Source organism: Methanosarcina thermophila TM-1 (assembly GCF_000969885.1).
GTDB lineage: Archaea > Halobacteriota > Methanosarcinia > Methanosarcinales > Methanosarcinaceae > Methanosarcina > Methanosarcina thermophila.
The window spans coordinates 576,715-634,385 of record NZ_CP009501.1; the positions used below are offsets into that span (position 1 = coordinate 576,715).

Annotated in this window: 47 protein-coding genes, 2 tRNA genes and 2 pseudogenes (2 of these 51 only partly in view); 21 read left to right on the forward strand and 30 right to left on the reverse strand. The window is 40.3% G+C overall.

Annotated elements, in window-relative coordinates; all coding sequences use genetic code 11:
* From MSTHT_RS02470 to MSTHT_RS02485, 4 genes are all read right to left on the reverse strand, one after another.
* A protein-coding gene (locus MSTHT_RS02470) for a hypothetical protein (protein WP_048166420.1) crosses the window boundary here: on the reverse strand, positions 1–311 show its 5' portion. Its footprint begins 286 nt before the window's first position; the window shows 311 of its 597 coding nt (coding positions 1–311); it begins with the start codon at positions 309–311; its stop codon lies off the left edge, out of view.
* A gap of 511 nt (positions 312–822) precedes the next feature.
* Positions 823–1,326: an SRPBCC family protein gene (locus MSTHT_RS02475; protein ID WP_048166421.1), complete on the reverse strand. Its 504-nt coding sequence runs from the start codon at positions 1,324–1,326 to the stop codon at positions 823–825.
* Positions 1,327–1,593: 267 nt separating this feature from the next.
* Positions 1,594–1,968 (reverse strand): DUF1428 domain-containing protein, encoded by a 375-nt coding sequence (locus MSTHT_RS02480; RefSeq protein WP_231588157.1) that lies wholly within the window; start codon positions 1,966–1,968, stop codon positions 1,594–1,596.
* A 386-nt stretch (positions 1,969–2,354) separates the two neighbouring features.
* Complete coding sequence (locus tag MSTHT_RS02485; protein WP_148704308.1) at positions 2,355–2,837, reverse strand: hypothetical protein; 483 nt, start codon at positions 2,835–2,837, stop codon at positions 2,355–2,357.
* Positions 2,838–2,926: 89 nt separating this feature from the next.
* Here MSTHT_RS02485 and MSTHT_RS02490 point away from each other — a divergent pair, with 89 nt between their 5' ends.
* Positions 2,927–3,511: a class I SAM-dependent methyltransferase gene (locus MSTHT_RS02490; protein ID WP_048166423.1), complete on the forward strand. Its 585-nt coding sequence runs from the start codon at positions 2,927–2,929 to the stop codon at positions 3,509–3,511.
* A 37-nt stretch (positions 3,512–3,548) separates the two neighbouring features.
* On the opposite strand, the gene MSTHT_RS02495 is transcribed toward MSTHT_RS02490, so the two are convergent.
* The 3 genes from MSTHT_RS02495 to MSTHT_RS02500 all read right to left on the reverse strand — a co-directional run bounded on the left by MSTHT_RS02495 (position 3,549) and on the right by MSTHT_RS02500 (position 5,646).
* Positions 3,549–4,043, reverse strand: a complete 495-nt coding sequence (locus MSTHT_RS02495) for a hypothetical protein (protein WP_048166424.1) — start codon at positions 4,041–4,043, stop codon at positions 3,549–3,551.
* Positions 4,044–4,439: 396 nt separating this feature from the next.
* Positions 4,440–4,616: a hypothetical protein gene (locus MSTHT_RS14290; RefSeq protein WP_156149697.1), complete on the reverse strand. Its 177-nt coding sequence runs from the start codon at positions 4,614–4,616 to the stop codon at positions 4,440–4,442.
* Positions 4,617–4,845: 229 nt separating this feature from the next.
* The gene (locus MSTHT_RS02500; protein ID WP_048166425.1) at positions 4,846–5,646 is read right to left on the reverse strand and encodes a helix-turn-helix transcriptional regulator; all 801 of its coding nucleotides are present in this window, start codon (positions 5,644–5,646) and stop codon (positions 4,846–4,848) included.
* A gap of 399 nt (positions 5,647–6,045) precedes the next feature.
* Between MSTHT_RS02500 and MSTHT_RS15475 the strand changes: the two genes are divergently transcribed.
* From MSTHT_RS15475 to MSTHT_RS14295, 4 genes and pseudogenes are all read left to right on the forward strand, one after another.
* Complete coding sequence (locus MSTHT_RS15475; RefSeq protein WP_197071771.1) at positions 6,046–6,171, forward strand: nitroreductase family protein; 126 nt, start codon at positions 6,046–6,048, stop codon at positions 6,169–6,171.
* Positions 6,165–6,575: pseudogene (locus tag MSTHT_RS02505) on the forward strand (nitroreductase family protein); the annotation flags it as partial. The gene MSTHT_RS15475 and the pseudogene MSTHT_RS02505, both read left to right, overlap by 7 nt.
* Before the next feature lie 128 nt (positions 6,576–6,703).
* Positions 6,704–7,468 (forward strand): formylglycine-generating enzyme family protein, encoded by a 765-nt coding sequence (locus tag MSTHT_RS02510; protein WP_082086731.1) that lies wholly within the window; start codon positions 6,704–6,706, stop codon positions 7,466–7,468.
* A gap of 64 nt (positions 7,469–7,532) precedes the next feature.
* Positions 7,533–7,679 carry a hypothetical protein gene (locus MSTHT_RS14295; protein ID WP_156149698.1) on the forward strand — a complete coding sequence of 49 codons (147 nt, stop codon included), beginning with the start codon at positions 7,533–7,535 and terminating at the stop codon, positions 7,677–7,679.
* Positions 7,680–8,063: 384 nt separating this feature from the next.
* On the opposite strand, the gene MSTHT_RS02515 is transcribed toward MSTHT_RS14295, so the two are convergent.
* Positions 8,064–8,148 (reverse strand) — tRNA-Leu (locus tag MSTHT_RS02515).
* 96 nt (positions 8,149–8,244) lie between these two features.
* Here MSTHT_RS02515 and MSTHT_RS02520 point away from each other — a divergent pair.
* Together MSTHT_RS02520 and MSTHT_RS02525 are read left to right on the forward strand one after the other, a co-directional pair.
* A complete protein-coding gene (locus MSTHT_RS02520) occupies positions 8,245–9,000 on the forward strand; it encodes an MBL fold metallo-hydrolase (RefSeq protein WP_048166426.1) in 756 nt (251 codons plus the stop codon).
* 300 nt (positions 9,001–9,300) lie between these two features.
* The gene (locus MSTHT_RS02525; RefSeq protein WP_048166427.1) at positions 9,301–9,645 is read left to right on the forward strand and encodes a hypothetical protein; all 345 of its coding nucleotides are present in this window, start codon (positions 9,301–9,303) and stop codon (positions 9,643–9,645) included.
* A gap of 155 nt (positions 9,646–9,800) precedes the next feature.
* Here MSTHT_RS02525 and MSTHT_RS02530 read toward each other — a convergent pair whose 3' ends face one another.
* From MSTHT_RS02530 to MSTHT_RS02540, 3 genes are all read right to left on the reverse strand, one after another.
* Entirely contained in the window at positions 9,801–11,174 is a 1,374-nt protein-coding gene (locus MSTHT_RS02530; protein WP_231588158.1) for a glycosyltransferase, read from the reverse strand.
* Positions 11,175–11,269: 95 nt separating this feature from the next.
* Positions 11,270–12,304: a glycoside hydrolase family 130 protein gene (locus tag MSTHT_RS02535; RefSeq protein WP_048166428.1), complete on the reverse strand. Its 1,035-nt coding sequence runs from the start codon at positions 12,302–12,304 to the stop codon at positions 11,270–11,272.
* Positions 12,305–12,312: 8 nt separating this feature from the next.
* Positions 12,313–14,712, reverse strand: coding sequence for a glycosyltransferase family 4 protein (locus tag MSTHT_RS02540; protein ID WP_048166429.1), 2,400 nt, complete (start codon positions 14,710–14,712; stop codon positions 12,313–12,315).
* Positions 14,713–15,638: 926 nt separating this feature from the next.
* Between MSTHT_RS02540 and MSTHT_RS02545 the strand changes: the two genes are divergently transcribed.
* Positions 15,639–16,265, forward strand: a complete 627-nt coding sequence (locus MSTHT_RS02545) for a hypothetical protein (RefSeq protein ID WP_231588159.1) — start codon at positions 15,639–15,641, stop codon at positions 16,263–16,265.
* A 577-nt stretch (positions 16,266–16,842) separates the two neighbouring features.
* Positions 16,843–17,547, forward strand: coding sequence for a PrsW family intramembrane metalloprotease (locus tag MSTHT_RS02550; protein ID WP_231588235.1), 705 nt, complete (start codon positions 16,843–16,845; stop codon positions 17,545–17,547).
* Between the two features lie 191 nt (positions 17,548–17,738).
* Here the strand turns inward: MSTHT_RS02550 and MSTHT_RS02555 are convergent.
* From MSTHT_RS02555 to MSTHT_RS02565, 3 genes are all read right to left on the reverse strand, one after another.
* Positions 17,739–17,811 (reverse strand) — tRNA-Gln (locus tag MSTHT_RS02555).
* Between the two features lie 175 nt (positions 17,812–17,986).
* Positions 17,987–18,388 carry a hypothetical protein gene (locus MSTHT_RS02560; protein ID WP_048166430.1) on the reverse strand — a complete coding sequence of 134 codons (402 nt, stop codon included), beginning with the start codon at positions 18,386–18,388 and terminating at the stop codon, positions 17,987–17,989.
* Between the two features lie 38 nt (positions 18,389–18,426).
* A complete protein-coding gene (locus MSTHT_RS02565; RefSeq protein ID WP_048166431.1) occupies positions 18,427–18,759 on the reverse strand; it encodes a DUF2551 domain-containing protein in 333 nt (110 codons plus the stop codon).
* A gap of 698 nt (positions 18,760–19,457) precedes the next feature.
* On the opposite strand from MSTHT_RS02565, the gene MSTHT_RS02570 reads away from it, so the two are divergent.
* Both MSTHT_RS02570 and pap read left to right on the forward strand, forming a co-directional pair.
* Complete coding sequence (locus tag MSTHT_RS02570; protein ID WP_048166432.1) at positions 19,458–19,922, forward strand: hypothetical protein; 465 nt, start codon at positions 19,458–19,460, stop codon at positions 19,920–19,922.
* Between the two features lie 2,466 nt (positions 19,923–22,388).
* Positions 22,389–23,900 carry a polyphosphate:AMP phosphotransferase gene (gene pap / locus MSTHT_RS02575; protein ID WP_048166433.1) on the forward strand — a complete coding sequence of 504 codons (1,512 nt, stop codon included), beginning with the start codon at positions 22,389–22,391 and terminating at the stop codon, positions 23,898–23,900.
* Between the two features lie 26 nt (positions 23,901–23,926).
* Here pap and MSTHT_RS02580 read toward each other — a convergent pair whose 3' ends face one another.
* From MSTHT_RS02580 to MSTHT_RS02620, 8 genes and pseudogenes are all read right to left on the reverse strand, one after another.
* On the reverse strand, positions 23,927–24,400 hold the full coding sequence (locus tag MSTHT_RS02580) for a response regulator (protein WP_048166434.1): 474 nt from the start codon (positions 24,398–24,400) through the stop codon (positions 23,927–23,929).
* Positions 24,401–25,449: 1,049 nt separating this feature from the next.
* Positions 25,450–25,860, reverse strand: a complete 411-nt coding sequence (locus MSTHT_RS02585; RefSeq protein WP_048168325.1) for a response regulator — start codon at positions 25,858–25,860, stop codon at positions 25,450–25,452.
* A 38-nt stretch (positions 25,861–25,898) separates the two neighbouring features.
* The gene (locus MSTHT_RS02590) at positions 25,899–28,496 is read right to left on the reverse strand and encodes a histidine kinase dimerization/phosphoacceptor domain -containing protein (protein ID WP_048166435.1); all 2,598 of its coding nucleotides are present in this window, start codon (positions 28,494–28,496) and stop codon (positions 25,899–25,901) included.
* A gap of 74 nt (positions 28,497–28,570) precedes the next feature.
* Positions 28,571–29,356, reverse strand: coding sequence for a helix-turn-helix transcriptional regulator (locus tag MSTHT_RS02595; protein ID WP_048166436.1), 786 nt, complete (start codon positions 29,354–29,356; stop codon positions 28,571–28,573).
* Between the two features lie 1,632 nt (positions 29,357–30,988).
* Complete coding sequence (locus MSTHT_RS02600; RefSeq protein WP_048166437.1) at positions 30,989–32,434, reverse strand: APC family permease; 1,446 nt, start codon at positions 32,432–32,434, stop codon at positions 30,989–30,991.
* Positions 32,435–32,694: 260 nt separating this feature from the next.
* A pseudogene (gene mtbB, locus MSTHT_RS02610) lies at positions 32,695–34,098 on the reverse strand ([dimethylamine--corrinoid protein] Co-methyltransferase).
* Between the two features lie 7 nt (positions 34,099–34,105).
* Positions 34,106–34,756 carry a dimethylamine corrinoid protein MtbC gene (mtbC, locus tag MSTHT_RS02615; protein ID WP_048166440.1) on the reverse strand — a complete coding sequence of 217 codons (651 nt, stop codon included), beginning with the start codon at positions 34,754–34,756 and terminating at the stop codon, positions 34,106–34,108.
* Between the two features lie 596 nt (positions 34,757–35,352).
* Positions 35,353–35,670, reverse strand: a complete 318-nt coding sequence (locus MSTHT_RS02620; protein WP_082086732.1) for a DUF2769 domain-containing protein — start codon at positions 35,668–35,670, stop codon at positions 35,353–35,355.
* 136 nt (positions 35,671–35,806) lie between these two features.
* Between MSTHT_RS02620 and MSTHT_RS02625 the strand changes: the two genes are divergently transcribed.
* Positions 35,807–36,700: a PAS domain-containing protein gene (locus tag MSTHT_RS02625; RefSeq protein WP_048166441.1), complete on the forward strand. Its 894-nt coding sequence runs from the start codon at positions 35,807–35,809 to the stop codon at positions 36,698–36,700.
* An 843-nt stretch (positions 36,701–37,543) separates the two neighbouring features.
* Positions 37,544–38,350, forward strand: coding sequence for a helix-turn-helix transcriptional regulator (locus MSTHT_RS02635; RefSeq protein WP_048166443.1), 807 nt, complete (start codon positions 37,544–37,546; stop codon positions 38,348–38,350).
* 28 nt (positions 38,351–38,378) lie between these two features.
* On the opposite strand, the gene MSTHT_RS02640 is transcribed toward MSTHT_RS02635, so the two are convergent.
* The 3 genes from MSTHT_RS02640 to dinB form a co-directional block, all read right to left on the reverse strand.
* Positions 38,379–39,287: an MBL fold metallo-hydrolase gene (locus tag MSTHT_RS02640; RefSeq protein ID WP_048166444.1), complete on the reverse strand. Its 909-nt coding sequence runs from the start codon at positions 39,285–39,287 to the stop codon at positions 38,379–38,381.
* Positions 39,288–39,401: 114 nt separating this feature from the next.
* Positions 39,402–40,433: an AI-2E family transporter gene (locus tag MSTHT_RS02645; RefSeq protein ID WP_048166445.1), complete on the reverse strand. Its 1,032-nt coding sequence runs from the start codon at positions 40,431–40,433 to the stop codon at positions 39,402–39,404.
* A 120-nt stretch (positions 40,434–40,553) separates the two neighbouring features.
* Positions 40,554–41,657 carry a DNA polymerase IV gene (gene dinB, locus MSTHT_RS02650; RefSeq protein ID WP_181952234.1) on the reverse strand — a complete coding sequence of 368 codons (1,104 nt, stop codon included), beginning with the start codon at positions 41,655–41,657 and terminating at the stop codon, positions 40,554–40,556.
* Positions 41,658–42,061: 404 nt separating this feature from the next.
* Between dinB and MSTHT_RS02655 the strand changes: the two genes are divergently transcribed.
* Together MSTHT_RS02655 and MSTHT_RS02660 are read left to right on the forward strand one after the other, a co-directional pair.
* Positions 42,062–43,207 carry a PQQ-dependent sugar dehydrogenase gene (locus MSTHT_RS02655; RefSeq protein ID WP_048166446.1) on the forward strand — a complete coding sequence of 382 codons (1,146 nt, stop codon included), beginning with the start codon at positions 42,062–42,064 and terminating at the stop codon, positions 43,205–43,207.
* A 193-nt stretch (positions 43,208–43,400) separates the two neighbouring features.
* Positions 43,401–43,685: a ferritin family protein gene (locus MSTHT_RS02660; RefSeq protein ID WP_048166447.1), complete on the forward strand. Its 285-nt coding sequence runs from the start codon at positions 43,401–43,403 to the stop codon at positions 43,683–43,685.
* 37 nt (positions 43,686–43,722) lie between these two features.
* Here MSTHT_RS02660 and MSTHT_RS02665 read toward each other — a convergent pair whose 3' ends face one another.
* Positions 43,723–44,496, reverse strand: coding sequence for a DUF169 domain-containing protein (locus MSTHT_RS02665; RefSeq protein ID WP_048166448.1), 774 nt, complete (start codon positions 44,494–44,496; stop codon positions 43,723–43,725).
* A 43-nt stretch (positions 44,497–44,539) separates the two neighbouring features.
* On the reverse strand, positions 44,540–45,211 hold the full coding sequence (locus MSTHT_RS02670) for a flavodoxin family protein (RefSeq protein ID WP_048166449.1): 672 nt from the start codon (positions 45,209–45,211) through the stop codon (positions 44,540–44,542).
* 973 nt (positions 45,212–46,184) lie between these two features.
* On the opposite strand from MSTHT_RS02670, the gene MSTHT_RS02675 reads away from it, so the two are divergent.
* The 6 genes from MSTHT_RS02675 to MSTHT_RS02705 all read left to right on the forward strand — a co-directional run bounded on the left by MSTHT_RS02675 (position 46,185) and on the right by MSTHT_RS02705 (position 54,772).
* Complete coding sequence (locus MSTHT_RS02675) at positions 46,185–47,639, forward strand: protoporphyrinogen/coproporphyrinogen oxidase (RefSeq protein WP_048166450.1); 1,455 nt, start codon at positions 46,185–46,187, stop codon at positions 47,637–47,639.
* A 381-nt stretch (positions 47,640–48,020) separates the two neighbouring features.
* Positions 48,021–48,902 carry a hypothetical protein gene (locus MSTHT_RS02680; RefSeq protein ID WP_231588160.1) on the forward strand — a complete coding sequence of 294 codons (882 nt, stop codon included), beginning with the start codon at positions 48,021–48,023 and terminating at the stop codon, positions 48,900–48,902.
* A 247-nt stretch (positions 48,903–49,149) separates the two neighbouring features.
* Complete coding sequence (locus MSTHT_RS02685; RefSeq protein WP_231588161.1) at positions 49,150–49,908, forward strand: hypothetical protein; 759 nt, start codon at positions 49,150–49,152, stop codon at positions 49,906–49,908.
* A gap of 417 nt (positions 49,909–50,325) precedes the next feature.
* Positions 50,326–51,828: a NosD domain-containing protein gene (locus MSTHT_RS02690; RefSeq protein ID WP_052721815.1), complete on the forward strand. Its 1,503-nt coding sequence runs from the start codon at positions 50,326–50,328 to the stop codon at positions 51,826–51,828.
* 303 nt (positions 51,829–52,131) lie between these two features.
* The gene (locus tag MSTHT_RS02700) at positions 52,132–53,016 is read left to right on the forward strand and encodes a hypothetical protein (RefSeq protein WP_048166452.1); all 885 of its coding nucleotides are present in this window, start codon (positions 52,132–52,134) and stop codon (positions 53,014–53,016) included.
* Between the two features lie 1,003 nt (positions 53,017–54,019).
* Complete coding sequence (locus MSTHT_RS02705) at positions 54,020–54,772, forward strand: hypothetical protein (RefSeq protein WP_048166453.1); 753 nt, start codon at positions 54,020–54,022, stop codon at positions 54,770–54,772.
* Between the two features lie 53 nt (positions 54,773–54,825).
* Here the strand turns inward: MSTHT_RS02705 and MSTHT_RS02710 are convergent, their stop codons facing one another.
* The 3 genes from MSTHT_RS02710 to MSTHT_RS02720 form a co-directional block, all read right to left on the reverse strand.
* Positions 54,826–55,431 (reverse strand): aminodeoxychorismate/anthranilate synthase component II, encoded by a 606-nt coding sequence (locus MSTHT_RS02710; protein WP_048166454.1) that lies wholly within the window; start codon positions 55,429–55,431, stop codon positions 54,826–54,828.
* 124 nt (positions 55,432–55,555) lie between these two features.
* Positions 55,556–57,238, reverse strand: coding sequence for an anthranilate synthase component I (gene trpE, locus MSTHT_RS02715; RefSeq protein ID WP_048166455.1), 1,683 nt, complete (start codon positions 57,236–57,238; stop codon positions 55,556–55,558).
* Positions 57,225–57,671 carry the 3' portion of a phosphoribosylanthranilate isomerase gene (locus MSTHT_RS02720; RefSeq protein ID WP_048166456.1) on the reverse strand. Its footprint extends 264 nt past the window's final position, so only the last 447 of its 711 coding nucleotides appear in the window; its start codon lies off the right edge, out of view; its stop codon occupies positions 57,225–57,227. Before MSTHT_RS02720 ends, trpE begins: the two co-directional genes overlap by 14 nt.

Sequence of the window (57,671 nt, forward strand, 5' to 3'; positions counted from 1 at the left end):
ATAGCTCCTAAATGGCTTGAGAGCTGCGCATAAGACACCTCAGGATGAAGTTTGTAAAGGAATTTCCCAATGCCGTCCTTCTCTGTTCCTGTGTACAGTTTTGCAGCGTTATTCGCAAGAGCCTTCCATTCCCTGTCCTGCATGAACTCGCAGAGCCTGTCAAGATGGCGGCAGCTAATCTTATCGATTCTTGGAAAATGACTGTTTCTGAACTTCCTTTTTATGAAAAGGTTTCCTCGATTATCTATGCGCCAGGAGAAGCCCTTCGGTTTTGTACCAAGAGTTCTGGACCTAGACCAGAAGGCTGCCATTGAGGGTAAATCGGATTTTAAATATAAAAAATTGTATGTTATGCCTGTAATTTCTTTATTGTATTTTCATATGTTTGTTGTATCTCTTAATCATTTGTTATCCATTATCCCGCGGTTCCAGCAAATCTGATGGCTCAATCAAAAAAACTCTTTCATATATCCTCAATAATCAAAAACTCTTTTCCTAAATTTTGAAATTTAAGGTGCACAGGCATTTACATAAGTCCTTACAATAATCCATAGAGCAAGCCAGCAAATTGCTGAAATCAAATCGTTTCTAAACTGCGTTTCCATGAACTTATATAATCCTGGGATCATATTTAATTTTTTTCATCTGTTTAAAATTGCATGGACTGCACTTTATTCTGCAGAAAATTTTTATTTTTTCGGTCTTTTTGTCCAGATTCCTGTGTCCTGTTAATACTTTACAAATATTAATTAAAACTATTAATTACCTTACTCATTTCGATTTTTGAAGTTAAGGTACACAGGCATTTTAGTCAACTATTTTTCATTTCGACTCTTTAACCAGTTTCTCTAAAAGTTCATCCAGGCGTTCATATGATTCGTTGACGCCCTTTTCCATGTCAGACTGGAGTTCACCGTCACGGTCCTCAACCGACTGGAAAACAACCTGAGACGTCAGCCTGGTTCTGTTACCTGGCAGCGCTTCAAATCTCGCAGTTTCGAGCACTACATGCCCTTTTTCCTGAAGCCCTTCAAATTCAAATGTGCTTATAATTCTCTCGGGAGCTGTAACTTCATGATACACTCCGTGGAATGCATATTCATTACCCTCTTGATCTTTATGGATATACCGCCACTTGCCTCCGTTTTTAGGTTCAAAAACCTCGAGCTTCATTGTAAAGCCTCGGGGCCCAAGCCACTGTACGTAGAGTTCTGGATCAGTGAATGCTTTGAACACAAGCTCGCGCGGCGCGTCAAACTCACGTGTAATAACAATTTCCTGTTTGCCAGGTTCGGCTAAAATTTTGGTTTCCTTATTATTTGTCATATATCGACCTGCCTCTTTCACGCCATTTTCGATAAAACCTTTTCTCAAAAGGTTTTGTATAAGCTTTCAAGAATTAACTGACAGTTTATTTGAGACGGCTGAGAGCATGCTATCACGCTCTTACTTTTACCCAGACTACATGTATCAAGCCCTGGAGTATTCGAGCCGCCGTCAGAGCGCGAAGAACTGCCCTCTTTTTGTATACTCTTCCATCCCTCAAGAGCCTGCTAAGCCTATGATTACGACCGGCTGCATCAAGATACCAGGTTAAAGTCTAACTAAGGTTTTGAAGCCACCATACGCCATGCGCCTATAATCAAATGGTGGTTCTACGCCTGATTCCATCATTTCCTTAATCCTTGGGTCGCTCATGAGTGCCTCGTTCACCCGGTCTCTATGTTCCTTAGATTCAAAAACGACCCATGAAAAAATTACAGTCTCATCTTCAGAGGCATTGGCTGCCTTCTTGAAAGAAACCATATCCTCAACATCCAGGTCATCGCCAACACATTCGTAATACTCGAGAGCCCCAAGCTCTCTCCAAATCTCGCCGCTTTTTTGAGCCATCTCTCTGTATTCGTTTACTTTGTCTTTAGCGATAGGAAGTAAAAACCCATCTACATACCTTTCCATACCTTCCATGCTCCCCCTTTTCCTTTCTATTTTCCCTCTATAATTATAGCCTGACGATGAATGTCGTATGCATTCTCGCCGTTATAGTATGAAGACGATACAGCGGCTTGCTGGATTCACTCTTCATCTTCAATGACTATAAATTTTTATTGCTATAATTTTATTTAAATCTTCAAGTAACTATTCAGCGTACTTAAAATCAGTATATCTACATGGATTTGAATTGCTAAAAATGTGTAAAAGTTTAGAATTAACCAGTGAGTTCTCAATTTAGTTAGAGAGCCATTACAGTTAAAAAGTTTGACTGATTATAACTGCAGTTAAAAAAGGAATTTAATTAACCATAAGCCCTTCAATGTGCTCTCTTTCAAACCTTGCTTGGAAAAGTTAATTAGTTATTCGACCTGCTCCAGTAAAGCGGAAACAAGATTTTGCTGGCTTATGAAATCTTTTTTAAACCTGAAAAATATCTCGGCATTGTCATCCGATGGTAAGCGTTCGCTCATCTCGATCCATCTCCTGATTATTTCGGATTTCTCATCAAAAGCAGCCAGTTTTTCAGGTGAAAATTTCTCAATCAGGTTTCTGGCAGAGGAAGCCCAGTTTATGTATCTCTTAAATAATTCTTCCTGTTCAAGAAACTGGTCATTTGTCAACTTGAACCATCGATAATGAAGAGGAACTGGTTCTCCTTCATAGGAGTTAGTGTCAATGTCGTAATCCCACATTTTTGGCAGGTCTGATACACTGAAGGGTCCGATATCCAAAAAAGGGTCATACTGAATGGGCACTGAATAGAAAAGCTTACGCAAACCCTCAAGAAGGGAATTGGATTCAGAAATAAGGTCTTCAATTTGCTTTTTAATCTCTTCAGACAATCTCTGCATCTCCAAAAACCAGTCCTTTCTTTTACAGCTATCGCTAACAATATTTGTCTTGAATATTAAATAAGCTTTGAGGGATTTACTTGTATTGGAATGAAGCATATAAGGGAAAACCGCCATGGGATATCGACTATCCCCAACCTGCCTTTCAGGCTCTTATTCAAAGTGGAGAGCTTAAGCCTGGCAGGGTTCTTGATGTCGGATGCGGCAGGGGTGAAAACTCCATAATGCTTGCAAAAAATGGCTTTGATGTAACGGGTATAGACATCGCTGAAAGTGCAATTGCTGATGCAAACGCAAAGGCTATAGAGCGCCATGTTAAGGTGAACTTTATCGTAGGGGATGTGCTGCGGATGGATCGGCTTTTCGCGGAAGGAGAATTCGACACAGTTATTGATTCTGGTCTGTTTCATGTGATGACGGATGAGGAGAGGCCGATTTTTGCGCGACAGATACACAGGGTGCTCAGGACAGGCGGCAAATATTTCATGCTCTGTTTTTCAGATAAGGAGCCGCCTGGATACGGTCCCAGGAGAGTTTCAAAAGCTGAAATCGAGCAAACTTTCACACCATTTTTTAATATAATTTATATAAAAGATGCAACTTTTGATTCGCTTTTTGGTCCGGGCAGCAGGAAAGCTTACCTTTTATCGGCTGTCAGGAAGTGATTAAAAATTGGTTAACTGAAGAATTGACTGCCCGCTTTTAAACCTTCAATCCGTCATCGGTTATCGTAATATCGCAGGTTCCGACGAAAATAGTATCATGCATATCTATCCCATTTACGGTTTTCTTAGGCACATCATTTATTTCCACGGTACGGTCACTTATATAGATTTTCTTACCTCTGACATAAAATGTACCGGTAACTTCTACATACTGATCTTCTGTAATTTTAGCATTGAAAATAACAGTACCATCGTCCTTCTTTTTCAACACAAGCCCGTTTCCTTTCTCGATCTCTCCTTCCGCATCAAAATTTTCGTTAATCTGGATAAACTTATTTTTATCAATCTTAGCTATGATTTCGGAATTCGCATCCCGGATCTCAGTTGTCAGAAGCAGACTGCCGTCACAGTTCTCCAGAGTAAATAAGGGTACACTTTCTTCAGAATCCATATCAGGCTTGTATACCAGGTTATACACAGGATCTGCGTACACGTTTGATCCCAGAATTAACATATAATCATCGTGAACCATAAGGTATTCCCCAGTGTTTTTGAACAATATATGAATCTAATCATATAAAATAGTCTTTCATAATTATAAAATCGATTTTTAACATTTATTTAAAAATTATTTTAATTATCCAATAAATTATATAATATTATAATATTTTCCGTAATTAATAGGATTTTCATGGCAATAAAAAAATGTTTTTTGGTTTTATTTTTATTCGCAAACTCCTATTATGAAGGAACTAAGATATCCAAAAAGAAACATTTTTCTAAATTGCCGGGTTGATCTTTCGTGTAAAGCCTTTATTGTTAATTATTCAAAACCTGCCTTCAGAATTAAAGAGAAAAACTAAAAATTCAGTTATCAGCTATTGAATAGTCTTTCTACGTTTATATTTTCTTATATATTCTAATCCAATCAGACTCTGCCTGTTCCATCACAGTTAATACAGCTATTGACTCCAACTCCAAAGCAGAATAAACATTCTTCCCATTCCATTTCGCCTTCAATTTCCTTCCACACCCCACCTGCACCATCGCAGTTCAAGCACCTTTCTCTGCCGCTCCCACCACAGTTACGGCATATTTCCTCCATATTATACCCCCAGACATTAGTCATCATTAATGTTTAATCATCATTAATGTTTAATAAACTGCATCTGTGCCTGATAAACCGGGCGTATTAAACAAGCATAACCTAATTTCTCAAAAAACATGGAAAAACTGTAACTATTTTTATAATAGATACTCTATATTAAAACCGTTTTGAAACAATGTTTCTAATAACAAGTCTAGAGGCAGCGCATAGCGATAAGTGTATAGATTTAAGGCTGCAGAAATTCATTTTCATCCAGGGGTTCGGCTGCTTCCATACAGTAGCCAAAAAGTTCTTTTCCCCAGCATGGGGCTTTTTCTCCAGAACACAGGATTATCTGATCCCTCAATTTTCTGTCCATTTCATAAAGTTTGAGTGCAAGGAATCTGTCCGTTACAATCAGCGACGGAACTATTGCAGGCTTTCGTGATATGAAAAGTTTTGAGTTTCTGGCTCTGCAGAGTTTCTCGGCTTCTTTCCGATAATTGAAGAACAGGCGCTCTGCAACATTCACTGTCATGCAGAGTGTAATCTCAACTCCCTTTTCCGCTAACTCGGAGTAAATTATAGGAGCTTGAGGGTGAAAATAGGATGTAAAGGTCAGGACTTCCTTTGAACTCATTAAGTTATCTAGAAGTGTTCCTGGGGTTTCAGCCATATGCAAAGTATCAGGCTCCAGCAATTTGCAGTGCCCAAGCTCTTCAATTCTTTCCAGCAGAGACCATGGAATCGAGCTTAAATCATGACTCATCCAGTACTCATTGTTATCTCCAAAGAGCTCAACCGTCTTGAGAAGAGGCAGCATATTCTCTACTATTGCTTCCCCAATCTCGGATAATCTGAAAATTTTATTTTTCTCAATTATGAGACCGGATTCTTTCAGCTTTTTAATATGAGGCTGAATACATCCGGAATCTACTCCAAGCAGTTCTTTTACAGTATCGACATCTCTTGGTTCCTCTTTCAGGAGCAGTAGAAGGTCTTTTCTTCTGCCCGAAAAAAGAATCAAGTTAAGCAGGCACTGTCTCATTTATACTCACTTATTATTTCTCATCCCTGCCTCTATACTGATATTTTAAAAACTTTTTTATCTGAGCAGTCATTTTTAATAAATATTTATTCATATCGTTTGGTTCTATTTTTTATATTGTTTATTGTATTTTATATTGTATTCAGGGTTTAATCTGTCTGTTATATTAATCTGAAGGCAGATGGTGCAAAGGAAAAAGAAGGCAAAATTTTAGAACCTGTATTAATATTCTTTCAACAGGTTTATTCGTTGAGATTTTGAGATTTCTGAGGATCTGAGCCGTTGTTACGCAGTTCAGGAATTGAGAAGAGTGGTACGGTGGTTCAGTACATTATGTAACAGATCTCAACTATTGTGCTAGGAGGAAGACATTATGCTGACCAATGAAACTTTAACACTATTAGGAACCGGAGAAGCATACGCAGTTTTAAGAATGAGCAAATCAAAGACGAGGAATTACAGCTTGTTCTGAATGCCGGGATCTATGCACCAAGTGCGAATGACCAAGCTGGCATTTTACGGTAACACAGAACAGGAAACTGCTCGCCTGGATGATCTGTGAAGCAAAGGAGATAGCGAAACAATATGAGCCCCTCAAGGAGCTAGCAAATAACGAAGGCTTTAATATTTTTTATGGGGCTCCAACCGTAATCCTTGTTTCTGGTAAAGAAGGAGCTATAGCAATTGAATCTGACTGTGCCGCTGCAACGCAGAACATGTTACTTGCTGCAGAATCCATAGGTCTAGGTTCATGCTGGATTGGCTTTGTGCTTGTGGCTTTTAATAACTCGAAGGCTAAAGAATATTTAAAAAAATTAGGTATTCCGGAGGGTTATAAACCATATGCCTCTGTTGCCCTGGGCTATAAAAATACCGAGTCGCCTAAAGCATCCCCAAGAAAACCTAATGTCATAAATTATATTAAATAAAATTGAAATTAGTTCTTAAATCCACTCTTAATTAATTCCACCCTTAATTATGTTTTCTATTTGCCCAAAACCCTGACCCGGTTAATCTTCTGGTTGAATGACTCAACAATATATAGATTGGTAGTTCAATGAATAACTCAGTTGATAATTCAATAAAAAATCCATCCAGCGGCTTAACAAGCAATTCCATAGGAATGGAGTTTGTCCTGATTCCTGCCGGAGAATTTGATATGGGTTCTCCAATGCACGAAAAACGTAGAAAACTTTGGGAAAGTCCTGTGCATAGAGTAACAATTAAAAAACCTTTCTACCTGAGCAAATATCCGGTGACGCAGGAGCAGTGGCAGGTGGTAATGGGAGACAATCCTTCGTATTTCAGGGGTGAAAAGCATCCAGTTGAAAACGTTTCCTGGAATGAGGTTCAGGTTTTCTTCAGTAAACTCAATGCTCTTGAAAATGCCCGGGAAAATAACCGGATTTTTCGCCTCCCAACCGAAGCCGAATGGGAATATGCATCCAGGGCTGGAACTGAAACCGCTTATTTTTTTGGAAACGATGAATCAAAACTTAGGGAGTACGCCTGGTTTCTGGAAAACTCAGGGTTTGAAACCCATCCAGTGGGCTTGAAAAAGCCAAATCCCTGGGGACTTTACGACATCTATGGGAATGTATGGGAATGGGTGCAGGACGAGTATCACATCAGCTATAAAGGCGCCCCTGCAGACGGAAGAGCCTGGGAAAATCTTTTCCCGAGCATATCCATACCAGTACGGGTAAGAAGAGGCGGAGGCTGGAACGGAAATGCAGGATGCTGCCGGTCAGCTGAAAGGCTTTTTGCGGCTCAGGATAAAAGGCTAAACAGTCTTGGGTTCAGAGCGGTCTGGGTAATCTGAACCGCAAGCCTTTTCAAAAAAGGCTTGAGCGAAAACCTTTTGAAAAATTTGATCAAAAACCGGCGTGGAGGCGTGGTCAAGCGGCGCAACGCTTGATGATAAACCGGCGCATGGTTTCAGGACAGCGGTTGTGTTGCACCCTGACCCCTGTCTGTTTTTCTTTGCAGGTTCAGGCAGGGGTTATGAAATTTCAGGTGCTTATGTGATTTAGGAGGCGACTAATTTCCTGAAATTTCAGGTGCTTATGATGATTTAGGAGGCGACTAACTTCCGTGCCTGTTTGGTAGAGACACTAAACTATACTACTAACTAATATTTAATAATTTTGTTAGTTTTTTTGTTATTTAATATTACATAATTTGGATATTATCTTACATAATCTAGAAAATAATCGTTAAAGAGGCTTATATAAGATCTGGGCTGTATGCTCTTTAAGGTGAGTACAAAAAAATCGACATTTCTATTAAGTACAGGTAGTAAAACGAGACTTTTTTACGGGAGTAACTTCCAGAAAATCGGTTTTATGGTAAGTGTATAAGTGTTACCATACAAATGTGTACAATAAATTCAAGCTACCTGTCACTTACAAATTTAATGCGAGGGGTGGGATTCGAACCCACGAAATCCTTCGATACCAGATCTTAAGTCTGGCGCCTTTGGCCTGGCTGGGCAACCCTCGCGCTTTGAGAAAAAGATCAGGGGTTTTTACCATAAAAATCCGTTATGCGGTCATGCTCTAAATAAAGTTAAATTATTTAAAGTTTATTCTTTAACCCATGGAAATCACATTTCTTGGCACTGGAGTTGCGATTCCTCAATTGAATCGGGTACAGTCAGGAGTGCTTTTGAGGCTTGAGGACAAGCCGCTGCTAATCGACTGCGGAAGCGGCGTATTGAGCAGGTTCCCTGAGGCTGGGGTTTCCCATACCGAGGTAGATACAGTATTGCTTTCGCACCTTCATCTTGACCACGTGGCTGACCTGCACCCTCTTATCAAGGCAAACTGGCTCCGCGGAAGTACCAGTATGAAGGTTTACGGACCTGAAGGAACCGAAGAATGGTTTTTGAAAGTGCTTGACGCTTATGAGTATCTTCAGGAAGAAGTGGATGTGGATGTTATCGAGCTCTTCCCGGGAGAAGCGTTCACTCCTGATGGTTTCGACTGTGAGATCAGCTGCACGGCAGCCTCGCACAGCGTTCCGACTCTGGCTTACCGCGTGATAGGAGAGGATGGAGAGTTTGTCTATTCCGGAGACACCGAGCCCTCAAGAAAGATAATAGAGTTCTCAGCCGATGTCGATCTCCTAATTCACGAATGTTCTTTTCCCCAGGGCATGAAAGTCACAAACCACACCACTCCTAGCACACTTGCTGACCTTCTGGAAGAATCCGATGTAGAAATCGGAACTATTTGCCTCACACATTTCTACCCCGACATGCAGGAACATGAGAAGGAAACTATAAACCGCCTGAAAAGATACTTTGAAGGAGATGTGATTCTTGCTGAAGACCTTATGAAACTTGAATTATGATGCACAATCCAGACTGCATCCTTCAGGTAGTGAAGCCTTATCGTTAAATAGCAGAAAAACAGAATCATTCTCATACAGGATAAGCCTCAGACCTACCTTCTGTATGCGTTTAATCTATGTATTTAATCTGTACTTAATCTGTATACTTAATCTGTGCTTAATCTGTATACTTAATCTGTATATGTTATCTGTGTACCTTAACTTGCATATATTTATTACTTCTGAAATACAGTGCCTGTAATTATATTCTTGAAAGATCTAGAAAGCACAAATTCTATACCTTTATCACTGGTGATTAACATGGCAAGAATACTCTCAGAAACAGATATCAGTATTCTGAAAACCGTTGCTCCGGAATGTGAGGGGTATCTCTGTTCGGGCTCGGGAATGGCTTATCGTTCCATACTCCCTCCCCTGGCAAATCACTATGCGAAAGATGCCCAGGACTTCCTGAGGAGAATAAAGCTGCTATCCAGATATGACTTGGAATACCTTGTCAGGCTCATTCTATCAGGAGAAGAAAGCCTTGGCTGTGTTCCATTCGAATATATCGAGCTTTTCATCCAGAATGTCTCTGAAAGGCTGGGTGAGGAAATAGCGGAAAAGGTCAGAAACGCCTACAATACTTCAGAATGTCCTGATTAAATAATTAAAGGATAATTTAAAAATTTAAAAAGGCAGTAAAGAAAAGATTAAAGAACAATAAAAAAGCAGTAAAGGAAATATAAAGAGAAGAGCCCGTACACGATTTTCTATGCAGATTTTGAATTCATGAAACTTTTTGAATTCATGAAATCTGCTCACGTCCTCCCATATTTATCTTCTAGCCTTTCAATGTCATCCTCACCAAGGTAGTCTCCGCGTGAGACCTCAATGAAAACAAGGTTTTGACCACCGATGTTTGTAACTCGATGAATCTCATTCACCGGAATATCGACCGAATCTCCGGGAAGAACCCTTATTTTACTCTCGTTTTTAGTTACAAGCCCCTCTCCGCTGACTATGTACCAGTGCTCGTTCCTATGGGCATGACGCTGGAGTGAAATTTCCCCCTGAGGAAAAACAGTAAGGCTTTTGACTTTATATCCGGGCTTCTCCATAAGCACCTCATAAAAGCCCCATGGTCTCTTCTCTTCACGTTTGCGCTTCTCCAGGATGGTTTCATATACTTTTATGTACTCATCCACCATCCTGTCAACAGAAAAGTGCTTTTCCGCATGTTCCCTGCAAGCTTTGCGGGATATTGAATCAATATTTTGCACAGCTTCTGCAGCTTCGTCAATGTTGCTGACCAGAAAACCGGTTTCTCCATTTCGGATGAGCTCAGGCATTGAGCCCCTGTTCATTGCAATTACCGGCGTCCCGCTTGCCATAGCCTCAACAACGCCAATTCCGAAAGCTTCATCATAATTTATCATGTGCAGTAAAGCATATGCATTCGACAGGAGTTCCTTTTTATATTCAGGGTCAACATGCCCTTCATAAATGATCTGATTATTATCTGTATAGGGCTGAACCTCGTTTTCAAAATAAGCCTGATCAGCAATGAAACCGGCTATTCTGAGTTTTCTACCGGTCTTTTTTGCAACTTCTATTGCTTCCCTTACGCCCTTGTCTCTATGCAGGCGTGATAAAAAGAGAAGATAATCCTGCGGTTTCTCGTTGAAATGGAAGCTCTCTATATCGATCCCATGCCGAACCGTTGCTATATAGTCCAGATCGCGACACCTGTAAGCATCACTTATTGACACATAGAAAGTTCTGTTATTGTACTTTTTATAGACAGGCAGAATTTTCCTTGAAGAAATGCCGTGGATGGTTGTTACGACAGGTGTATCAACAAGTGCGCTGTAGGTCAAAGGAAGATAATCAAAATGGTTATGGATTATATCGAATTCTTTTGCTCTTTCGAAGACTTCTGATATGTGCAGGCATTCATACACTTTCACGAGCATATCCTTATCTTCTTCATAAGGTCTCGGAGCTACAGCATGAAGTTTCGCTTTGGTGTGAGAATCTGCTGTTGCAAATAATGTAACATCAATTCCCCGTTTTACCAGGCCTTCAGTTAATAAAGACACTATATACTCCCAGGGGCCATACTTTTTTGGTGGTGTGCTCCAGGCAATCGGAGATAACATCGCAACTTTTATACTATCACCCCCCAAATCCACTGATATCCCAGACTTAATTTTTATTTTTTAATTTCAACTTTTTATTTTTATTTACTTTTTTATTTTATCTTTATTTACTTTTTAAGTCTTCAGATTTATTTCAATTTCAAGTATCCTCTTTTCGGATCGGTAGAGACCTCTATATCCTCTTCAAACCACCTGCAATACTCGTCAGGACACTGTTTCTCAGGACACTGATGTATATATCTCAAGACATCGTTGATATTTGCAGTAGCCAGGGATACGGATGTATCCGCACTTCCGTAATAAATGCGGAGTTCATCTTCTACAAGAACCCATCCACAGGGAAAAACAACGTCGTTGACATCCCCGCTGCGTTCATACATTTCACGCGGTCCGAAAACCCAGCCTTCCGACCTGTGGAGTACTTTTCTGGGATCCTCAAGATCAAGAAGAGCTAGCCCAAGCCTATAACTTGCTTTAGCCGTTGTCTGGCGTACTCCATGATACATAATTAGCCACCCATCAGGTGTACGCAGTGGCTGCGGGGATAATCCTATCTTATTGGCGTCCCACCATCCTCCTTCTCGAGCATATAGAAGAACCTCGTGTTCTCCCCAGTATTTCATATCTGGAGAAAAGGAGATCCAGATATTTGCCTTTGCACCGCTTATTAAAGATACGGGCCTGTGAAGCATTGCCCATTTGCCATTAAATCTTACAGGGAAAAGAGCAGCATCTTTATTTTCGGGAGGCAAAGTAGCTCCTACCCGTTCAAAATTACGGAAATCTTCGGTAAGGGCAAGAGCTGTTAATGGACCAGAATCAGAAAAAGCTGTATATGCTACAGCCCATTTTCCCATCTCGTCTATATAAGTTATACGCGGGTCTTCAATACCGTATATTTCTTCAGGATAGTTTACAGGGTCCGGAGAAAAAGTTGGCTCTGGGTCAATTTCCCAGCCATCAATCCCGTTCTCACTTCTTGCAATTGTAAAGTGAGAAAATCCCCTGTGGTCCTCAACACGCACCAGTAACAGGGTTATACCATCAACTATCGCAGCTGCAGGGTTAAATACCGAGTGCGCCCTGTAAGGCCAATCGTCAACAGTCAATATAGGATTCTTGCTGCATCTTACAAATAGCTCCCCATGGTCTTTCCAGATCATATTCCTTCTCACTCCGCCTGATTTGCTGACAAAAGGCTCTTTCTTTTCTCCAGAGCCCCATCATCCAGTTCACCGCTTGTGCTGGATTGCAATAATGTTGTACTGAAAGCTTTCTTCATGTGTTTGTTTAAAGAAGTTAAAGCCATAAGGAAGCAAATTACGGACTCCGCACCCTGGTTACAGTTCATACCATCGCGGTTGAGCCCGTCACAGACCGCACCTGTGGAATAATCATACATGACAGCTTGCAAACGATTTCTTCCGAGGAAATATTCAAAAGCGTATTTTGCAAGCTCAAGATATTTCCTATCACGCACAATTTCGTAAGCCGAAATATAAGCCTGAGTTAGATAACCTGCTTCGATGGGTTGTTGGTCAAAGATCGGTTTTTCCCCATTATAGGAATACCAGCCATCGTTTCCAACCACATCAAAAAAGTCACCTTTCCACTGGATCTCAGTGAGAAAATCGAGGGTAGCGAGCCCAACCTTCCTGTAAGTCCTGTCTTTTGTGTAATCATAAGCCAGTAAAAGGGCTTCACTTAATTTTGCATTGCTATAAGTTACTATAGGTTCAAACCAGTCCCAATCTTCTTTATGGTTAGCCTCGTACAACTCGACGAGAGAATCAGCGTGGCTGATAAAAATGGATTCAAAGTCGTCTTTACTTGCAAGGGAGTCTATGGGCTTCACGGCATCCCTGCGCGAATTAAATACAGGTTCGAATTCATCGACATCCACATCTGTTCTGAGAATTTCATATAAACCGCACATAGTATACGCTTTTGCTCTGGGATAGCTAAGTTTCTTCATCTCAGGCATGGCTTTGCTTATAAGGGTATGAGCAAGGGTGCGCATATTTCTCGAGAGGTAAGGACAGCTTACCACATGCCCAAGCCCGTAAATGGCACGCCCGAGAGTATCTTCGCTGCCCTTTTCATCCAGAAATTCCCTTTTATAACTCATGAAATTATGGAAATGACCTGTCTCTGTCTGGGCATGTTCAAGGAAGCTCATGTATGTGGTAATCAACTTCCATAGTTCCTCGGCTTTCTTTTGACTGTCTATCAATTTTGTCAGTGCAACAAGAGCCCGGCCTACGTCATCAGTACTGTACCCGTGATGGCGAGCCGGTACACCAAGATTGGAATGCTGTATAATGCCCACGTCATCGGTCAACAGCTTAAGGTAATCAAGTTTTACTTCAGGCAGCTCGTTTGGAAGGAAACTAAATCTGTTTGAGGTGCTGGAATAGGCACTGTAGCTCTTTAAGGCTTTGGTGAAAACTGTATTATATTGTTTACCTACGTTTTTCCATGTCATCTTCCTGCCAAAGTCATATGCTTTTTTGCGCATATTATCACACTCTTCTGGACTTTCTATTAAGTGCAAAAGAGAATCTCTAAAACCATTCGTATCTCCAAAATCAACAAGCAAACCTCGATTATCGGCAAGCATTTCCTGGGCATACCAGTAAGGAGTGGAAATTATTGCTTTTCCCATGCCAATTGCGTAGGTAAGAGCTCCGCTTACTATTTGTTCTTTGGAGAGGTAAGGAGATACGTAAATATCACTGGCAAGGATATACTTACAGAGTTCTTCTTTTTCGACAAATTTGTCATGGAACACTACATTCTTCTCAAGCCCGAGTTCTGAGACCTTGTTCTTGAGGTATTCCCTGTATGCTTCTCCAAAGTTCTTTTTAATCATTGGATGCGTGGCACCCAGTATTAGATAAACAAGGTCAGGATACTGGCTTACGACTTCGGGAAGAGCATCAAGCATACTCTCGATGCCTTTATTCGGGCTTAGAAGCCCAAAAGTAAGGACAAGCGGAGATCCTTTCAGGTTCAACATTTTTTTATATTTATCGCAGGTATCGAACGGATAGTCAGGCACTCCATGGAAGATCAATTCGATCTTGTCAGCAGGAGCCTTGTAAACATCTTTTAACATATCCACTGCAGTCTGGCTCATTACAATTAGTTTTTCGGAATACCTTATGAGCTTCTCAGTGGACACCCGATATTCAGGTTCAGGTTCCCGAATTACAGTATGCATCGTGCTTATTACAGGTTTGTTGATTCCTGATAGCAGAGCAAAAATGTAGTCTCCTGCGTTTCCCCAGAAAAGCCCAAATTCGTGCTGGAGACATACAATATCAATATCGGACTGATTTATGTAATCTGCAGCCCGGTAATAATCCTCGATTCTGTCCCTCTGGATTTGAAAAACGACTTCATCAGGATAATTGTGGGTTTCAGAGGGATCGTTCAAAGCGATTACCTCACAATGAATATCATTGTATCCCCAGGATACTGAATTTAAAAGATCGGCTGTGAATGTGGCAATCCCACATTCTTTTGGAACATAGGTTCCTATAAATAACACTTTCAGTTGCTTATTCAACTAATACCCCCAAAATCAAAGTAACTAAACTTAAAATCTAAACTTAAAATCGAAGTAACTAAACCTAGCTAATTCTTCATTTTATTCCCAGTGTATATTTACTGCATATGCCTCAATTACATACTATTATTCCCCATAATACTATATTAGCGACATACTTATAGAATCATATATTAATAAATTTTATCAGGGCTTTAAACTAAAGCTATATATATTTACCCAAAAAAATGGGTATCATGAAAAGTATATAGCTAAAAATTTGTAAAATATGGTTTACTGTTCAGCTCCTGCTGATCCCTGACAATCAGCTGATTACCAAATAGCTATAAGTTTATGTTGCTCACCCAATCATTCACTTTGCTAAGCTTCAACAAAGTGTGTAATAAAATGCTATATTAGATCTAATAGTTGTATTCTATGCTATTTAATATTATTTATAAATATATTTGTATGAGTTATCGATAAAAACTAAAAAAAATTTAAGAAAAGTTAGTGCCAAAAAGCTATTACAGGGTTTCAATCGTTGCCAGGTTGTTTCAGAATCATGCACCAGCATCAACCTTTAATTGTACCCTTTATCTATCCAGATCGGGATATATTTGGTATTAGTAATATATCAAAAGCTATGGTACAGGCTCAATTTTCAATAAAGAGACTTTTCAATAAAGAGACTTAAGATTCTTAAGCTGTAAGCTTTGATAGATGAGTTGCTAAGACCTTTCAGTCACCTAAACTATGTGCATAACAGGCTTAAAAATATTTTTGTAATAAGTAAAATACTTATTCACTAGTAAAAATATACTAAGAAGATTAAAACGTTTTTAAAGCTCTGGAATTATATGATTTATAAGATGTGTTTCATAGCGTAATATAAGGAACAAAGAGTAAAAATAGCCCGAAAAATAATTTGTGGATAGGGTAAGTGTTTGAAAGCTGTAAAAAACTTATTCTGGCAGATAAAAGGAATTCTACGATTTATACCATGTGGATTGTTATTTTCTGCTATATGTGCCGGTCGTATTATTGCAAAAATTCTTGATTTTTGTGCCTTTCCTGAGATTATGGACTGCTTATGGCAAATTGTCAAGCCTAATACCCGGAACCTAACAGCAATAGAAGAGCAGGAAGCGCGAAGCATTTTTGGAAACAAAATCGATTACCTGAGGGTGCGTATTGATGAAGCTTCATTCATTGCGTGGACGATAGCGAAGTTAAAAAGACGTTCGGGTATGGGGGTTTCAACCTTCCACACAATCAATTTCACCAGAAAGCTTAATACTGCTCCAGGCAACGCAGATATGAAATGGCTTATACATGAATTAACCCATGTCGCACAGATGGAACATACAGGTTCGCAATACCTTGTTGAAGCATTTCTTGCTCAGATAGGCGAGGGTTACACGTACAGGCTTGGTGCAAAAAAACATTTCCGTGAGTATAACCGCGAGCAGCAAGCCAGTATTGTGGCAGACTATTACATTGCACGCTTTTCAGGCAGATCAACTGCAATATATGATCCATATATCGCAGAATTGAGAGCTGGAGATTTATAAGCTATAAAGAGGATGCCAATTCTTGAGGAAAACTCCTCTCCTGAAGAAAAGACCTCAGAACTCTTAAAGAAAAGCAATTAGTGTATTATTTATACTGATTGAATTCTCTCAAACTAATACGTAATTATATATGCAATCGTCAACGAGAATAATTTAAACAAAATAAATGATTAATTATTATAAAGTTAAGACTTTATAATAATTACTTGAATATACGAATATTAGATTTGGGTTAAACTAAATAAATCTGGGCTATATTCGGGTTTGAGCCATACTCGGGAAGGCAGAAGTGACTTTTGTCTACTTATCTGTACTTTATAGTACGCTCTCGTACTGTCCTGAGTTGATATCTGGGCTCAAGAATAAACTGTTTACACTTAGGAGGCGTATTTTGGAAGAGAATTTGGGGATACTGGATAGGGGAGGAATTGCAGATAGCCCAGCAAAAGATCAATCGCCTAAACCAGTTACACGGAAGAATTCCTGGCTAAATGTTTTAACATCCGCAACAATTTTCTACGTTCTCTTACTGGTGGCGTTGTTGCTGACAGGCAACCCCAACCTGTTCCCCAGTTTGGTGATAGTCGGCAGTTTTACAGTTCCGGTTGCCTACGTTGCGTTTTTATACGAACGCAGGCAATTTAGCCGCCTTAAGATGCCAACCGTCTCCCTGGCTTTCCTGTACGGTGGGCTTGTGGCTATTATCGCCACTTCTTTTTTAGGTCCACTATTTATTATCCGGTATAATCCAGGAGAGACTCTGGCAGTAGGGCTCGTTGAGGAATTTGCTAAAATCCTGGGGGTAGTGATGATTTCACGCCACAGGCGACATGACCAGGAAATGGACGGGCTGATCCTAGGCGCGGCAGTAGGGATGGGGTTTGCTGCCCTTGAAAGTACAGGTTATGCCTTTACGAGCTTCCTGATGAGTTCGGGAAGCATTTCGGCAACAGTGGAAGTGACATTATTCCGTGGTCTGCTTTCCCCACTGGGACACGGAACATGGACAGCAATTTTAGCCAGTGTACTCTTCCGTGAGAGCAAAGACTGTTGCTTCCGGATAAACCTGCACGTGATTGGCGCATACCTGTTTGTCTCCGTTCTGCACGCAATGTGGAATGGGTTGTCCCTGGTTCTTACTCCAGTTATTGGTCTTGAGCTAGGTGCGATCACCACCTGGGTTGTGGTAGGCTTTATTGGATTGTATGTGCTAGGGGCGCGCTGGCGAGAAGCGGTCAGGTTACAAATAGCTGCTTTACCAACAGAAACCGAGGCCAGATAAGTCTGAAAGAGGGGATTTAATTCCCCGGACAGACCTTTATTTGGCAAGCATTATGTTACTGGTCCATGTTGTGCAGAAACGATGGCAGGTAATGAGACCTTAGAGAAAAACGCTTGATATAAAGGTAAAGTACAAAAATAGGAGGAAGATTTTCTATTTTTGGACAGAAAAAAGTTTATTTAGATAATGTATAGCCCGGCACGGATTCGAACCGAGGTTGCAGGATCCAGAGTCCCGCATGATTGACCACTACACTACCGGGCTTCGATGATTTTTCGCTGCGGGGTGTATTTCTTTTGCCCTCAAGCGTATTTTCTAAAGGAAGATTTCGTATATATATCTTTCGGCTGGGGGAACTAACCTTTTAAATTTAATAATAAGAGGAGTTTCGATGAGGGAACTAACCTTTTAAATTTAATAATAAGAGGGGAATTCCTTCTTACAGGTTTTCTTCGGGCTGATTTAGAACTGCAGTCCACCACCAGCGAGCCATATCCACAAGATCTTTTGAAAATTGACCTGAGAGCCTGTACTCTTTATTCTTTATGGAGATAAGCCCGGCTCCAAGCAGTTTATTGCGCATCGCATAAAATGAGGCACGCCCTATCTGGAGTTCTTCCAGAAGGTACTTCCATTCGTCAGTCCGGACGGCTTTTCCTGCAGCCTGACGTTCTTCAATTATTGTTAGAAACTTTTGACCTCTGATAGCCGTAGCATCCTCTTGAAAAATACGCCGCATAAGGGTATAATATGGGTCTCTTGAGTTACTTATGCGGGTGTTAGCATCCGATCTTACCACAATAGTCGTTGCTGTTCGGGGTGCGTTTTTAACGATTGACATTGTCCATCAAGCAGTTGGGGGGTAAAATAGTAAACTTCTCAAGCTGTAGATTCGGCTGCTGGCGCCTTGGATGAGGTTACAATCTTCATGAGCAGATCTATATACTCCTCTCTCAGAAGGTAAACCATTGGGGTTTTATAGGATTCTTTATGCGCCCTTAGAATTCCAAGCTTCGAATGGATATACCCTACCATGGATGCGACCGTATTCCTTGTTACATTATATTTACTCACAAGCATTTCATGCAGTTCGTCAATAGTCGCTTTTTTTACCTTGAGGAAGATGCACAGAATCGCTCTTCGATATCCATTGGAATCAACTTCAAGAAATTTCTCTAACCTGGATTTAATTTTAGCTCGGATGGATACCATTGATTGCCACCTCTACTGATGTAGTAAACTATGTAAGTTATAGCTCTATATATAGATTTGTAAATTTATTCGTCCTGATGGAGATGGATATAAAAAATTGATATCCAATTAACAATTTTACTTTACTTAAAATCCAGTTTTTGTATACTATATATTCTTTCTCTAATATATCGTTTTTTATGTATCTTCTGAGTAGGATTTAATCCCAAATCTCTTTAAAGGCTATTCATTTTTAAGTGCTGCACTTTTATATTTTTATTTTTAAATTTATTATAAAAGTTTTACATCTATAAAGGAGAAACTTCCAGTTTCCGGGAAGGAAATTTAAAAAACTGATGTAATATATTTATCTAAATACATTATTTTCTTGTGAAAATAGATTAAGTCTGCATTTAACCTATTAAACCTGTCCGTTTTTTGTACTTATTATAATATAAAAACCACTAGTTCTCTGATTTTCTGGAATTTAAAAAGTTAAAATATTGACTTGAACATGAAAACTCTTTAATAAATTTATTCTGTCGGGGTTTCTTCTCATTCTTAAATTTTTCAGTTAGGTGTTCGTGTAAAAGCCAGGAGCTTTCTATAAAAAGGGGATTAGTATTAATAGGTTTATAACCTTTATAAAGAAAGAAAGTAAAAATAAGAAAAACACTGATAGCTTCAACCCTCTTAATCTCATCCAGGAGCGCATAAAAATGGAGTACAGTTACGACCTTAAAGGAAACTATCTATGCATTGGGGAAAACCGAATACCTGCTTACAGCCTGGAAGAAAATGAGATCGGTAATTGCACCAATTGCGATTCTATACTTATGAGCCTCAGCTACCATGCAGCAGATGAGAAAACCATAATTGTAACAAAGTGCACTTCCTGCGGGACTTTTTATGCAAATATCTATGATTCCGCATGGAACTGGATAGATGAGGTCCAGGTATCCCTGCTACCAATCCCTATTCCTATAAGTAGCCAGATTGTTGATGACTGGAAAGGGCTTGAGGCAATTCCTATGAAAAAGCTTGAAGCCGTCTTTTCCAGAGGAGAAATCGAAGCCCTTTTTGCCAGGGCAAAGGAAGAAACTCCTGTCCGTCAATACCTGTACAGAGCCCGCAAAAAATATAGACTCTTCGAAGAAATCTTTGATGTAAAACTCGCATTATAATTTGTTACAACTTTTTCTATATTCTATAATTTTTGCAATCTCTTTGATAGTTCAATTCAAGGTTTATTTTTGTGTATTATTATAATATTACATACGGATGAGATATTCTTCTCCAAAATAAATAATATTTATTTAATATACTCAAATACTTATAATTGAAAAATATTAATAAAGATTAATAATTTAAGTTTTATTAAATAAGAAATTATTTAAAAAATAAACATGTTATTTAACATATTTCACATTCCTAGTAATAACATGAATTAACCTTTTATGAATTAACTCTTTAGCTTTTAACTCCTTACATGATTAAATTTCTTAAGCTTAAGAGCTATGTGTTTATGAGGGTTTTAAAGTTAGTTTGTATACACTATTCAGGCCAAAAAATATTATATAAATATATCCGCATAAAATTTGGAATTAAATATTTTTTAAGTTCATTATATATAATTTAAGTAAACATGACTGAGATGTTCAAGAAAAAAGTAGAAAAAAAATGGAAGAGAAAGCGAAAAAAATGGATCTTCCTCTAATTAAATTTTGATGAAAATGTTTTTTCCAGCAAGCTGTTGTCTATTAGATCCACTATTCCAAAAAATCTACTCAAGACTCTGATTCGAGTGAACAAAACTCCTGAACTGTAATAATTAATCCTGTATTCTATAACCATAATGCATATTCAGGATAACTTATCCTTTCACTTCTTTAGATCTTTCTTTTTAGGCCTTTTTTTCATTTATAAAAATCAGTTCACAACTAAAAAGCGCATTAAACATTATCATTCCTATATTCTATATGTATCGATTATATGATATCTGCAAAATGACATTTAGACCCCAATTTTGTGAAGTCGTTTATTCTATAGACTATATGAATATAGGGTTTTCTGCCGATTACTGTGTACTTTAATGCAAAAAGAAATGAAAGAAATGTAACCGAAAAAATAAGCATAGATATTCATATATATTATATGAATGAATTTAATTACTTTTTTCTGAGGTATGGACCCAGTAATCTTCATATATGATCCATTAAGAATATTAATTTCAATATTTAACTAATTATCTCATTATTTGTCTAAATTTTACCTATGTGTTTTTATCAAACTTTGAGTCGGGTAGTCTATACGATTCACTTAAAAAAGTATATTATAAATATAGGCACATTTTAATAGACTGTATAGAAAAATGAGATAAACATATGAAAAACTTAATTATTAGTTTTATAGATCTGAACTGAATCATCATATTTGTATATTTAATCTCATATAAAAACATAAAAATACTGTATTATGTAATATACATTACTTTTATTACAAATAAAGAGGATAGTGAGCATAATAATTAAATGTATTAGTTAGATAATATGCAACAAAGTAGAAATTTATAAAGTAGAACTTTTGAGAGATACACTTAAAAAACATATTAGAATACTATATAATAAACATATATCTTATATTGTATGTATTTTTGTAACGAAATTAATGCATACTAATCAGTAATAATATATATGTTTTATAACATAAGTTATAAAACATATTCTAAAAATTATAAGTTTAAAAATTTAACAAACAGATGGCAAATTAACTGCATTAAATTATCTATTTTATTGTATAATCAATAAATTCTTTTATAGATTTGTACCATATAAGATATATTTTAAGATATATTGACACAATAATAACTATTTTTTCATATGTTTAAAAGAATAAATGTATAGTAATTTTTCAACACACCAAATAAAGCATATATTAAATAATATATTTTAACTATCTGGATATTGTAACTGCAATAAGTTAGTTATGGATTTTTAATTAGTCGTTCTGAAATATATTTAATCTATTAGATATTTGTCGAGTAAATAAGTAGAATAAGAAATATTTATTCAAACTTAATTTATTCAGCTTAAAATAATCCCATCTATCATGCATCCCATGTAAAGATGTATAATAAATGCACTTAAAAAATGTAGCATTGATTGAAACCTCGTATAATTATAGTTACAGTTGGGTATAATTATCAACATGTATTTATAAAATATTTTTTCTGCTGTGTTGTATAGACTCTCTGGAACAAAAATTCCTTAAAACAAATATTTGATTTAAAAAGCGAGATTTTGTTATTTTTTCACCTAACTTTCTAAAAGCCTCATCGTATAAAAAATAATAAATTATATATTAATTAATTAAAAGTTAATCTTCTTTCAATTGAAATAATGTAAATATTAATTGAAATAAAAACTAAATAATAAAGTTTAAAAGCAAAGTTTAAAAATAAAATTTAAAAGTAAAAATTATTAATCAAGGCTTTTGAACCTATATTGCACATGCTTAATGGCTGTGAAGGCACAGAATCAATAAATTGAATTAGTTTATCAGACGCATTATAATATACCAGTAATGCACTTTGATTAGTGTTTTACTAATAATGGGGTAGCCCCTGTTTTAAAATTCAAGAAGAGCTCCATATGCTTGAGAAGATCGATCTTTCAAAAGCAATAACAAATGTTGAGTACAAAAAAAGCGAAAAATTGCTTAAACCCAAGCTTGGAGAACTGCAGCGGAAAGCCTGGGACTTAAAAATACCGGTTATTCTCGTTTTCGAAGGCTGGCATGCTCCTGGTATGGGAGAATACGTCAACCGTTTTATTCTTTCACTGGATCCCAGAGGGTATAGCTTCAATACCATAACCAAACCCTGCTGTGAAGAGCTTCTCAAACCCTTCATTATACGTTTCTGGTCCAGAATTCCTGCAAAAGGAAAAATTGCAATTTTTGATAGGAGCTGGTACAGCAGGGCAATTATAGAATGCCTGGGAAAAGAAAAAGCTGAACAGGAAATGGGAAAATACCTGGAAAAAATAAATTATTTTGAGCGGCAGCTTGCCGATGATAGATATCTTATCATAAAATTTTTCCTTCATATAAGTGAAAAAGAACATAATGAGCGTTTTAAAGAACTTAAAAAAGCTGATATTCTACTCATATTTGAGGAATATGAAAAAGAACTTAGCCGGGATCTTGACCTTATCCATAATTATAATGAGTATTTCCCTTTTGTAGAGAATATGCTGGAAAAGACCGATATGCCTTATGCTCCATGGACAGTCGTGGAAGCTAATGACAGGAACTTTGCAACTCTTAAGATTATGATGACTGTTATTCATGCGATGGAAGCTTCTATTGAGCAGGCAACCCGAACTTCAGCCGAAAAGACCCTTAAATACCCGGATCTGGGGACCGGCGGAGTCCCTCAGCTCAAGAATTCCATCCTTGAGACAATTGACCTTTCCAAAAAAATGGATATTGACGAGTATAAGGAATTAAAAAAGTTTTACCAGCAAAAGCTTGCAACTCTCCAGTACGAACTTTTCAGGAAAAAGCGTCCAGTGGTTGTGATTTTTGAGGGCTGGGATGCCGCAGGCAAAGGGGGAGATATCTATCGCCTTGTAGAAAATCTCAATCCCAGGCTTTACAGAGTAGTCCCAGTGGGCTCGCCCAATGACATTGAAAAAGCTCATCATTACCTCTGGCGTTTCTGTGAAGCTATCCCTAGAGCTGGACATATAACAATTTTCGATCGGAGCTGGTACGGTCGTGTCCTGGTAGAAAGGGTCGAAGGTCTCTGCAGTGAGGAGGAATGGAAAAGGGCTTACAGAGAGATTAACGAATTTGAAGAAATTCTGACACAGGCTGGAACGATTGTAATCAAGTTCTGGCTTCACATTGATAAAGAAACCCAGCTTGAGCGTTTCAACAGCCGGCTGGCTGATCCGAAAAAAACATGGAAAATCACAGCCGAAGACTGGCGAAACCGGAGCAGATGGGATGATTATAAAATTGCAGCCGACGAGATGCTCCAGAAAACAAGCACAACAAATTCTCGGTGGATTATTGTAGAATCAAATGATAAACGATATTCCAGAATCAAAGTCCTGAAAACCGTTGTTGAAATAATAGAAAAAGAGCTGAAAAGATAAACTGGGTTCTGGCGAGTTCTCAAAGTTTACTTTGGTCTTTCAGAGCTGGAAAGGAAATTCGAAGGAGTACTGAGCCTTCCTGAATCTTCCCGAAGCTTCTCAGGGTTTCTTTTGACATTCTTCTTCTCCAATCTGTACTGCATAAGAACAGGATCAATACCATTTTTCAGATCCTTTTCGTCAAATGGCTTTATAATATACCCGGATCCGGTATTCCAGATTTTTTCGAGAATTTTACGGTCGGAACAGGCTGTAAGGTAAACGACTGGAATGCCAGAGCGTTTTTTTATTTCCTTCGAAGCTTCTATGCCGTCAAGGTCACCTTTAAGCATAATATCCATAAGCACAAGGTCAGGTCTGGTGCTTTCAGCTTTACTAATGGCTTCCTCTCCTGAAGAAGCCACACCCGTAACCGTATATCCCAGATTCTTCAGCATTGCCCTTATTCCCATTGCAACAATGTGTTCATCCTCAACAATCAGAATTTTCCCTTCTACCATTACTCTTACACCTTATCTCAACTCCTCAGAGCCGGGTTTTAGCAGGCTTCCTGACCGTCTCAGGCTTAAATCGTGTTTCTTGTCAATCTTTATCTATACCTGCAGACGCCCCTATATAAATCAAGGTATATAACCTGCACCATATAGCATATGCCGAAAGGAAGGAAATCTATGCTGCCCCTGTCCCAGGCAAAATTGAAGGGATTTTTCAAGGGCTAAAGGATATTTTTATTCATTTAAAAATTTTAATCTCACTATCGGGAAAAATCGAATTCAATGAAAGACTCAAAGTATCCTGAAAACCCGGATTAAATCAATTGTTATAAGAATAAAATATATTTTCTTTGTGATTCGTGCTACTTAGTTGATTATATAAATATCTAAACGGTAACGCAGAATATAGGAAATTACAATCGGATAGATGTAATAAAATACATTATAACTCAATATAATCTCTTTTTAATCCGCCTAATATCTTTTCTTTAATGTTTAGCGAAGATATTCAAACCAATACTTTTGATATGGCATTTTTAGTGTTAAGCATACTTCTTTTATAATTTGAAATACTATCTATCAATATATAATATTATGTATGAGTTGCGGATACATGGAAATCAGCATAAATTACAATTACATCCCTAGTTCAGCTGATTAAAAATAAGTGAATAAATTATTTTGTACACATACTAGAATAGTATTCGCCGATATTCATTTCTCTCTCACACAAAGAAACCCCTAAACGAAGTCTGAAAAAGACCCCAAACGAAATCTGAAAAAAGATCAAAAGAGAAATTTATAAAAAGACACATGAATAAAGGCGCCAGAATAAAAGAAAAAGTTCTCGTGCCTTTAAAGAAAAAAAAGTAGATTTAGCGGCGAAGAATACCAGGATTTCTTAAAAATCTCGCAGGAATAAATATTCTATCGAATCTCTCCCTGGATTATTCTATTTTTCCTTCTGCTTAGATATTCCAAGCTTTTTCTTGCTGATTTATTCTGATTCTTCTTGCTGGTTTATTTTGATTTTCTTTTTAGCTGGGTTGTTCTGATTACTTTTCCTGATCCATCTCCAGTTTCTCTTTTTCTTTCCTGTACCTGTGCAGGGCTACTTCGAGGCTGCTGTGCAGGTCTTTCTCGTCAAAGGGTTTTATGATATATCCAAAAGGTTCGGTTTTCTTAGCCCGCTCAAGAATATTAGTATCGGAATAAGCAGTCAGGTAGACAACAGGAACATTAAACCTTTCCCTGATTTCCTTTGCAGCTTCCACGCCGTCCATGTCGCCTTTTAGCATGATATCCATAAGTACGACATCAGGGAAAGTGCTCTCTGCCTTGCTTATGGCATCCTTTCCAGACGAAGCCACACCTGTAACCGTATATCCCAGGCTCTTTAACATTCTCTTTATACCCATTGCGACGATATGCTCGTCCTCAACAACGAGAATTCTACCTTCTGCCATTTTTCTTCCTTCTGCCATTTTTCATTTATTTCAGGGCTTCATCTTCTGGAAAAACTAATTTTGAACTCGGTTCCCATGCTTCTGTCAAGCTCGATTTCCCCATCAATCTGATCCACGAGCGTTGTTACCAGTTGAAGTCCCAGGGAAGTCGTGTCCCTAAAATCAAGTTCTTCAGGAAAGCCCCTGCCATTATCTCTTACTATAAGAGTTAACCTGTCTTCTTTGCTATCTTTTGCACCTTTAAGATCATTAATCCCGTTAATCAGGCGACTGGATTCTCTGTCTCCTGAGTTCCCAGGGTCTTCTTCCTGCCAAGAGAGACATTCTTCTTTACTTTTGCGCAGCTCAATATAAATCTCTCCTTCTTTTTTCCCAGCAAAAGCATGTTTGAGGGAGTTTGAGACCAGTTCATTGACAATTATCCCAAGAGGAACCGCTGTATCCATGCCCAGAAAAACCTTATCAATATCCAGTTTCAAGCTTACTTTCCCGCTGTCAAGGGAATAGGACTGGAAAAGATAATCCGCAAGATTCTTAATATAATCTGCAAAGTCTACGCTCACCATATCTTCGGACTGGTAAAGTTTTTCGTGAACAAGTGCCATCGACTTGACCCTGTGCTGGCTGTCTCGGAAGGCTTCAATTACATCTTTATCCGTAAAGTTTCCGGATTCAAGGTACAGGAGCGTTGAAATAACCTGCAAATTATTCTTGATGCGGTGATGGATTTCTTTTTTACGGATCTCCTCCATCTTGAGAAGGGCATCCTCAGCTTTCTTATGATCGGTTATATCAAGGATAATACCCTGAAGATGGATCTCTCCGTCCTCGCTGCGCTGGACAAACGTCCTTTCGTCAACCCAGCGGACTTCCCCTGATTTTGTGAGAATCCGGTATTCCGAGGTGTAGTCCGTACAGCCGGTCTCAACACGCATTTTAACCTCGGCACTCATTTTTTCAATATCCTCGGGATGTACAATATCACCATAACGAAGCCTTTTCGAGGTGAAGTCCTCTACGTCATAACCCAGCCTGGTAATGTTTTCCGAGACGAATTCCGCGGGCCACATGGGTTCATACTTCCGCAGAAACACAATTACAGGACTTGTGTTTATTACTTTTTCCATTTCTTCCTTAAGCTGGTTAGAACGCTCAAGTTCTTTTGCATAATCCAGAAGGGCTTTTTCTGCCTCTATACGCTGGGTAGTAGCCAGATCAAGAGCCTGACGCGTCTTTTCGATTCCATCCGTAAGTAGCTTGAAATCGCCCTGCCCGTTTATGCGGATTTTCCGCTTAAAATCATTCTGCTGAAAAGCAGTAAAGACTGCATTTGAGTCGTCAATTATCTGGTTTAAGGTTTCGGAGAATTTATCAAGTGTATTTCCGAGTTCCCTGAACTCTCCCTGTACATCGACCTTTACCCTCTCTTTTAACTCTCCTCTTGCGAGTGCATTGGTCACCCGTATAGTCTCCCTGACAGGAACAATTACAGCCTTAAGGATCTCGTTAAGGCCTATAGGGATTTCCCTGAAATCAATTTCTACATCAGTATCCGCTCTGACATCAAGCCTTCCTTTAACAGCATCCTGGGCAATACTTTTGAAATCCCGAACGATTTTATCTATCGGTCTTGTGATGGAGAGGGCGATCATATATGCAAGGCCTGCCATAAACAGGATAGAAATTGCAGAGATGACAAGTAGCCTGTTCCGAAGATCAACAACACCTGCAAGCATTTCCTCTTTCGGGATTACAAGCACAAAAGCGAAATTCCCGGTTTTCACAGGTTCATAAAACATTACAACATTTTTACCTGTGGTAGGATCTTTGATCTCGATATATCCCCCTGTTCCGTTTTTTATTTCACCTGCGGCTCTGTTTATTTCTTCCGAATTAAAATCGTAGAGGTTCTTTTTCCCAATCCAATCCTTGCGTACAGGATGAGAGAGCAAAACGCCGGTATTACTTACCATGAAGGCATATCCCGTGTCAAAAGCTCGGACCTCGCTCACTTCCTCGTCTACATATTCCAGAGGTACATCTACTCCCCCTATCCCGATAAATTTCCCGTCCCTGAATATCGGGGAAACATGACTTACCATGAATATCCCTTCATAAAAGTACGGCTCGGTCAGGACATCTTCTTCTCTTGCTTTGGGCAGCTGATAATAATCATCCCGGTTATAATACAGCAGGGGTTCAACCGTAACATTTCCCTTTATCCTGTTATAGTAGGGGACGAACCTGCCTGTTGCGTCGTGTCCCAGGGCATTGACGTACTCCTCATCCCTGCCATCAAAGGCGTTCGGCTCATATCCCACGTAAACCCCTATGAGGTTCGGGTTTTTCTCAAGAATATTTTTAAGAACACTCACTACCTCAGTCCTGTTGGAAGCCTCATAATTTTCCATCGTAAGGGCAAGCGTCTTTGCAATTGCACTATTAGCTTTCATATCGGCATCAAACTGGTTTGCATAATTGCTTGCCATTTCGATTGATTTCTGATAAGCCAGCTTTTCTTCTTGGGAAGTGACAGTATTGATAATTACAGCTGTAGAGACCGCAAGTACAAGAAAAACCCCGACAACGATATAAATAACCAGCTTTGATTTCAGGGGGAAATTTTTAGATCTCATAATTAAGCTCCAGCTAGTTATAAAGGAGAAAGGGGAGACTAATTCCTGCTCTGACTGTACGGACTAGGCGGTTTTTAGATTTCGATCACTTCTCGGGACAGCTCTTTATAATGCATGAAAAGTTCCCTGCCCCATTTAAGGGCGCTGGCATCGAAGCTCATTACCTTCCTGTGGTCATATTTCCCCTGCCTGTCAAAAAGGCAGAGATACATAAACTTTTCAGTAACAGCAATCGTTGGAAGCTGGAGATTCTCCTCGCAGACCTTAAATACTGTGTTTTCGGAGTTGAGCAGGATTTCGAGTTCGTCCATGCAATCGTTTCTGAGTCTTTCGAATACGGGTTTAGTAAGCACGACCTCCATTTCAGCCCCGCTTTTTGCAAGCCTGGAATAAAGCGAAGGATAAAGAGGGTGGTAGTAAGAGATCAAGCTCATGATGCATCTGGATTTTATGAGATTCTCGGTAAACTCCCTTGGAAGGTCGAACAGATGGTTTAGATCGGGTTCGATTACCATGCATTCCCCCAGTTCTCCAAGCCGCATAAACTGTTCATGGGGTATGACGCTGGTATCCCGGCTTGCCCAGTACTCCTTGTTCTCCTCTATGACCTCAAGTGTGTTCAGGAGAGGAAGCATATTTCCCACGACAAGCTTCCCAATCTCCGAGAGCATATAGATATTCTCTTTCTGGAAGATCAAGCCCTGCTTTTTAAGAATTTTAATCTGGGGCATCATCGCCTTTGATGTCACATTGAGAGAGGTTTTTATTTGCTCAATGTCCCTTGGTCCTTCCATAAGCAAGAGAAGGAGATTTTTCCTTTTTTCAGAAAGCCAGATTGTATCGCATAAAGATGAACTCATTGCTCGATATTTATTAGAAGCACTTTTATTAAAAGATTATGTTAGATAAGAAAATATATTTAGAAAAAGCCTGAGTCATGCTTTTGAAAATAGTTCATGGTCTTATTTATTCTATTGAAATTTTCAATAGCATTGAAAAATCTCTTTACTTTAGAACCTGCATATAGCTCTCTCTTTTGCCTGAAACTTTTGCATGAGCTACGTGGATCGGGCTATATATTATCAAAACTATAAATAAATCACTTACCAGCAACAGAACAAACCCAGCATAAAATAAATCCAACATAAGAAAATTGCCTGAAGAAATGACGAACACCTCATAGAAGGCAAACAAAGCTTAAAAATGACACTAAAAACGACTAAAAAATGGCAAAAGAACTAAGCTGGTCACTAAAAACGGATTAAAATTGTAATAAAACGGAATTAAAATGGCAATAAAAACGGACTAAAACGGCAATAAAAACGGGTTAAAATGGAAATAAAAACGGGTTAAAGTGACCACTAAAACTGTTAAAAATGGCAATAAGAAAGTGAAAAATGACATAAAAACGAAAAAAATGGCGTACTAAAAACGAGTTAAAAAGTGAAACTTTAGAAACACCAAAAAACTACTGCATCAAAAAGCTGCAGATTACTCAGAGATTTATGTCACTGTATGCTGGAACATAGCTTTGACTGAAGAATCTCTGAGAAAAAACGAAAGAAGAAAGTTTCAGGCTTGATAAGCGGAAATTTTCTCTACTCCGAACCCCTACAAATGCATAAAAAGCATACCTGAAAGCTGTGGCACGTGGGAATGTCATAGCTTTCGGGTACCTCCAAAACCGGACACATTTAAGAAACAAAAAGATATAAAAAGATATTTCCGGTCTTCAGTGCTTTTTCTTCTTCCCTTTTTCTTTCCTCTTTTTCTGCCTTCACCCTTTATTTTTCTCCTTTTCTGGTTCGTTCTGTATTGTCAGCTTATTTTCCCAGGTTTTTTCAGGTGGATCTGACAACCTTTATGTATCGTTTGAATTTAAGATCTTGTAAATTTTTAAGCTATTGAAAAATCTAATGATACAGGTATTATCAGGGATCAGCTCCATGACCCGGAGTTGTTGAAGAAACTTAATAGATTGGGCTAAATATATTTAATTCATATAACACACCGTCAGGAAAATACTGAATCCTCAGTATGTACTGAAAGCAAGCAGGTTTTCACAGTAAAGTAAACTCAACCTGCGAGCGATTTGAGATTCAAAAACCATTCGAGTTTGAGAACTCATCAAAAAAGAAATGAAAAAACGTATTCAGTTTTGAAGTCTTTCAAGAAAACCCCACCAATAAAAACCCCCAATCAAAAAACCCCAATTTAAAACTGCTAAAATAAACAGCAGTTCCCAGGCAGGGTTATTGTCTCTGGCATGACCCTGCACTGGTATTTAGGTCTATGAGATTGTCACCGATACGCCGATTTTACGCCGCCGATTTAATACAACAATTTAATACAAAACTAATAACTTATTTTAGAATATATTTGCAAAAATATTTAATTCTTATGAATAAAGAAAACATGAGATTTCAGGGCGCAATAAATTTATCTCCTGCAACCACATGTTTCTAAATTCCTATCTGTATCCGGTAAACACATTATACCATGGACTCGCCCTGAGGGGACGTATCTATCTCTAAAGCTGTCTGGTTTTCATTCTGAGAATAGAACCATAGAGGTAGATAGAGAGTAAGCACGACAAAACCCACGATTGTGGAAGCCCAGCCTACCTCAAGGCTGTTCAGGTATACTAGTCCAATAAGACATAGAGGCAGGTTAAACAGCCCAAAGAATAGGGCTACATATCGCCAGCCTCCAGGGGCTTTGAAGGGTCTTTCGAGTTTCGAGAATCTAGGGTCAATTTTTGCCTTTACATACGCAAGCAGGCTGATCCCATTTGCGCAGACATAACCTATGGCTGACGCTGCCAGTATGGCAGCAGGGGTTCCCAGAAAGATAAAACCCATATTCAGGAGGGCAATGACAATCATTGCATTAACCGGAGTCCCGTGCGTGTTCATTTTGCCAAAGAAGCTTGGCAGGTTTCCTTCTTCAGCCATAGAATACATAGCCCTTGAAGCTCCAAGAAAGGCGGTCTGGATAATGAGAATCATTGCCGCAATTAGCATAAGGATTGCCAGAGCCCCACCTATGGGACCCAGGGTAATCTGAGCTAAAGGCAGCATGGGAGAGAACGGTTCGGCAAGGATCCCCTCAATTCCCAGGGTTCCAGTACAGGCTGCCTGAACCAGAATAAAGGTCACAAGACAGATCGAGCCGCAAATAAAGAGGGCTTTTGGAACATCTGACTTAGGCTGCTTATATTCAGGCCCGTAAATTGCTGCGGTTTCCCAGGCGCAGGCGCTCCACTGTGCCATTGCCATGAGTCCTAGCAGAATCAGGATATGCTGTATATCCCAGCTCCAGTCTGTGGGAAGCCAGGCGCCGGTAATGTTGCTGATCTCAATATGCCCGGTTACGAAGGGAGCTAGGGAAATAACAATCAGGGGGGCAAGAGAAAGCACGGCAAGAATATACCCGAGCGTTGCTCCGCCCGAGAGTCCTCGATAATTGACTAGAATAAGAAATAAGAATACGATTGCACCAGATGTAAGATACATAGCCAGGTCAGGTACATCTGCAAATGCAGGAATAAGACCTTTTAGATAACTCCCAATCAGGATCGAGAAGATTGCAAGCACAGGATTCCAGGCAAACCAATAGCTCCAGGCGCTGAAGCCTCCAAGCAGTTTGCTCCGGTCGTACCTAGTGTTTGCGTTCCGGCTCGTAAAAACACTCTGAGCGTATCCAGGAAGCCCGGATGCTTTCGGGAACATTGTAGCAAGCTCTCCGTAGGCAAAGTTCTGCATAAAACCTTGAAAGACTGATAGTGCCCATATAATTATCGCAAAGGCCCACACATAGTTTGCGAAATAACCTATGGAAGGAAGAATCAGCACAGGAACCCCCAGAGCAATTGCAAGACCTTGTCTCCAGTCAATTGTTCGCTGAAGCCCTCCGGCTTCACCGTTTTCGTCATTCATTTTTAAACACACTCCTATAAACTTTTTAACATCTTTTGACGATTTGTACAGCTCCTACAGCACAAATCGATTCATAAAAGGCTGCAAAAGGAAAAAGTGGGTATTCTAAAGAAATTCAATTCTTTTTCAGGAATATTACAAGGAAATATCACCAGAAAACATGCTTGAGTATAACATTTCTCAGGAAAAACCTGAGAAATATTTACAGAAGATTTATACCCACTTTTCCATATCCTTGCAGCTATTTCGGAGTTTTTGGTTCAGGCTATCTGTTTTCTAAAGACGTTGCAGGAATTTATCTTTATACCGAGCAGCTTTTCGATATTCATTTTCGCAGCAATGCCTTTTGCGGCTCCAGGGACTGAGGTAATCACACCGATATCGAGTTCTTCACGCAGCTCGCGCATGATATGCTCGTCTACAAGGTCCATGACATCGACCCTGAGTTTCTTTGCCACGTACTCTTTTGCCTCGGCTATGCGCATGTTCTTTGAGAACTGCATCCTTGCAACAAGGTCGCCTGCAGCTCTAATTCCTGTCATACCAGAAGCCATTATGTGGGAGATCGGCATACCCAGAGGGTCGCCGACCCCGATCTATATGCCGTCGACGCCTGCAATTTCGACCATTGCCTTGCTTGCTTTCGTAACTGCATCAATCGGAGGAGTCTCAAGCATGGGGATTCCGCCGACTCCCATGCCCATATCAACGTGGCAGGGAATTGGAGAAGCTTCCACAGCTGCCTTCATGAAGGTAACTGCACGGGCAAGGTTCCAGGCTGAGGTTTTGCTGGTATTTGTATTGCAGACAGGACCGAAAACGTTTGCTCCGGCTTTTGCAACAAGAGGAGCCTGCTGATGAGGCCACAGACCTGCAAGGGTCACCCCATCGTACTGAAGGTTTCCGTGCATGCCAAGCACCATTTCCCCTGCCATTCCTACTTCAATGTACATATCAGGGAACTCTTTTCTAAGGGCTTCGACCGCATGGAGGGTACCGTACACGTCAGCGTCTCCTGCTGCACCTGTTGTGTCGAAATTGACCCCATCGGCTCCTGAGGCAAAGAGTTTCTGCATAACCCAGACCGTGTCCCTTGTCAGATGTTCTGCAGCGTGTTCCATTGATTCCCAGGCTTCCTGAATCTTGAAAGCTTTCATAAGGTCACCAGGGTTCTCGAAAGGACCATCCGGGGTATAATAGAGTCCCATATTGGGCATTGCACCGTAAAGCAGCGGAATAATCATGTTCTGCTGGCAGACTTCCATTGCCTGGCACTCGTTTGAAACAACAGGTTTTACAGGCTTGAAACTGTAGTCAATGTGTCCCAGTTCCATTGTGTCGGCACCAAAAGCCCTCTCGTGCATCATGCACCCAACAAGACGGCTTGAAGGAATTCCAACGCCACTATTGCCCTGGTCACCGTCGAGCCTTATAGTACCTATATCGTGCGTTACAGGAACTTCCATGCCCTGTTCCACACTCACAGCCTTGCCGGGCATCATGAGGATTTCAGCAAGCTTGTCGATTTCATTGGCATTCAGAGCAGGGATTTCACCAAGGTCGGCAGCATTTCCAGTACCTGCCTCAATCTCCTCCATGATCTTATCTTTTGTAAGGAAGATTCTCTTCCCGTCTCCCATACGCAAGAAGTATTCAGTTGCCATTTTTTTCTCACTCCCTGACCAGCAGCTCTTTTGCTTTTGCGACGGCTTCGCTCGCATTTTCAGCATAGCAGTCTGCACCAATCTTGTCCGCCCATGCCTGGGTTGCAGGTGCACCGCCTACCATGACTTTTATTTTGTCCCTGAGCCCTTCTTCCTTGAGAAGCTCGATTACCTCCTTCTGCCCCTGAAGAGTTGTGGTCATAAGGGCGGAGAGCCCAATCATATCAGCATTGACTTCTTTTGCTTTTTCGACGAAATTCCTGATTGGAACATCACGTCCGATATCGTGCACTTCAAAACCAGCAGACTGGAGCATTGTGGACACGATTGATTTTCCAATGTCGTGCACATCACCTTCGACCGTGCCGTTCACAATAACCCCGAGTTTTTTACTCTCGGTCCCTACCGGAAGTTCAGCTTCAAGCAGTTTAACCCCTGCTGTCATTGCATCCGCAGCCATCATTACGTGGGGCAGGAAAAGCTTCCCTCTCTCAAAAAGAATTCCTACCTGATTCATGCCTGCAGAAAGTCCTTTTTCAATTATCTCGGAAGGCTCCATGACCTCTTTCGCTTTCTCGACCGCAGCAATTACTGCATCTTTCTTACAGGAGACGACTGCATCCGAAAGCTCCTGAATAAGTTCCTCTTTAGTTGCCATTTTTTATACCTCCATAGATCTCAGAAACTCTCCCATGACCGAAGAGAAAAATTGAATCTTAAAAATCTATAGGATTTATTTTTATATATCCTGAATTATTTAGCCTAACCTGTAAAGCTTTTTCAAAAAAGGCGAGAATTGGAGCGTTACAGGTGCATTTGAAAAGCTCATGCGTTTTGACTGACATGATGGATAAAACTCAAGCTGTGAGCTTTTTTAAGCATATTAAAATTTTCAATGGGATTTTTTTATTGAGCTTCAAATCTGATTAATTAAAACTTAAGATCTCGTAAAAAAGGAAATTTTGAATCAGGCAATTAAAAGTCTAATAATTAAGAATACTGGATTTCATAGTTGAAAGAATACTTGATTTCATAGTTGAAAGTCTCAAATCCGGTAGTTAGAGTCTCAAGTTCGATAGCTGTAAACCCAAATCCTATAAAAAACTCTAAACATTGCAGCTAAAATTCTCAAGCCAGATAACTGAAAAGAGGAGCCTTTTTATTCATCTAACACGCAAAATCTTGTCTTCCCACTGCATGCTGGGTTTTTCTGCTGTTTCCTGGGGAGAACTCAGGCTTTTCTCGTTGGCAGGTTCAGATCTTTTTGGCTTTGATACAGAAGTATTCCCCTTCTAGTCGGAATTTCCTGTAAAGTTCACAGGTTCCACAGAAGCAGCCTTCTTTTTTTTCCTGTCCTAATGATTTGCCGCTGGAACAAAACATCCCTGCGCCGCCAGAATAGGAAGGACAGCTTTTGCAGATACAGGCTTTAAGGTGATAGTATGAGCCGCAGATCCCGAAATATCTCCCATATTCTTCTCTAGCCTGCTGTATAATGTCGGGGGTTTCCTTTCCTGACTTTCCACTTTTTCCGACATTCTCTTTATTTTCTGCTGCAAGCTTGGAATCCATGATATTTCTCCTGTGAACAAAAAGCTATAATTTATAAGATGTCAAAATATATTATATACTTGAGGATTTGAGACGTACATTTTTTCCTGGGGCGGTTAAAGGATTTTGGATATGAAGGGTTGTGGAGGTAATAGTCATGGGATTCAATCAGCTAGCTGAAAGCGATGAACTTATTCTTGATGAAGCACTCGAAAGGCAGCGAATTCTGGAAACCGTAATTAATAACAGTCCTATTATGGCTTTTCTCTGGGCCCCGGACGAGAAATGGCCTGCAAAATACGTTTCCGAAAATGTAACCCAGCTTGGGTACAGCTCGGAAGATTTCCTGACTGGCAGGATAATGTATGCAGATATTATCCATTCCGAGGATGTAGACCGGGTTAGAAAGGAACTTACACGATGTTGCGAAACTGGGCAGGAGAGTTTTGTACAGCGGTATAGGGTTCTTACAGGGAAGGGAAAAGTCCGGTGGGTAGAAGAAAAAACCTTTATTCACCGTGATGAAAACGGGAATGTAGCAAGTTTCCAGGGAATAATCAGAGATATTACTCAGGAAATAAAAAATGAAAAAGCGCTGAGGGACGCGCTTGAAAGCCAGAAAGCCCTGATGGAAAAGCAAAAGGTTCTGCTTGAACGGCAAAAAGCTCTTGAAGCCGTAATTAACAACAGTTCTAAGGTAGTATTTCTCTGGAAAGCTGAAAAATACTGGCCCACTGTGTATGTATCCGAGAATGTCAGGCAATTTGGGTATACCCCTGAGGACTTCATTTCCGGAAGAGTCCTTTATGGGAAAATTATTCATCCTGAAGACCTGCTTCTTGTGGAACTCGAACTTGAGGAGAACTGCGAGGAAGGGGGAAGGGAATTCAATCGCCGGTACCGGATCCTTACGCAGAACGCTGAAGTCCGCTGGGTTGACGAAAAAACCTTTATTCAGCGCAATGAAGAAGGGGAAATTACCCATTTCCAGGGCATTATAGAGGACATAACCCAACAGGTTAAAAGAGCCAATGCCCGCGGGCTGGGTTAAACAAGCTCAATTATTTCCTGAATATGTTTTATACATCCATCAAGGTTGAGAATGTAAGCCAATAAATATTTTCATCCATTTTAACAAATGCGATTTTATAATTATTGCCTTAAAGCACTATGCTTCAACCTTTATGCCTTCTGCTAGCTTTATTACTTCCTTAACAAATAATTATTTATGTTTGAGAGAATTAAGACGTACTTGCAAATTTTATTATAGCTGTTAGTATAGCTGTTAGGTCTGCAATTCTATGAAGCCTTGAATGCAAAGTCGGAAACAAAGAATGCTGGGTAATAAGAAAAGACATGTAAATGGCACGAAAAAAAGATATAAGAAAGAATTGTTCCCCCAGAAACTGAAAAGGATTACATCCCAAAAAAGGTTCGCTTATAAGGGTTTGAAAGAACAGGCGGACCATTTTTGGGAAAAACGCTATTTAACAGGCGTTAAAGCTTGTTGGCATACTCTTTTTATTGCTCACATGTAAGTTAGTTAAATATTAGGTATTGGCAGATAGATAGTCCATTAAACAAAATATGCATTTTGAAATTGAATTTCTAAATTGAATTTCCTGGGGAGAAAAAAATACTTAAAAGGAAAAATAATTTCACAAAAATGCATAATGTTCATAAAATGGAGAGAAAAATATATTAACTATTAATTTTCAAGTTTTTATAAATATAAGGCTCATACTCAGTTTCCGGTATGAATCTTCCTTTATTACTAAGCTTTCCTGGATCTCTAGAATTTCTAGATTTCTTGAACTTCTAGATTCTGAGACTTCTAGATTTCTGGAACTCCTATATATTACAAGCCTGCAGGCAGCAGGTCAAGGTGCATAATATGGATAGTACTCTACTCGACCTGATTCTTCTATCTGAGAAAAGAAAGAATGTGCTGCTTCTTCTGCTTGAGGGACCAAAGGATATTGAAACAATAAAAAAAGCCCTTAATGCCAGTGCAACCGCAGTCCAGCCGCAGGTAAAAAAGCTCAAAGAACAGCACCTGGTAGTTCAGGAAAAAAACCTCTACAGGTTAAGCGAGATAGGCAGAGTTGTGGCTGAGAAGATGAAGCCACTTGTAGATACGCTTGCCTTTCTCGAAGAAAATGTGGATTACTGGGCAGACCGGGAAATGAGCGAGATTCCAGACTTTCTCCTTCGAAGAATTTACGAGCTCGGGCACTGTACCATAATTGAACCTCAGATAGACCACATGTTTGAGATGATCCCGGAATATGTCAAAAATGTTCAGCTGGCAAAAAAGCTTGATGCTGTACTTCCTTACTTCCATCCCCTTTTTCCTTCTTTTTACCTGGAAATTGCCGAGAAAGGAATACCAATATCGCTTGTTTTACCCAAATCCGTCCTGAAAAGGTGGGTTGAGGATTATAGGGAACAGACCGAGCAGTATCTTAAAAAAGAAAATGCAAAACTTTTTACCTGCACTGATTGTGAGAGGATTCCTGCTATCACAGTAGCTGATAACTTTATGGCAATGGCTCTTTTCCCGAAAAGTACGGTATTTGACAGGAAATATATACTTTGCTTTGAGCCAGGATCTCTGGTGTGGGGAAAAGAACTCTACGACTATTACGAACAGCGCTCTGAACAGATTAATAACATAGACAATTACACTGAGACCCCCTAACAGAACAGGGTGCTAGAAAACCTGAATGTCAGAGATATTCCTCAAAACCTGCTTTACCAGAGGCATAGGCTTCATGCCAGCCTGAGAGTACAGGCTTTTTTTCATAAAGGGCTTCTCTCTGGGCTTCAAGAAGTTCAGGGGCTTTTCCCATAAACTCTGCAGCGCATAGGACTCGGTTTTCAACTTTTTCATCAAGCTCTTTTAACCAGCTATACCCTTCAAAAGATCTGAGCAGATGATGATCAAGAATAAGGGTGTCTACATGCCTTGCCAGAAGGAGAGCATTTTCAGAGGCTTCTTTTCCGGCTTCAGGCACGCGATGTGAAAGATAAATAGGGGGACCTGAGGCAAAAACAAATGTGGGTTCCCAGGCGAGTAATTTAAGTACTACTTCCCTATGCAGAAGCTGGATATCGGAACTATGGACAAAAACCTCATCTCCCTCGCAGATCCGGGTCATCATTACATTTCCAAAGCCCTTTTCACTTGCCCCGTGTGGAACAGGAGGAGAGAACTCCATACTGCCAGACTTTTTGCCTTCCGAGGCAGGAAGAGGAAAACCTAGAAAATCCGAAAGCTCACGTCTCCGCTTTGAAGAGAGAGCTGAGATTTTTGCTGGACCTTTACACCAGAAATTTATCCCCTCAAGGGAAGGGAGAGCTTCCATTGGCAGCTGATACGGATCCTCAGCCCTCATTGGCATATGATCCCCGTGAAAATGGCTGATAACAACATCCGTAGCCTCCTCAAATGCAGAGAGAATCTTTTCCCTTATCCTGAAAGCCGCAGCAACCTCTATCGGGTGTGGAAACAATCCTGAACGCAAGCGTGCAAGTGCAACTCCAGGATCGATCAGAACCGTCCTCTCATCCGTTTTTACAAGACAGGCAAGTGACCTTGCTCCAAAAGACTCACATCCCAGGATCTCAATCTGCATACTTTTCCCTATGCTTGAAAGAATAAAAGTTCTTCTTATAGGAGCATTTACTGTAGAAAGGAGCTTTGTTGATCTTTTTTCTTCGACACGTCAACCTGCACATTTTTACCCTTTTCAGGAAAGATACTCCCTGGAAAACATCTGTACGGTCAGAATAAAGTAGGAGAGCAGGAGGGGACCTATAACAATTCCTATCAGCCCGAAGAGGGACACCCCTATTACAATTCCAAGCAGGGACAGAAGAGGATGGATTTTTCCAACCGTTTTCTGGACCATGGGTCTCAGGAAGTTATCAAGTACACTTATGAAGAGTCCTGCTGCAAGTATACCAATCGCCGCCGCATAGTCAGCCTGGAAAAACTGGACAATAACTGCAGGAATCCAGACAAAAGCTGCTCCGACAAGAGGTAAAAAGGACAGAACAGCTGCAATCGCGCCCCAGAGAAAAGCTCCCTGGATATTGAAGAAGAGAAATGCAATTGTCAGCACTCCACCCTGGGCAAGGGCAACTGCCCCGCTGGCTGTAAGAGTTGTCCGGACAATTCTCCTGAACTCGTTCAGCAGAGTGGCTGTATTTTCTTCATTGAAAGGGACTGCAACTGTGACCTGACGCATAAAGTCCGAATCTTCCTCGGTAAAAAGGTAGTAAAGCAGAAAGTACATTATCAATAACCCAATTGACTGGTGGCTCAGGCTCTGGATTGAGCCCAGAATAAACAGGCTTGTGTAATTGACAGCCTGTGAGGCAAGCTCCATTGCTTTTTCCTCTATTTTGGTCTGGAACATATCAAAAGGAATATTCAGCCTTGATAGAAAATTAGTTGCAAAGACAGCTCCAGATTCAATAGACGCAATAATGGCTTCCTGATTAAGTATAAGCTGCTGGATTTCGCTGACAATCATACTCAGAAGGAAGTAAAAAGGAATCAGTACAACAAAGATGGAAACTATTATCACCAGTACGGCTGCGATTTGCTTCCGAATTTTGACTTTTTTTACGAGAAACTGATAAAGAGGTCGAAATATTGTGAAAAGGATGAAGGCTCCGAAGATATAGTTTAGATACGGAAGTGTAGCGTAAATAATGATTACAGTCAGAACAATAATTATGAGAAGAGCCAGAGCCATCTTTAGATTATTTTTCATTGGATCTAGATTGGATCTCCTATTATAAAATGTATGTGCCGATCCAGAACCTGCGCAATGCCTGACCAAAACCGTTGAGCTGCAACCCTTTTACAAAAAGGCTTGTGAGGAATCTTGCATTTAGAAATCTGTAATCAGGGTTTGTTTTTCGTCTCTTTCGCGGAGCTTTGCAACGCCTATGCCTACAAGCCTGAGTTTTCGGTTTCCTATGAATTCTGAGAGAAGCTGCATGGAGATTCTTTTCATCACAAAAATGTCTGAGGTCCAGATTGGAATGGTTTTTGAGCGGGTGTAGGTTGAGAAATCTTCAAAGCGTACGGTAAGGTTTACAGTTCTGAAAAGTAAACGGTGTTTCAGGAGAGATCTGTGCACGCTTTCTATAAGCAGGTTCAGAGACCCGATGATTTTTACGGGGTCATTCGTATCCTCGGCAAAGGTTCCGTGCCTGCTAATGGATTTTATACTTTTGTTTTCCCGGACCTCCCCAAAATCCAGTCCATTTGCAAGCTGCTTCATGCGAAGCCCCATTTTCCCGAATTTCTCAGTTAGGAACTGCACGTCACAGTTTGCAAGTTCTTTTACTCTGGTAATTCCCATTATTTTCAAGGTCTCAGCGGTTTTTTTCCCTATTCCGGGAATTTTTGAGACAGGCAGGGGAAAAAGAAATTCCCTTACATCTTCGGGTCTGACAACGGTAAGCCCGTCAGGTTTCTGGAAACCGGATGCAATTTTAGCTATAAGCTTGTTCGGTCCGATCCCTACTGAACAGGTAATTCCTTCCTGCTTCTGGACTTCATCCTTTATCTTCAGGGCATATATAGCAGCTTCTTCAAAATTCCTGATTTCGGGACCCGGCACAAGATAGGCTTCATCCACACTGACCTGCTGGAGCCTGTCTGCAAACCCCTTTAAAAGCTCCATCACTTTTGCAGAGACATCTGCGTACAGTTTCATGTTCACAGGCAAAAAGACCGCATCTGGACAGAGCCTGTAAGCCTGTGAGATCGGCATTGCGGACTGAATCCCGTATTTTCGCGCCTCGTACGAGCATGCGCTTACAACACCCCTTCCAGAGCCTCCTTTCGGGTCAGAACCCACAACTACAGGCAGTCCTTTGAGCTCCGGCTTTTCCCTGATCTCTACTGATGCAAAGAAGCTATCCATATCCACATGGAAGATTATTCGCCTTTCCGGAACATTTATTCTCGAACTGGAGGCAGGCATCACCCTGAGATAGGATAAAACATATAAAAAAGGTTTAAGGAAGTCGGGTGAAAGTATTAACATGATTAAAATATGTTTAAAAAAGCATTTCTAGAAAGCCGATAATATATAATTGGGATAATCTTTTCAATCTGTATTTCTCTGATTTCAGATGGGGGAGTTTTATTAAAGCAGAGCAGGAGAATTAAAAACAGGTCATTTTCGAAGAGGCAGAATCTCCAGAGAAAAAGGGCTATTAACTAACTTGAAAGGGTACTGAGAAAACCAAAAAGTATCACAGGGCAACTTTTCCTGAGATCACAATAAAAAGATCACAATAAAATTAGCTGCAGGTGGCGTTGTGAGACAGTAAAGACTCCTGTACAACAGCCCGTACAATAGCTAATTTCAAGATGGTGGGGGAAATGAAAGGATCAAAGATAATATTTGGGGTTTTTGTTGCAATTGTACTTATTTTCGCAGCTTATGCCGTCCTGAGAATTGTACCAATTGGTGTATGTAATGAAAATGGAGCAGAGCTTGAATCTATTAAACTTCCGCCTGGTTTTTCCATTGATTATTACGCACAGGATGTGGAAAATGCAAGATCAATGACTCTGAGCCCGAACGGCACGCTTTTTGTCGGAAGCCGGGGTGCAGGAAAGGTTTATGCAATCCTCGATCGGAACAATGACAGTAAAGCTGATGAAGTAATTGTGCTTGCTGAGGGTCTGGATTCGCCAAATGGAGTGGCATTCAGGAACGGTTCGTTATATGTTGCTGAGATATCCCGGATAATCCGGTATGATAATATCGAAGCAAGGCTTGAAAATCCGCCCGAACCTGTTGTGCTTAATGATAGTTTTCCATCCGACCGCGCTCACGGCTGGAAGTATATCAAGTTCGGGCCTGATGGGAAGCTGTATGTGCCTGTAGGGATGCCCTGCAACATTTGTAATAAGGAAGGGGAAGATGAACGGTATGGGACAATCACCAGAATGGAACCCGATGGAAGCCAGTTTGAGATCTATGCAAAAGGGATAAGGAATACCGTTGGTTTTGATTGGAATCCTGAGACCAAAGAATTATGGTTCACTGATAATGGAAGGGACTGGCTTGGAGATAACATACCCCCAGACGAGCTCAACCGGGCACCTGAAAAGGGAATGCACTTTGGTTTCCCCTACTGCCACGGGGGAGACATTCCAGATCCGGAATTCGGGGAGCTCAGAAACTGCTCGGAATTCACGCCACCAGAAATGAAACTGGGCCCGCATGTGGCTGCGCTTGGAATGACCTTTTACACAGGCACAATGTTTCCTGAAGAGTACAGAAATCAGATCTTTATCGCCGAACATGGCTCCTGGAACCGGAAAATCCCAATCGGATACAGAGTTACTCTTGTCAGGCTTGAGAACGGAACGCCTGTCAGTTACGAGCCTTTTGCTGAAGGATGGCTCCAGGGGCTTGCAGCCTGGGGAAGACCTGTGGATGTCCTTGTAATGCCTGATGGAGCTTTGCTGGTCTCGGATGATAAGAATAATGCAATTTACAGGATCAGCTATGGCTGATCTGAGAACTTTGCAATATCTGATCTGGATACTTGTGTGATTGTACTTCAACACCTGATCTGGATACATTTAAAGTGTCCTGTGGGAGCCATTTGGGCTGAGAAAGTAGTTATCCAGGCTAAAACTGTGAAAAAGCTGGATCAGGTAAAAATATTTATTTTATATTCTCATATACGTAAGCAGGGGGAATAAGTTGTTATCCAAAATACCTGTCGATATTAAAAGCGTATCTGAAGAAGATATCGATAAAGAGATCATCAGAGCTGCGATCGTCGCCGAGATTGATGCTATAAACCTTTATGAGCAGATGGCAAACTTAACAAAAAATACATATGTAAAAGACGTCCTCATGGATGTAGCAAAAGAGGAAAAAACCCACATCGGAGAGTTTCAGGCCCTTTTACTCCAGTTTGATCCTCAATACAAAAAGGAAGTTGAAGCCGGAGCCAGAGATGCTGAAGAAGTACTATCTAAATAATTTCTCTAGCTCAAGCCTTTTTACGGATATCTTCCTTTTACGGATATTTTATATCTGTACGCTTATCAGGATACGCTATCTTGCTTCGCTTGCAGATAAAGGATTCTTCCAGGTCAGCTCCCATCTGCTGCGCCAGCCCAGACGGAATGCCCATTATCATTAATTCCGGAGGCAGCCAGGAATTCCCTGTTGGATCGACAGGTCCGACAAAAGCCGAGTCTTTCGGCGCATTATCAGCCATGCCAGCCGGGAAAGTAATCATGGTAGCACAGGTTGGCCCACCTGGGATTATGGTTTTAAAGAAGGGATCAGAACTGCTGAATTGAGCCAGCCCACAAAGATTTCTTATCTGCTCTGCGCCTGCAAAGACAATATATGATCTGACAATGTCAGGTTCGATCTCGGCAGTACACGGAGCAATAACCGTGTATTTGCCGTGCGGAAGAATTTTTCCTGCTCGCTTTATCAGTTCATCGAACAGCTCAGGAGTTGCCTTCAAATGTTCAGCAGCGCCTCCACGGAAATCTGGCGTGCCCACAGTCACGAAGTACTTAAGTTTTGGATGCGGTTCTGAGAATCCAGTCCATACCAGTCCACCCGCGCAGCACTGCTCATGACCTGCTTCAATATAGAGGGGAGGTGTCTCTTTAAAGAGAGCGGAAATATAAACCGCCTTTGCTACACATCGGTCTACAGTGTATGACGGAACAGCTCCTTCGGGGATCTCATCCGTCCCGTAAACACATAATGGGCGTAATTTTAACCTGCCGGCTTCTGTAAGCTTTTTTCCCAGTTCTTCAGGCTTTAACATAATTAACCACCGGTAAACCAATTGGATAATTCTATGCGAAATTTTATTCTTTTAACCAGCCTTTCTCCATCCAGTAATCACAATTATGTGTCCAGTCCTCTTTGTTGGCAAGAATTACGTGTTTGAACTGCTCCCTCCAGGCTTGCTGTCTTGCTTCCTGTTCAGGATATTGCCGCTTTTCCTCTATCGCTTTAACAAGATCTCTACCCATCTCACGCGATTTTATAATAGCTTCTTCCATTGCCGAAGGACCTTCTGACATTACACAGCCCACTCCCCCTATGGCTTTGCCTCCGCACTGCACTATATAATTATCCATTATACCAAGCACAAAATCGATTTCACCGCTGCCTGCGGTTGTTAAGGAAAGGCCATATTTTCCGTCAAAGAGTTGTTCGTGGACGATAAGCGGGCTTCTATCAAACAGGGTCTTTAGCTGGGCTGTAACATTAGTTATGTAATTGGGGCTGCTCAAAATTATACCGTCGGCAGCCAGCAACTTTTTCAGTACAGGCTCAAAGTCATCTTTTATTGCGCATACTCCTGTCTTATGGCAGGAATTGCATGCCATGCAGTAATTAATCTTCATCTTCGCAATATCAATTGATTCGATCTCTGCTCCTGCTTCTGCGGCTCCTTCAAGAGCGGCGTTTACAAGTTTCAAAGTGTTGCTCTGCTCGCCTCTTGGGCTTGACTGTATCCCGACTATCTTCATAAACTTCCCCTCGATTTATTTTTACAAAAAGTAACAGTACTATATTTAACTGAAGCTTTATTACCCCTTTTATAACTTTTAAAAAGCGCTGGATGGCATGGATAACTGTAATATTGAAGTTTTAGCATTGTATAATATTTTTAATATTCTGGAATTTCTTAGCAATTCGAGATATTTTTAGAGCTATACAAAAGTATAAGTGCCTGATAAATTTTTAGCAGGAAAACTTGAATATATGTAGAGAGTATTAACTATGTAAGTAATGGGGGGATGTACTCATGGCAAAAATGAAAAAATTTATAAAATATTTGATTTTAGGTATTTTCATTGGAATAATACTGATTTATCTCAAGTTTAAAAGAGTAGAAATAAAGGAATAAACGTTAAACAATTCTAAAAAATCTTTGAAAAATGTTCTTTCCAAATCTTTTATTTTTTAAAGTGTTTTTTTATTTACATCCAGTTAAGGATGTTTTTTCAGTCTAATATCAGAAAGGATTCTAAAAGATAACCCTTCAAGAAATAAGGAATCAGGGTTTAGAATTACTCTGGAATGCTCTAAGAATTCTAGAATAGCACGAGAGTAGATAACAATTTCTCAAGTTTTTATGATATCATGCTAAAATACCTTTAATTTATAGAGAATGATACAAATAAAATAATATATATGTCACATTTTCAATATTCTTTATCATCGACGACTGTTAATTATAAATATTATTTTTTCTCTATTGTACTCTCCAATTGTCTGGGAAAGAGTCTAAAACTAATAAATGATTAGCAATGTAATACTATTCCAAGAAATCCAGGACTTCCAGAAAATCCCGGACTTGGATTGATTTTTTATAGTCTCACATATTTTAATTAACCATTCCATTAATGTGAGGCTCTGTTGTGAGTTGAGAGAAATAAAGTGCATAACTGCATTGAATTATAACTTAATTCACTGGAAAAAGCTGAGGTAGTTAGCAGCATGAAAAAATACGATGCAATTATTGTCGGGGCGGGTATAAGCGGGCTTTTAGCGGCGCTTACGCTTTCAAAGCATGGAAAAAAGGTTCTTGTTCTTGAAAAAAGACGGTATCTGGGTGGAAACTGCAACAGCTACATGGTAGACGGCTATCAGGTGGACACTGGAGTACACGCGATAACTCATCTGGTTGAAGGACCCCTTAAAAGGCTGATGGATAACTACTTTGACTTTTTGCCGGTATTCGAGGACTACGGATATTACTATATCAGGACTGAAAACGGACTTACCAAGGTTCCTTCCAACCTTAAAGATTTCATAACTTTTGATGTGCTTCCGAGAAAGGATAGAGTCCTGCTTTCACAAACCCTGACAAAAGCTTTTACCCTTTCTTCATTCGGGATAGACCTTTCTGACAAGTCAGTGTATGATTTCCTGCCTAAAGGTCTTTCAAAGGAAACCTATGATTTCGTAGATACGATGGCAGCTTTCCTATCAGGTCGGTCAATGAAAGAAACCTCTGCTCATCGAGTCCTGTCAGGAAGCAGTTTTGTCAGGGACAGCATTACCCAGGAACAATTTGAAGCGATGATCGGCAGACTGGAACCAAAAAAACGGCAGTCAACGGAGTCTATCCTTGCTTCGATCCTTCCATCTCATCTTCACGCTTCCCTGCAGTCCAGGATGACCAAGGTTACCCAGCCTTTTACTTCCCTGGAAAGACTTGCAACGAATGAGGTGAACTACTCTCAGGGCTACCCAAGAAAAGGCTTAAAAGCCTTGCTCAACGCCATTCTTTATTCTCTGCCCGAGACCGTAGAGATTAAAAAAGAATGTGAGGTCAAATCCATCCGTGTGCAGGACGGAAAAGTTTCAGGCGTGGAAGCCGACGAGATTTATGCATCTGATCTTGTTATTTATACGGGCTTTGCAACTGAGCTCCCCAGACTTATAAAAGATCTTCCCCAAGAGTATATTGAAAATCTGAAAGGTATAGTCCGCAGCAAAAGCCTGACCATCTGGTTGGGACTGGAAAAAGAGCTTCCCGAATTCAATTACACAGGCTCAGAAATCTGGTTCAAAGATTTTGCTTACTGGGCAATGCCTATCAGTAACTATGACCCTTCGCTTGCCCCCAAGGATAAACAGCTTATAGGCTTTTCTTTCGTTATCGATGAGAATGAAAGCGAGGAAAAGGAGCTTAAGAAAGCCTACGAAACAATTTTCCGTGCCCATCCTGATCTGGAGAAGCATATAGAAATGCAGCACGAACAGATAATGATCCCTGAGAAAGCCGCAGTCACAATTAATGGGAAATTCGCAGATATTCGAACTCCGGTCAAAAATCTCTATATTGCGGGCACAGATACTGATAAGCGCAGCATGGGGATTACCCGGGCTTCGTACTCGATAATCGAACTTTTAAAGATCCTTAATGAAGACGGAAACCTTCATTAAACTCCTTGCTCCGTGTTTAGTATACTTGTTTCCCTTTCTTTCTGGATCGGCGCAGAGAACTTATTTTTAACCTCTTTCTCAATACCTTTTTCTATTCTTGGGATCCTGCTTGCCAGATCCCAGCTTAAAGGATTCGAAGATGCAAATAATATTTATCTACATTTTTAATTTATCATCCGCGTGGATAAAATAAATTTCAAAAATTTATTATTTAATAACCTCTATAGACTTTTTTAATGTCAGATATTTTCAGTCAAATACTTTTCAGGGTTTTATTATTATTTCAGAGGCTAAAAATCCTTGAACAGTGCTTTTTTTTCATGATAAAGCTAATATCCTCACATATCTATACATACTTGAGAGAGAACCTGGGGGCACGAAGTGATCATACCGCTCGATGAAAATGAGGCACTGGAACTGGGACTTAATCTGGTTGATGAGAAGAATGAAGCCGAGATTAATGAAGTCCTTGACTATCTCTTCGAGCTTGTGCTGAAGTATGCAAAAGAAGGACAGGAAGATGACACAAAACGACTGATCGAATATATTAAGAAGATAGGACAGGCGGCAGCTACTGCCGGACTTGAGTCGATCGTTGTTAATACCCTTCTACTTTTTCCTCAAGTTGCCAGAGAAGCATGCAAGCAGCATATGGAAAATGCACTTGTGAGCATAGCACTCGCGTTTGGAGAAATTGGAAAGTTCGCGGCGGGGAAAAGAATGAAAACTCCCGCAAAGATTGCAGCCTGCTGCCTTGGGGAGATGGGAAACACCGCGGCTTCTAGAGGAGCCAGAAAGGAAACAGTTGCAGTTATTTTTGCTCTTGGGGAAATTGGAAAAAGCGTTACATGGCAGAGATTGGGAGATGTCGCAAGCAGTACAGTAGCCCTTATCGGGGAAGCCGGAAAAATTGCGGCAAGACAGAAATTTGAGGATGCAGCATTGAATGCTGAGCTGTTGCTTCAGGAAATTGGAACAGGGGCTATTGAGAAAAACCTGAAAGAAACTGCGGATATAAGTTTTCGTTCTATCCGTGACATAGGAAAAACTGCAGACAGGCAGGGACTTAATAGGGCTTTACTTCAGGCAGCCTATTCACTTGAAACAATTAAATTTAATGCCGAGGACCGCTATTTGATGAACGCATCTATAATTGCCGAAGTGGCTCTCCTGCACTTTGAAAGATTGGAAATTCAAAGACTGGAAGAGAAGCTGTATAAATTTTCCAGATGTAAGAGGAAATATCCAGGTATGGGATTTTGAACTTTTACATTCAGGTTAATAGTACCCTTATAAAGTTAAATTAAGGCAATCAGCTCAGTGTCAATTAATCCAGGCGTAGAATAGCAATATCTGCTCCAGGGAAAGAAGTGAAGGAAGAATTATCTGGCTTTAAGATGCCTTTTCCCGAAATAAGAATTTAAGTGGGGTGTTCTGAACGTCTATTTTAAACGAAGCTGGGGCAACAGACCTCGGGCTAACTTCAGTTAAGGATAATGATGAGCTTGGTGTGCTACGATCAATAGATTTCCTTACAGAACGGGGAACCGAATACATAAATAAGAAACTTGAGCCCGATGCAAAAAAGGCAATTATCAGTATAAGATATATAGGCAGCGCGGCTGCTTTCCAGAGGATGGAAATAGGGGTGTTTTTATCGCTTTTTTCACTTGGAAAGATGGCCAGAATTGCAAGAGAACAGGAGATGACCGATACCGGTTTAAGTATCCTTTATTCTCTATGCGCGATTGGTAAAGCGGCAGTTGGGCAGAATATGGAGGCTGCTGTCAGGATTGCAGTCGCATACCTTGGAGAAATTGCAAATTCCGCATCGCTTCAGAAAATCGAGAGAGAGACTCTGGTCGCGGCTCTGGCTATAGGCTCTATAGGAACAGAAACTTTTGGACACCAGAGTATTAGAGTTCCGGACAATGGAGGATTTCTCCCTCCAAAATCATGTATTATCTTGTCCCAATCTCATGGAAAAGATGCAATTATCTTCTCAGGAGAATTTCCGGGCATTTTCAGCCTGTTTATTCAACAGGGAACAGATATCGCCCTGAGCGCTCCTGCTCTCTCAGAAGATGAAATTTCTTACACGGACCTCAGTGATCTCGAAAATCTAATCATGAAAACTATCAGTTCTCTGGATACGATGGTTTTTGAAGTTAAAGAAAAGTTTTTAATAAGTCATATGCTTACGACAAAACTTGCTCTGGACACTCTCAATGGTTCTGAATATATACATGAGGCTGAATCCTTGGATTGAAAGTTTCATAAAGCTTAATTGCAAGCTGCACCAGTAGGCTTGTCTGAGTTTCAGTCCAGGAACTCCCTGGATTTCGGATAAACCATTAAACTCAATACAGCTGAAAAGGGCTTAATTTACTGACAGGTTTTAAAAGCCAGAATTTCATCTTTTTTATTGACTGTGCCGCCGAATAAAGAAAAAGCTATATACCAGCTATTTAGGGTTTCTTCACCGGCGGCTCTGCATGTTTTAATTATGCTTTAAGGACGAATTCTGATCTTTAAAATAATAAGAATTTTAGAATTTAAGGCTCATTTTTCAGAATATATATTTCCAAATGATTTTATTATTCCAATTTATTATTCTTACGTGCTGTAATAAAATCAGAATTTATTTTTGCCGGGGCAACTTTACCAATCAGGGGGTTATTGGTTCATGAAAAGCGAGTTAGTTCAGATTATTCTCATAATTTTTCTTATTATGCCTGGGATAGCCGTAGCCCAGGGTAATGCTTCTGTTATTATAGTAAATAACAGTGGGGAAGGAAACTATACTTCGATCCAGGAAGCTGTCAGGAATGCTCAGAACGGAGATACAATTCTTGTAAGCCCTGGGGTGTACAGGGAAAATATAAAAGTAGATAAGGGGCTCACAATTCTCTCATATTCCACGCTTTCAGGCAGTCAGACTGACCGTACCTATGTTATAAGCGCAATGCCTGGCAATGCTGTCTTCAATATCAGCGCAGGCAACGTGACAATAGAAGGTTTTCATATTGCAGGAGATCCCTCTGGTACGGATAAGTACGGGAATGCAGGGTTTTACCTTGAAAATGTGCAGAACTGTACATTACGTGATAACGCACTGATGCTTAATGATCTGGGCATTGTTCTCAAGAATTCTCAGGGCAACTATCTTGAAGGAAACCTTGTAAGTCTTGGAAGTAAGGGAATTATGCTTGGCAATTCTGAGAATAATGTACTGTCAGAGAATCTGGTAGTGAAAAACGACCAGGGAGTTTCGTTGAACAATTCCTTTAACAATACTCTTATTAACAATACTGCAGATTCAAACGAAATAGGCATCTTCCTGGAAATGTCACAGGGGAATAAACTTGCTTACAATCTCATTTTGAAAAATAAATACGGAATTCGGGGTCAGTTAGCAGGGACAAATGTTCTGACCAGTAATAATCTGTACCTCAACGACGTTGGAGTACATCTTAGTGATTCATCTAACAATTCGCTCTATGAGAATGAATTTATTAATGCGGTCAATGCCATAGATGAAGGAAAGAATATCTGGAACAGCAGTTCAGCAGGTAATTTCTGGGGAAATCATGAGAGGGCAGAAGCTGATGAGAACGGCATAATAGGCACGCCCTATGTTATTAACATGACTGGTGGGGCTGCAGACTATATGCCTTTGATAAACAGGCTTTCCTCAGATGACAGTTCACAGAATCGGAACATCAAAGGTAATACCTTATTGACCCTGTTTAATAAGAAATACCCTCCGATTTTCCCAGGTACCCGGGAAAAAGGAGTTGTTATCGAGACGACTGAACTTGAGCAGATAAACAAATCCCTTGAAGAAGGACCGGTTTTTTTGAGACTCGGAGCTGAATGGTGCAGCGCCTGCCAGTCCATGAAACCTATCCTTGATGAGCTGGCAGCCGAGTACGGAGAAAATATAACGATTATGTCCGTAAACATCAACCAGAACATCGAGCTTGCGACTTATTTTGATGTAGGCTATATCCCTGACTCTACCGTAATTATGGACATTGAGGATGGGAAGTACATTTACATGCAGCAGGATGGGAATATAACCACAGACAGAGTCAGAGCAAGAATTGTAGGATTACAGAATAAGGATGAATATGAAAAAGTTCTGAAACATGCCCTTGCCTATGAAGAAAAAAGAAAAACCGTATAAATGGAATCTCTGGCAAAGTAGACTCAATCTGAACTCGACTTCAAAACCTGAGATTCCATAAAAACGGAAAATACCCTTTTAAATGAACTGTCTCAATTACAAAATAGTAACACTAATAATCTCGTAACTTCATAGAGTAAGCCGGTCTTTAATTGCCTGTACGGGCTATATGCCCCACGCGAATTTACAACCGACAGTATGCGAAGAATGCGAGGCAGCAATTGAGAAATCACAGGGAGAGACCTGAGACTTAAAGTGTTATGACTTAAAGTGCTATATCATAAATAAAGAGGGGCAAAAAGAATGATTACATTAAATGAGGCAGAGGCAGTTGAGGTAAGTTTATCTGCTGTTGACGAAGGAGATGAGACCAGAGCTTTCCAGGCTCTGGATTCCCTTACAGGGATTGCGGCAGATTTCCTTTCTGAAAATGAAGAGGCAGATGCCGAGAGAGTTATTTTATCAATTGAGAGTGCTGCACACGCAGCTGCAGAAAGAGATATGGAACTTGTTGCCATCAATTCAGTTCTGTCCCTCGGGAAACTGGCAAGGGCAGCAGCAGATAAAGGATTTGATTCCGCCCTGAGCAAAGCCTTTATAGCAATAGGAAGAGTGGGAAAAACTGCTGCTGCACATTCGCTTGAAGCAGGCTCTAAGGTCGCTGCTTCAACCCTTCTGGAGATCTGGAAGTTTTCCTCCGAATCGTGGGATCAGGAAAAAATAATTACCATCTCTTTGCTTTTTAAAGAGATAGGAGCCTCTGCTGCCAAAAGTGGTATGGAGGAAGCCATACTCAGTGCAGTTACAGGTCTGGGAGAACTCGGGAAAAGGACTGCAGCAGATAACCTTGAACTTGAGACTGTCAGTGCTCTGCTTTTGCTTGAGGAAGTAGGCAAGCTTGCTGCAGAGAATTACTTTGACGAAGCCCTTAGTTCAACAGCGCTTTCCATAGAGGATATTGGAAAAATATGTAAAAAGAAGGGGCTCAGTGATGCGGTTTTACAATGCCAGTGGGCACTTGAGACCCTTCGAGTTCAGGCTGAGGAAAAAATGCTGAATAACTCTTCAGTAGTGGCGGAACTGGCGCTGGATAATTTCACAGAAACAGGCTATATTGAATCTGAGGAAAAGTTGGAGAAGTTTCAGGAAATAAAAACCCTTCAGGAAAAAATTCAATCTAAGCTGTAAACACAGGGCAGATGGCTATGTGATCAGGTTATTTCAGGAACCTATTACATAGCCACATCTTTACATTACCAAAATCTTAATATAATTGAGTTTTGGTTTTAATTAACAGTCTGACGGAAGCAGCTGAATTCAAAGAACAACCTTAAGCCTCTCAATCAGGAATTTTTTTTCATCCGGGAACTTAAAAGGTGCTCTAAAGAAGCAGGGCCTGTCAAAGTTGAGAGAAGTGCATGGAAACTATTAAAAGATTTCTTACTTACTTTAAACCATAAGATTTAAATAAATTATTGAAGTATTTCCTCTAAAACAAAAGAATCACCCTGCTGATAAATGTTTGAGATTTCGAAATGGAATAACCATATTCATCTTCCATATTTCGTTGTGCACCCAGTATTCAACACAGCTGGTCAGGTAGGAGGAAGGTAAGGAGTCGAACCCTTCTTCCTACCGGAGGTTGGTCTTGCTCATGCAGGAGAACACGCAAGAAAGCCTGTATGAGTTTTTTTGTTCATACAATATATATTATGCATGAAATGTATATAACTTTTTCTATTTTATCAATATGTAAATTATACGAATGGTTCCTGCATACCATTTTTTGAAAAGGATATAAGAGAATCTTAAAGAGATAATATATTTAGTAATTCTTTACTATTTATAAGCGATTGATCTACAACTTATCTGCGACTTATCTAATTGACTTACCTGTTCCATCAACTTCTAAATCGACTTATCTATTTCATCAACTTCTAAAATATCTATTTTTCAAGCTTTTATATATTCTAATCAGCGTTTACAGGGAATTTGTTAATTAAGCAGAGATTTAAAAGTTTTTTATTTATTTTCCAGCTTTTTAGAAGATTTTTTTAAAATAATTTCTCTGAAATTTCCAATATACTTTTAAAATTATAGGAAGCCTAATATCCGAGTAAACCTATATAAATAATTAAACTCTTAAAATGCGAAAACTTTTCAAAGGATTTTACTGGAAAGGGGTTTTAATATGTTCTCAATGAACGAACAAAAGGCTATTGAACTTGGAGAATCTGGAGAGCGAGCGGTAAGAGAGCAGAATGAATATGATGCGCTCCAATATATTGACTATCTTCGGGAATTCGGGGAAGAGCTGCTTAATGCCGATCTAGAGAAGGATTTAAAAAGAGTCGTTATCTCAATCCGGAACATTGGCAATAAAGCTGTCCAGAATAGGATGGATAACGTTGCGTACACAGCGCTTAGTGAACTTAAAATACTTTCTGAACCTGCACTTGACAAGAACTTCTCAAACGCAATGTGGTCTTTTTCAAAAGCTATACAGGAGATTGGAAAAGGAGCAGTACAGTTTCAGATGCTTGAACCTGCCCAAATTGCTATTGATGCGCTTAAGATGATAGGACTGGGCGCAGTTGAAAAGAGAATGGAAGTCGTAACCTTGTGGACTACCCTGGCTCTTGAGGAAATAGCTTACCTTGCAAAACGGCAGCAGCTTGAAGATTTCAGCAAGGCAGCAATGGACGCCAGAGAAGAGATTATAGAAGCCTCAGAATTAGCTAATTTCAAGACAAGAGAGGAAATAGAGAAATATCCCCAGCTCATTGCTCAGACTGTAAGTCAATATTCGGAGCTCCAGAATCTCCAGCCTGCAGGTTATGCAGCCAAGCCTAATGAAGAGTTCACAGAAGAGGAATTCTTTGAGGACGAAGGAGATACTGGGGAGCAGGAGCCCGAAACTGAGGCTGCCAAAAAGGAAAAGTGAGCCCCTGATAATCAGTGAAATGAACCTGGGCTCCACGAGAAATTTTTGACTATTTAGACAGCCATCTGTCTTTTTTTATAATTTCTGGAAATTTCCAGAAATCTCTCGATTATTTTCAGCCCACTTGGAGTAAGTACGGATTCCGGATGGAACTGCAAGCCATAGATCGGATACTGTACATGCTCCACCGCCATTATGCTTCCATCCTCTGCCCTGGCAGTTATTTTTATCCCCGGCGCAGGCTCGCTGATCTCAAGGGAATGATATCGGCCAGCCTCGAACGGACCTTCAAAGGCTGAGAAAAGTGCAGATTCCTCATGCATGATGATTTTTGAACTTTTTCCATGCACTGGTCCGACTTTGCTTCTTCTAACCAATCCGCCGAAAGCCACATTGATCGCCTGGTGCCCGAGGCAGACTCCAAGAAGAGGGATCTCTCTGCCCAGCTCCCTGATTATTTCCAGGCAGTTTCCTATATCTCTGGGATCCAGAGGGCTCCCCGGACCCGGTGAAATAACAAGGGCATCAGGCTTTATTCTCCTTAGTTCTTCTAGAGAAATAGTATTGGGAAGTACGAGAGTATCTTTTTCGAAATAAGAAATATAGTCTACAAGATTCCACACAAAGGAATCTTTATTGTTTATAAAAACAACCTTCACCTTAAATTTCCCCCAAGTTTACAGTTTCTGGTATCTTTTCTCCTCGCTTTTCCTTTCAGGATTTTTTACTGAAAAACCTGTAATCTGGCTTTTTTGTTGTAATAAGCCTTTAATAATCCTTTTTTCATGTATTTAACCCCGGAATTGCTATATAATTCTCTCCACCTATCGCTGCAAGCATTGCTGCCATTTTACGCTCAGTCTCCCGAAATTCATATTCCGGATCAGAGTCTGCTACAATTCCTGCCCCAGCCTGCACTGAGGCTCTATTACCTTTCACAAGCACGGTACGGATAACGATTGCAAAATCGGCATCCCCGTTCCAGCTGTAATAGCCTACTCCACCGCCGTAGATTCCTCTGGGAGAAGTTTCAAGCTTGGAGATAATCTCCATTGCCCGGATTTTAGGAGCTCCAGAGAGCGTCCCTGCCGGGAATACAGCCCTGAAAGCATCGAACTGATCGCATTCCGGTCTCAGTTTTCCTGAAACCGTACTTTCTATGTGCTGGACATGGGAATACTTCAGAACCTTCATAAATTCGGAAACCTTTACTGAACCGCTTTCTGCAACCATTCGAACATCGTTTCTCCCAAGGTCGACAAGCATTACATGTTCAGCTCTTTCTTTCTCATCATGCAACATGCGTAAAGCAAAAGCTTCATCCTCGGCTTCGGTTTTTCCGCGTGGGCAGGTACCTGCAATTGGGTTTATAATCACGGTCCTTTTATGGACAGTTAACAGAGTTTCTGGGCTTGCCCCCACAATTGCCAGATCCCTGAACTCAAAAATATACATGTAAGGGCTCGGATTGATTGATCGAAGCCGCATATAAATTTCAAAAGGCGTCTGTTCAAGCCTGAACTCGAGTTTTCTGGAAAGGACTGCCTGAAAGATGTCTCCTGCAAAAATATGCTCTTTTGCCTGGAGTACAGATTTCTTGAACTCCTGTTCCCCAGTACGGCATTCAAAAGCCGATAATCCTGAAGATTCTGGTGCATCTAATACTGCACCTGACAGTCCGGTTTTTATCGAATCTCGGCAAAAGCTAGTTTCTTTGAGCATAGAATAGAGCTTCTCAGCATCCTGCAGGGCTTTTTCATAGATTTCCCCAGCATCAGAATCCGGGTTTACAAAAGGAGTAAGCACAATAAATACTTCTTCAGCTACATGGTCAAATATGAATGTTTTTGAAACGAGCAGGTACTGGAGTTCGGGAATCTCGGATTCAAAGCCTTTTTCAACTCCAAGCCAGCTGTCATAGATAGCGTCATAAGCTGTATAGCCTATGGCGCCGCCCAGAAAGGTCTGCCTATCAAAACGCCGTGCATTAAGGATCTCCAGCCCATTTGCAGGAGGAAAAACCAGGCGCAGGCCATCGAAAGCATCCTTTCCGTGAGGTATTGGAGCTGTTAATTTTATATTTTTCAGTCCGGAGTTATCTTTCTCCTGCTTCTCTTCCTTCACGGCTTCAGATCCACAGGCTTCCTTGATTTTTGACCTGACTTCTTCAAAAAAGGGCAAAGCATCCGAGTTCAGAAGCTCAAGGGAAATTCTCCTATCATTTATTTCAATTACAGCATCCGGATCGCTTCCAACAAAGGAATACCTTGCCCGACTTGCCTGTTTTTCCACGGATTCCAGCAGGTAAGAATAGCCAGACTTTCCTGAATTCCGCAGGGTGCGGTAAAGTTCAAGGGGAGAACAGGTAATTGCATCTATTCTTGCAAGAAGCTGGATAAAGACTGGCTGGCTTATGCCTGAAGCAAGCGCTTTGAATTCTTCTTTTCCAAGGTCAAAGGAAAGCATCGGCACACCTCACTTTTTCAATAAAGCTTTTGATTTTCATGGCATCTTTTTTCCCGCTGGTCTCAACCCCGGATGCTGTATCAACTGCATAAGGGGAAACAGCCCTGATCGCTTCCTGCACATTTTCGGGCTTGAGCCCGCCTGCAAGGATAAGAGGAAGCCTTGTTTGCTCTGAGATTCGCCTGCTCAGAGTCCAATCGTGCACGCAGCCTGTGCCTCCGGGCTTTCCAGATTTCGCCGTATCGAGCAGAATTGAATCTACAACTTCGGTTTCTTCCAGAAGGTTGACCTTCTCAAACAAGCTTGAAACCGAATTCATGTAAAGGGTTTTTTCACCTGTGGTTTTCCCATGTAAGGGCACAAATAGAGTTTTTATAATAGGGATGTTCGTTTTTTCTTTTATTATCTCGAGTTCTAAGAGGGGCAGTTCGGA

Coding starts and splice junctions, on each gene's coding strand:
- MSTHT_RS02570 (WP_048166432.1), top strand. CDS start 19,458: ATGGAGTACAGTTACGACCTTAAAGGAAACTATCTATGCATTGGGGAA.
- MSTHT_RS02525 (WP_048166427.1), top strand. CDS start 9,301: ATGGCAAGAATACTCTCAGAAACAGATATCAGTATTCTGAAAACCGTT.
- MSTHT_RS02655 (WP_048166446.1), top strand. CDS start 42,062: ATGAAAGGATCAAAGATAATATTTGGGGTTTTTGTTGCAATTGTACTT.
- pap (WP_048166433.1), top strand. CDS start 22,389: ATGCTTGAGAAGATCGATCTTTCAAAAGCAATAACAAATGTTGAGTAC.
- MSTHT_RS02635 (WP_048166443.1), top strand. CDS start 37,544: ATGGATAGTACTCTACTCGACCTGATTCTTCTATCTGAGAAAAGAAAG.
- MSTHT_RS02580 (WP_048166434.1), bottom strand. CDS start 24,400: ATGGTAGAAGGGAAAATTCTGATTGTTGAGGATGAACACATTGTTGCA.
- MSTHT_RS02620 (WP_082086732.1), bottom strand. CDS start 35,670: ATGGATTCCAAGCTTGCAGCAGAAAATAAAGAGAATGTCGGAAAAAGT.
- MSTHT_RS02625 (WP_048166441.1), top strand. CDS start 35,807: ATGGGATTCAATCAGCTAGCTGAAAGCGATGAACTTATTCTTGATGAA.
- MSTHT_RS02480 (WP_231588157.1), bottom strand. CDS start 1,968: ATGGAAGGTATGGAAAGGTATGTAGATGGGTTTTTACTTCCTATCGCT.
- mtbC (WP_048166440.1), bottom strand. CDS start 34,756: ATGGCAACTAAAGAGGAACTTATTCAGGAGCTTTCGGATGCAGTCGTC.
- MSTHT_RS02565 (WP_048166431.1), bottom strand. CDS start 18,759: ATGGTATCCATCCGAGCTAAAATTAAATCCAGGTTAGAGAAATTTCTT.
- MSTHT_RS02585 (WP_048168325.1), bottom strand. CDS start 25,860: ATGGCAGAAGGTAGAATTCTCGTTGTTGAGGACGAGCATATCGTCGCA.
- MSTHT_RS02560 (WP_048166430.1), bottom strand. CDS start 18,388: ATGTCAATCGTTAAAAACGCACCCCGAACAGCAACGACTATTGTGGTA.
- MSTHT_RS02510 (WP_082086731.1), top strand. CDS start 6,704: ATGAATAACTCAGTTGATAATTCAATAAAAAATCCATCCAGCGGCTTA.
- dinB (WP_181952234.1), bottom strand. CDS start 41,657: ATGCCTGCCTCCAGTTCGAGAATAAATGTTCCGGAAAGGCGAATAATC.
- MSTHT_RS02700 (WP_048166452.1), top strand. CDS start 52,132: ATGATTACATTAAATGAGGCAGAGGCAGTTGAGGTAAGTTTATCTGCT.
- MSTHT_RS02675 (WP_048166450.1), top strand. CDS start 46,185: ATGAAAAAATACGATGCAATTATTGTCGGGGCGGGTATAAGCGGGCTT.
- MSTHT_RS02665 (WP_048166448.1), bottom strand. CDS start 44,496: ATGTTAAAGCCTGAAGAACTGGGAAAAAAGCTTACAGAAGCCGGCAGG.
- MSTHT_RS02600 (WP_048166437.1), bottom strand. CDS start 32,434: ATGAATGACGAAAACGGTGAAGCCGGAGGGCTTCAGCGAACAATTGAC.
- MSTHT_RS02500 (WP_048166425.1), bottom strand. CDS start 5,646: ATGAGACAGTGCCTGCTTAACTTGATTCTTTTTTCGGGCAGAAGAAAA.
- MSTHT_RS02690 (WP_052721815.1), top strand. CDS start 50,326: ATGAAAAGCGAGTTAGTTCAGATTATTCTCATAATTTTTCTTATTATG.
- MSTHT_RS02590 (WP_048166435.1), bottom strand. CDS start 28,496: ATGAGATCTAAAAATTTCCCCCTGAAATCAAAGCTGGTTATTTATATC.
- MSTHT_RS02475 (WP_048166421.1), bottom strand. CDS start 1,326: ATGACAAATAATAAGGAAACCAAAATTTTAGCCGAACCTGGCAAACAG.
- MSTHT_RS14290 (WP_156149697.1), bottom strand. CDS start 4,616: ATGGAGGAAATATGCCGTAACTGTGGTGGGAGCGGCAGAGAAAGGTGC.
- MSTHT_RS02535 (WP_048166428.1), bottom strand. CDS start 12,304: ATGATCTGGAAAGACCATGGGGAGCTATTTGTAAGATGCAGCAAGAAT.
- trpE (WP_048166455.1), bottom strand. CDS start 57,238: ATGCTTTCCTTTGACCTTGGAAAAGAAGAATTCAAAGCGCTTGCTTCA.
- MSTHT_RS02595 (WP_048166436.1), bottom strand. CDS start 29,356: ATGAGTTCATCTTTATGCGATACAATCTGGCTTTCTGAAAAAAGGAAA.
- MSTHT_RS02645 (WP_048166445.1), bottom strand. CDS start 40,433: ATGAAAAATAATCTAAAGATGGCTCTGGCTCTTCTCATAATTATTGTT.
- MSTHT_RS02705 (WP_048166453.1), top strand. CDS start 54,020: ATGTTCTCAATGAACGAACAAAAGGCTATTGAACTTGGAGAATCTGGA.
- MSTHT_RS02670 (WP_048166449.1), bottom strand. CDS start 45,211: ATGAAGATAGTCGGGATACAGTCAAGCCCAAGAGGCGAGCAGAGCAAC.
- MSTHT_RS02495 (WP_048166424.1), bottom strand. CDS start 4,043: ATGGTTCACGATGATTATATGTTAATTCTGGGATCAAACGTGTACGCA.
- MSTHT_RS02520 (WP_048166426.1), top strand. CDS start 8,245: ATGGAAATCACATTTCTTGGCACTGGAGTTGCGATTCCTCAATTGAAT.
- MSTHT_RS02640 (WP_048166444.1), bottom strand. CDS start 39,287: ATGCAGATTGAGATCCTGGGATGTGAGTCTTTTGGAGCAAGGTCACTT.